The sequence below is a fragment of the Umezawaea sp. NPDC059074 genome (assembly GCF_042738955.1).
Classification (GTDB): domain Bacteria; phylum Actinomycetota; class Actinomycetes; order Mycobacteriales; family Pseudonocardiaceae; genus Umezawaea.
Map to the genome: position 1 here is coordinate 1 of NZ_JBHYHC010000084.1, position 40,740 is coordinate 40,740.

Here is a 40,740-nt window from a genome sequence, read left to right on the forward strand (position 1 = left end):
CAGTTTGATCTCAAAGGAAACCCATTGACTGGGTTCATATAAGTTACTGGCTATTCGGCACGCTGTTGAGTTCTCAAAGAACACGCGCACACCATTTCGATTCGCTTTGAGTGCGACCCGATCCGGGGCAGGTATTCGGTGTTTCGTTTGTGTCTGAAGCTTAGCAACTTCGTTTTCGCTTTGTCAAATCGGCCGTTTCGGACCGTTTCGCTCAGCAGGAAACTCGCTTCGCATTCAGTTTGCTATGTTCCAGAAGTTATCCGAACCGCATTTCCCTTGTCAAATCGGCCTCTTCGAGGAATCCGACCCAGCAAGGAACGCTGGTGCTTCATGGAGTTCTGGGGTTTTGCCCCGCTCCGTTCCGTTTCCGGCCCGTTCCGCGCTGGCAGGGAGAAACTTACACCGGTGTGGTTCGGGCTCCAAATCGGGGGTCCCCTTGGCCGCATGCAGGCCGCTGACGTGCGCGATCACCCCCGATCGGGCGCGGCGGAGGACACCCGGCGCGGGTTAACGTCGATCCGTGGACGTGATCGTGCTGGGTGGTGGGCCCGCGGGACGGGCGTTGGCCGGCGCTTGTGCCGAGTCGGGACTGGAGACGACGCTCGTCGATCCCCGTCCGGACAGACCGTGGAACACGACTTACGCCGCGTGGGCCGACGAACTGCCGAAAGGAACGTTGATCGCGGCGCGCGCGCCGATCAGCCGGGCGATCGGCGTCGAGCACCACGTGCTGGACCGCGAATACGTGGTCCTCGACAACGGCGGGTTGCGCGAACTCCACCCGGACGTGCGCGTGGAGACCGGCAAGTCCGTGCGCATGGTCCTCGGGCCGCGCGGGTCCACCGTGCGGCTGGCCGACGGTCGGACGTTGGCCGCGACGCTCGTCGTCGACGCCACGGGCGCGCCGCCGAGCCGTGGCCGGGTGGAGCAGACCGCGGCCGGGGTCGTCGTCCCCAAGGAAGCGGCGACGGCCGTGCTCGGCGACGGCGAGGCGCTCGTCATGGACTGGCGGCAGCCGCCGCACACCGGGGTCGAGTGGCCGACGTTCCTCTACGCCGTCCCCCTGGACGGCGAGCGCGTGCTGCTGGAGGAGACGTCGCTGGCCCGGCGGCCCGGTCTCCCCGCGGCCGAGCTGCGGGCCCGGCTGGAGTCGCGGCTCGCCCACCACGGCATCACGCCGTCGGCGGTGGAGGAGCAGGTGCGGTTCCCGGTGGACCTGAACCGGTCGACGCGGTTGACGTTCGGCGCGGCGGCGGCGCTGGTGCACCCCGCGACCGGGTACAGCGTGGCCACGACGTTGGAGCTGGCGCCGCTGGTGGCCGCGGCCATCGCCGACGCGCTCCCCCGCGGGCCGCGGGCGGCGCGGGCGGCGGCGAAGCAGGTGATCTGGTCGCCCGCCGCGAAGGTGGTGCACACGATGCGCCGACACGGGTTGCGCGCGCTGCTGGCGATGCCGCCGGAGCAGGTGCCGGAGTTCTTCGACCTGTTCTTCGCGCTGCCCGAGGAGCTGCGGCGGTCCTACCTGTCCGACCGCGAGGACGTGGCCGGGGCGACGCGGGCGATGGCGGAGCTGTTCCGCAGCGCGCCGTGGCGGTTGCGCCGGACGCTGGTGCTGGCGCCGCAGGATCGCTGACCGCGGCGGAAGACGGCGTGAACACCTGGTGAACCACCTCGGCAAACGATGATCGACCAGGCACGATCGTGGGGTGCCCGCGTTGCTGGATGACGTTCGCTTCGCCTTCCAGCCGCTGTTCAACCTCCACACCGGGGGTGTCGTCGCGGTCGAAGCGCTGGCCCGACCTCAGGACTGCGGCGTTCAGGACCTGCTGCGCGCGGCGTACCGCGCGGGGCACCTGACCTCCACCGATGTGGCGCTCGCGTGCCGCGCGGTCGGCTCCGCCGCCGGTCCGGACTTCACGCTGCCGCTGCACCTCAACCTGATGGCGCTGACGGTGGCCGACCGGCCCGAGTTCCTCGCCCCGCTGCACGACGCGCTGCGCGAGGTGGGCCGCGACCCGTCGAGCGTGGTGGTCGAGATCGGCACGCCGTACTCCCGTGCGCGGCGCGGGCTGCTGGTGCGCGGGATCGAACGGCTGCGCGAGGCCGGGTTCCGGATCGGCCTCGACGGGGTCGGCGAGGGCGACGTGCCGTTGAGCCTGCTCACGGAGGCGCGGCCGGACGTGCTGAAGCTGGACCGCGAGGTCGTGGCCGGGCTGCCGGACGACCCGTCGCAGGCCGTGCTGGTGCAGGCGCTGCTGCACATCGCCGAGCACACGGGTTCGCAGGTGGTGGCCGAGGGCGTGGAGTCCGAGGCCGAGCTGGCGGCGCTGCGCAGGCTCGGGGTGCGGCTCGCGCAGGGGAACCTGCTGGCCATGGCGTCGCGAAGACCGAAGGTCAACGCCACCATCTCGGCGGTGTTGAGCGAGGCGAACGACCCCGAGGCGGTGACCCGCACCGGCCCGATCCGGCGGGCCACCGGTCCTCGGGTGACGGACTTCCTGCACCCCGCGACCACGCTGCCCGAGGACGCCACGTCCGAGCAGGTGCGCGAGGTGCTCGCGGGCCAGCCGAGCCTGAGCGGCGTGGTGCTGGTGGATCCCGACGGCCGTCCGCGCTGGTCGGTGGACCGCAACCGGTTCCTGCTGTCGGTGACCGGCCCGTACGGGCACGCGCTGCACGCCCGGCGCGACGCCGCGCGGCTGGCGGACCGGCCGCACCTGATCGGCACGGACACGACGGCGGTGGAACTGCTGGACGTGGTCGCGCACGCCGCCCGTGAGCGGACGAACGACGACCTGGTCGTGGTGGACGCCGAGGACCGGTGCCTGGGCGTGGTGCGGGTGGCGGACGTGGTGCGCGGGATCGCCGAGCTGAAGGTGGAGCAGGCGGCGTCGTTGAACCCGCTGACGCGGTTGCCGGGCAGCGAGACGATCGAGCGCGAGGTGGACCGGCGGATCATGTCCGGCGAGTTCTTCGCGGTCGGGTGGCTGGACGTGGACGGGTTCAAGCGGGTCAACGACGGCGTCGGGTTCGCCGCGGGCGACGAGCTGATCCGGACGATCGGCCGGGTGCTGTCGGAGGCGGCGGCGGACTGGCCGTCCGCGCAGGTGGGTCACGTGGGTGGGGACGACTTCCTCGTGGTGGCCGGGTTGGACGAGGTGGTGCCGCTGGCGTCGGCGGTGCTGGACACGGTGTTCGAGGCCGAGGGCATGGCGGTGACGCTGTCGTTCGCGACGCTGGTGTGCGCGGCGGGGTCGGTGCCCTCCTACCGCGAGGTGTCGCGGCTGCTGGCGCCGTTGAAGGCGCGGGCGAAATCGTTGCTGGGCAGCAGTTGGGTGCTGGGCAGGCCGGGCAACGAGCGGGCGGACGTGCTGCGCGGCAGGCCGGTCGGGGACACGGGGTCCCCTCGACCGGCGGCGTGATCAGCGCGCCCGGTGCTCCACCGGGCGAACGCGGGCGCTTGAGCCGGATCGTCGAGTTCGGTGGTACCCGTACTGCGGAGCAGCGGGAACGCGGAGCGGCTGGACCTGGCACGGCGTACCGTCGACAGCGACCTGGGGCGCGCGAAGCCGGGCGTCTCCGGGCGTTCGGAGCCTGCCGCCGTCCCCGGTGTTCGAAACTGACGCCATCCGCGCGCACAGTTCGCCAATACGCCGCATGTGCCTTGGGTTCGTCACTCATAGCATTGATCGGACTACCCTGAGCACCGGGAGCCATCGTGAGCACGACCGAGACCAGCCAACTCCCCCGTCCCCGAACACTCTTCGACAAGGCGCTCACCGTGGGTGTCGAGGAGGAGTTCCTGCTGGTGGACGCGGTGACACGGGCTGTGGCGCCGCTCGCGCCCGCCGTGCTGGGGGCGGAGTCGCCGCACGACCTCCAGGCCGAGCTGACCGACTTCCAGGTGGAGAGCGCCACGCCGGTGTGCCGGACGATGGGCGAGGTGCGCGACTCGCTCGTCGCGACCCGCGCGGCGCTGGGGAGCATGGCGGCGGCGCACGGGACCCGGATCGTCGCCACCGGCACGCCGGTGCTGGGCGTGGTGAAGCCCGTGCCGCTGACCGACGACCCCCGCTACCGGCGCATGGCGGTCGAGTACGGGCGGCTGATCCACGACCTGACGATCTGCGGGTGCCACGTGCACGTGGGCATCCCGGACGACGACGCCGGTGTGCTGATCAGCAACCACCTGCGGCCGTGGCTGCCGGTGCTGCTGGCGTTGAGCGCGAACTCGCCGTTCGTGGACGGGCTGGACACGGGGTACTCGTCGTGGCGGTACCTGTCGTGGAGCCCGTGGCCGTCGGCCGGGGCGCCGCCGTACTTCGCGTCCGCCGAGGAGTACCACCTGGCGCGGCGGGCGATGCTGGACAGCGGGGCGGCGATGGACCCCGCGACGGTCTACTGGGACGTGCGGCTGTCGGCCAACCACCCGACCGTGGAGCTGCGGGTGTGCGACGTGGCCGCGACCGTGGACGAGGCCGTGCTGATCGCCGCCCTGACCCGCGGGATCGCGGCGACGGCCCTGAGTTCACGGGTGCCCGCGCTCGACGTGGCCCCGCACGTGCTGCGGGCGGCGCTGTGGCGGGCGGCCCGCGACGGCGTGGAGGGGACGAACGTGGACCTGCGCGCCGGGACCCTGGTGCGGGCGTCGGCACAGGTGCAGGCACTGGTCACGTGGGTGCGGCCCGCGCTGGAGGCGGCCGGGGACTACGAGCTGGTGACCGACGTGGTGGACCGGATCCTGCTGGACGGGTCCGGCGCGGAACGGCAGCGGCGGGCGTTCCGGCGCAGGGGTGAGCTGGCGGACGTCGTGGACCTGCTGGTGGCGCAGACGGCGTGACACGACGAAGGGCCCGTCTCCGGTGAGGAGGCGGGCCCTTCGCGTGCGAGTCCTAGACGGTGAAGCCGAGGGCGCGGAGCTGGTCGCGGCCGTCGTCGGTGATCTTCTCCGGGCCCCACGGGGGCATCCAGACCCAGTTGATGCGGAAGTCGTCGACCAGGCCGCCGCCGGGGCCGCCGGTGAGGGCCGCGCGGGTCTGGTCCTCGATGACGTCGGTCAGCGGGCAGGCCGCGGAGGTCAGCGTCATGTCGATGATGGCGACGTTGCCCTCCTCCACGCGGAGGTCGTACACGAGGCCGAGGTCGACCACGTTGATGCCCAGCTCGGGGTCCACCACGTCGCGCATGGCTTCCTCGAGGTCGTCGATCGCGGCCACGTCCGCCTTGGGGGACGGCGGCACGGGCAGACCCTCGACGCCGCGGACCACCTCGGTGTCCTGCTCGCTCATGCCTTTGCTCCTTCGCTGCGGGCGACCGCGTCCTTGAAAGCCATCCACCCGAGCAGCGCGCACTTGACGCGCGCCGGGTACTTCGAAACGCCCGCGAAGGCGATGCCGTCCTCCAGGACGTCCTCGTCGGGCTCCAGCTGGCCGCGGCTCTGCATCAGCTCCACGAAGGCGTCGAACTTCTTGAACGCCTCGCCGACGGACTTGCCGATGACCAGGTCCGTCAGCACCGAGGTGGAGGCCTGGCTGATGGAGCAGCCCTGGCCGTCGTAGGACACGTCGGTGACGGTCTCGCCGTCCAGCTTGACGCGCAGCGTCACCTCGTCGCCGCAGGTGGGGTTCACCTGGTGCGACTCGGCGTCGTACGGGTCGCGCAGACCGCGGCCGTGCGGGTTCTTGTAGTGGTCCAGGATGATCTCCTGGTACATCTGCTGAAGCTGCATCGTCATCCCACCCCGAAGAACCGCTGGGCTTCGCGGACGCCGTCCACGAGCGCGGCCACCTCGTCGAGGTCGTTGTAGAGGTAGAAGGAGGCGCGGACGCTGGCCTGCACGCCGAGCTTGCGGTGCAGCGGCCACGCGCAGTGGTGGCCGACGCGGACGGCGATGCCGAGGCTGTCCAGCACCTGACCGGCGTCGTGGGCGTGCACGCCCTCGACGTCGAACGACACCGCGCCGCCTCGGTCCACAGTGGACTTCGGCCCGATGATCCGCACGCCGGGGATCTCGCCCAGGCCCGCCAACGCGGCTTCCGTCAACAGGTGCTCGTGCGCGGCGACCCGGTCCATGCCGACGGCGGTCAGGTAGTCCACGGCCGCGCCGAGCCCGATCGCCTGCGACGTCATGGGAACGCCCGCCTCGAACCGCTGCGGCGGCGGCGCGAACGTCGACCGGTCCATGTGGACCATCTCGATCATCGACCCGCCGGTGAGGAACGGCGGCAGCGCCTCCAGCAGCTCACGCCTGCCGTAGAGCACGCCGATCCCGGACGGGGCCAGCATCTTGTGGCCGCTGAACGCCGCGAAGTCGACGCCCAGCGCGTGGAAGTCGACCTTCGAGTGCGGCACCGACTGGCAGGCGTCCAGCACGGTCAGCGCGCCGACCCTGCGGGCCGCGGCCACCAGTTCCGCCACGGGGTTGATCGTGCCGAGCACGTTCGACTGGTGGGTGAACGCCACGACCTTGGTCCGGGGCGTCACCAGCTCGTCGAGGTTCGACAGGTCGAGCCTGCCCTCGGCCGTCACGTCGATCCAGCGGAGCGTCGCGCCGGTCCGCAGGCAGAGCTGCTGCCACGGCACCAGGTTCGCGTGGTGCTCCATCTCGGTGATCAGGATCTCGTCGCCGGGGCCGAGCAGGAAGCGCTGGGCCTCCGGGCCGGAGATCGCCGCGTTGCCCATGGCGTACGCGACGAGGTTGATGCCCTCGGTGGCGTTCTTGGTGAACACGAGCTCGTCGGGCGAGGCGCCGACGAACTCGGCGATCCGCGCCCGCGCGCTCTCGTACGCGTCCGTCGCCTCTTCGGCGAGCTGGTGCGCGCCGCGGTGCACGGCGGCGTTGGACGTCTCCAGGAAACGCCGTTCCGCGTCGAGCACCTGAGCGGGCCGCTGCGAGGTGGCGCCGGAGTCGAGGTACACCAGCCTTTTGCCCTCGCGGACCGTGCGCGCCAGGATCGGGAAGTCGGCGCGCAACGCAACGACGTCCAGTGGAGTAGCGGTGGTGGTCACTCTCCGACGCCTCCTCTCAGAAAGCCGTAACCGTCAACGACTGCAACAAACTCAGACCTTCGCAGCTTCCCCGGTGTACTTCACGTAACCCTCGTTCTCGAGGACGTCCGCGAGCTCGGGACCGCCGGACTCGACGATGCGGCCGTTCGCGAAGACGTGCACGAAGTCGGGCGAGATGTACTTGAGGATCCGGGTGTAGTGCGTGATCAGCATGACGCCGACCTCGCCGGAGGCCTTGTAGCGGTTGACGCCCTCGGACACGACGCGCAGCGCGTCGACGTCCAGACCGGAGTCGGTCTCGTCCAGGATCGCGATCTTCGGCGCCAGCAACCCGAGCTGGAGGATCTCGTGGCGCTTCTTCTCGCCGCCGGAGAAGCCCTCGTTGACGCTGCGCTCGGCGAAGGCCGGGTCGATGTCCAGTTCGGACATCGCGCCCTTGACCTCCTTGACCCAGTGGCGCAGGTTCGGGGCCTCGCCGCGGACGGCGGTGGCGGCGGTGCGGAGGAAGTTCGACATCGAGACGCCGGGGACCTCGACCGGGTACTGCATCGCGAGGAAGAGACCCGCGCGGGCGCGCTCGTCGACGCTCATCTCGAGCACGTCCTCGCCGTCCAGCGTCACGGAGCCGGAGGTCACCGTGTACTTCGGGTGGCCCGCGACGGCGTAGGACAGGGTGGACTTGCCGGAGCCGTTCGGCCCCATGATGGCGTGCGTCTCGCCCGCCTTGATCGTCAGGTCGACGCCCTTGAGGATCTCCTTGGGCGCTTCGTCGGTGACGACCGAGACGTGCAGGTCCTTGATCTCAAGCGTGGCCATGCTGCTGTTCTCCTGTGGTGGATCAGGTTTGGGGGACGGCGACGTACACGTCGTCGTCGCGTACTTCGACGGAGTAGACGTCGACGGGTTCGGAGGCCGGGGGCGAGGACGGCTCACCGGTGGTGAGGTCGAAGCGGGAACCGTGCAGCCAGCACTCGATCCCCTGCTTCGTCACCTCGCCCTCGCTCAGCGACACCGCCGCGTGCGAGCACAGGTCGTGCAGCGCGTGCACCCGCTCCCCGTCGCGGACGACGACCACGGGAGTCCCGTCGACGTCGACCGCGAACGGCTTGCGGTCGTCCAACTCAGAAAAGGAACACGCTCTGATCATCGTGTGCCTCCGCTGGGAAGAACACGTCGGCACGTCACACGCCGACTGCTTCCAACTCGGCCTCGATCGCCGCCTCCAGGCGCTCGCGCACCTCGGGGACGGTGATCTTCAGCAGGATCTCGTGGAAGAAGCCGCGCACGACCAGGCGACGAGCCTGGTCCTCCGGGATTCCCCTGGCCTGCAAGTAGAACAGCTGCTCGTCGTCGAAGCGGCCCGTGGCGGACGCGTGGCCCGCGCTGACGATCTCGCCGGTCTCGATCTCCAGGTTCGGCACCGAGTCGGCGCGGGCGCCGTCGGTGAGGACCAGGTTCCGGTTCAGCTCGTACGTCTCGGTGCCCTCGGCCGCCGCGCGGATCAGCACGTCGCCGATCCACACGGTGTGCGCGCCCTCGCCCTGCAACGCGCCCTTGTAGACGACGTTGCTGCGGCAGTTGGACACCGCGTGGTCGATGAACGTGCGGTGCTCGAGGTGCTGGCCCTGGTCGGCGAAGTACAGGCCGTTGAGCTCCGCGTCGCCGCCCTTGCCCGTGTACGTCACGGTCGGGGTCAGCCGGACGACGTCGCCGCCCAGCGTGATGGCCGTGTGCCGGAAGGTCGCGTCGCGGCCGAGCGAGGCGTGGTGCGAGGAGACGTGCACCGCGTCGTCGGCCCAGTCCTGGACCGAGATGACGGTGAGGTGCGAGCCGTCGCCGACCACGAACTCGACGTTGTCCGCGTACGCGCCCGAGCCGCGGTGGTCGATCACCACGACGGCCTTGGAGAACAGCTCCGTGCGGATCTGCAGGTGCCCGTAGGCGACCTGCCCGACACCGGCGCCGGTCACGGTGACCAGCGTCGGGTCGGCGATCTCCGCGTTCTTGCCGACGGTGAGCAGCGTGCCGTCGGTGAACGACGACCACGCCTGCGCGGCGATCCGGTCGCTGGGGGTGCCCGCGACACCGAGCCGCGCGTCGCCGCGCTGGACGGTCTCGACGACGACACCCTCGGCGGCCTTGACCTCGACCGCGGCGGAACCCGTCGCGGCGGCGCCGTTGTGCAGGTTGGCGAGCCGCTTCATCGGGGTGAAGCGCCAGATCTCCTCGCGACCGCCGGGCACCTCGAAGGCGTCGACGTCGAACGAGGCGAAGTGGTCCGCCCGCGACGACACCGGGATCGCTGCCCCGGCGCCGTGCGAGTGGTCCTTCAGGCCGTGCTGGGCCTCTGTTGAAACGGCCATGTCAGCCGACGGCCCCTTCCATCTGCAGTTCGATCAGGCGGTTCAGCTCCAGCGCGTACTCCATGGGCAGCTCGCGCGCGATGGGCTCGACGAACCCGCGCACGATCATGGCCATGGCCTCGTCCTCGGTGAGGCCGCGCGACATCAGGTAGAACAACTGCTCGGCGGACACCTTCGAGACCGTGGCCTCGTGGCCCATCTGCACGTCGTCCTCGCGGACGTCGACGTACGGGTAGGTGTCCGAGCGGCTGATGTTGTCGACCAGCAGCGCGTCGCACTTCACCGTGGACTTCGAGTGGTGCGCCCGCTTGTTGATCTGCACCAGGCCGCGGTAGGACGTGCGGCCACCGCCGCGCGCCACCGACTTCGACACGATCGTCGAGGAGGTGTGCGGCGCCATGTGGACCATCTTCGCGCCGGCGTCCTGGTGCTGGCCCTCGCCCGCGAACGCGATCGAGAGGACCTCGCCGTGGGCGTGCTCGCCCATGAGGAAGACCGCCGGGTACTTCATGGTCACCTTGGAGCCGATGTTGCCGTCGATCCACTCCATGGTCGCGCCCTCTTCGGCCTTGGCGCGCTTGGTGACCAGGTTGTAGACGTTGTTCGACCAGTTCTGGATCGTCGTGTAGCGGCAGCGGCCGCCCTTCTTCACGATGATCTCGACCACGGCCGAGTGCAGCGAGTCCGAGGAGTAGATCGGCGCCGTGCAGCCCTCGACGTAGTGCACGTAGGCGCCCTCGTCGACGATGATCAGCGTCCGCTCGAACTGGCCCATGTTCTCGGTGTTGATCCGGAAGTAGGCCTGGAGCGGGATGTCCACCTTGACGCCCTTGGGGACGTAGATGAACGAGCCGCCGGACCACACCGCAGAGTTCAGCGCGGAGAACTTGTTGTCACCCGAGGGGATGACCGACCCGAAGTACTCCTGGAAGAGCTCGGGGTGCTCCTTGAGAGCGGTGTCGGTGTCCTTGAAGATGACGCCCTGCGCCTCCAGGTCCTCGCGGATCTGGTGGTAGACGACCTCGGACTCGTACTGCGCGGCGACACCGGCCACGAGGCGCTGCTTCTCCGCCTCGGGGATGCCCAGCCGGTCGTACGTGTTCTTGATGTCCTCGGGCAGGTCCTCCCACGAGGTGGCCTGCTTCTCGGTCGAGCGCACGAAGTACTTGATCGAGTCGAAGTTGATGCCGGAGAGGTCGGAACCCCACGTCGGCATCGGCTTCTTCTCGAACAGGCGCAGCCCCTTCAGGCGGTGCTCCAGCATCCACTCGGGCTCGCTCTTCTTCGCCGAGATGTCCCTGACGACGTCCTCGTTCAGGCCTCGGCGTGCGCTCGTACCAGCAGCGTCTGAGTCGGACCAGCCGAACTCGTAGTTGCCGATACTCGCCAGGGTCTCTTCCTGGCTGAGCGGCTCAGACTGCACCGTGGTGGGCGTGCGCTGCTCGGCAGCGGCAGTCATGCGGGCTCCCCTCCATCTGGGGTCTTTGCGGTGTTCGGGATGTGCGTGGTGCACACGGCGTCGCCGCGTGCGATCGTCGCCAACCGCTGCACGTGGGAACCGATGAGGTCGGCGAACGTCGCCGTCTCGGTCTCGCACAGCTGAGGGAACTCGGCAGCCACGTGGGCGACCGGGCAGTGGTGCTGGCACAACTGCTCCCCCGCGCCCACGTTGCGCGTCGAGGCAGCGTATCCCTCCCTGCTCAGCGCGCTCGCGAGGGCCTTGGCCCTCTCGACCGGGCTGGGGAGCGACACGATGGCGGCGCGGTGCCGGTCGACCAGTGCGGTCATCCGGCGTTCCGCGAAGGCCCGTACCGCCTCTTCCCCGCCCTGTTCGGCGAGGAACCGCAGAGCGGCCACGGCGAGGTCGTCGTAGGCGTGCCCGAAACGGGCCCGTCCCGACTCGGTCAGCAGGAACAGCTTCGCCGGACGGCCACGACCTCGCTGGCCCGTCCGGGGTGCGTCCCTGCTGGTCGCCTCGCCGTCGGCGACGAGGGCGTCGATGTGCCTGCGCACCGCCGTGGGACTGAGTCCGAGCACCTCGGCGACAGCCGCCGCGGTGACCGGGCCCTGCTCCAGCAGCAGCCTGGCGACGCCCCGCCGGGTCCGCCCGTCGTGCCCGGGGGGCGCGAAGGGTGCTTCGACACCGCCTGTGGAGGCGGGCGAATCGGTACCGGCGTATTTCACAACACCAGTGTTGCTTATTTAGTCGGCAGTCGCAAAGATCCGCCCCCGCCGGGTGACCCGAGTCACCCGTCGAGCCTGGTCGCTACCCTCACGGCGTGGCGGCAGGCGGAGTGGGAACCAGCGACGACGTGACGGCGACCGAACCCGGCCCGCTGGACGCGCCGGAGCGCAGGCAGCTCGACGTCATCCGCCGCTGGGGCACGGTCGGGGCGCTGCTGATGGTCGTCGGCTCGCTCGGCGCGGGCGCGGCGCCGGTCTTCAGCCCGCTGCCCGGCACGCCGGTGCTCGGCCTGTTCGTGCGCATGCCGAGCGTGGCCATGGGCCTGGTGTGGACCGGCGTGTTCATGGTCGTGTCGGCGTGGCTGTGGCTGGGCCGGTTCGTCCGGCCTGGCCGGATCAGGCTCGCCACCCGCAGCCAGCTCGACCGCACGCTGCTCATGTGGACGATGCCGCTGGTGCTCGTGCTGCCGATGTTCAGCCGCGACGTCTACAGCTACCTCGCGCAGAGCGAGATCGCCGCGCGCGGCCAGGACCCGTACGAGCTGGGCCCGGCCACGGCGCTGGGCGTGACGCACCCGTTGACGATGAACGTGCCGAACATCTGGCGCGAGACGCCCGCCCCGTACGGGCCGCTGTTCCTGGCCGTCGGCAGGCTGATCGCGATGGTCACCGGCGACCACGTGCTGCCGGGGGTGTTCCTGCACCGGCTGCTGGCGCTGGTGGGGCTCGCGATGATCGTGTGGGCGCTGCCGCGCCTGGCCCGCCGGTTCGGCGTGCCGCCCGTGGGGGCGCTGTGGCTGGGGGCGTTGAACCCGCTGGTGCTGTTCCACATCGTCATCGGGGTGCACAACGACGGGCTGGCCATCGGGTTGATGCTCGTGGGGCTGGAGTTGGCGCTGCGGAAGATGCCGGTGCTGGAACGGGGGGCGATACCCCCGCCGGTGACGCGCGAAGAGCTGCTGTGGATCACGCTGGGCGCGACCATGATCGTGATGGGCGCGATGGTGAAGATCCCGGCGATGCTGGCGCTGGGGTTCCTCGGGGTGATGGTCGCCCGCAGGCTCGGCGGCCGGTTCGTGGACCTGCTGAAGGTGGCCGGGTTCATGGCCGTCGTCGCCGGGGTGGTCACGGCGCTGGTGTGCGTGGGGACCGGGTACGGGTTCGGCTGGACGTCGACGCTGAACGTGGCGACGACGGTGAAGTCGTGGATGTCGCCGCCCACGGCGCTGGGCTACCTGGCGGGCGGGCTGGGGATCACGCTGTCGCTCGGCAACCACACCGAGGCGACGATCGCGCTGGCCCGGATCCTCGGGCAGGCGGTGTCGGTGGCGATCGTGGGAACGCTGCTGTGGAAGAGCTTCCGCGGCCGGATCAAGGCGGTCAACGGGCTGGGCGCGGGGTTGGGCGCGGTGCTCGTGCTCGGGCCGGTGCTCCAGCCGTGGTACGTGCTGTGGGCGGCGCTGCCGCTGGCCACGGCCGTGGTGGCGAAGCGCTTCCGCGGGTTCGCCATGACCACCAGCGCGTTCATCGCGGTCATCCTGCCGCCGACCGGGTCGGCGTTCGACGGGCGGGCGTACGTGGTGCCGCAGGCGGTGACCGGCGCGGTGATCACGTTCGTGCTGTGCGTGGTCGTGGCGCGCAAGCAGCTCTACCCGTTGATGCGGCGGGACCCGCTGCCCACGAGCAAGGGCTACACCTGAGCGGTCCTCGTCTCCACTCGAGACGGTCGATTCGTAACTCTCCAATCCCCCCTGGCGACTGACCATTGCCGGCAAGATCGCCCCGTCGTGGTGGTCCGAGGAGGGGTTCGGAGATGGCCGAGGTACCTCAGGAGCAGATCCGGTTCGCCGTGGTGCTCAACGGCGGCGTCAGCCTCGCCGTCTGGATGGGCGGTGTGGTCCTCGAACTGGACCGCCTCACCCGCGCCGGGACGACCTACCAGCACCTCCTCTCGATGGTCGGGTGCACCGCCCGCGCCGACGTCATCACCGGCACCTCCGCGGGCGGCATCAACGGCGCCGCGCTGGCCGTCTCGCAGGTCAGCGAGACCGCCGACCTGACCCGGCTGCGGGACCTCTGGGCCGAGCAGGGACGGATGGAGCAGCTGCTCCGCACGCCGTTCCAGGGGCAGCCGGTGTCGCTGCTGCGCGGCGACGAGTTCTTCCTGCCCCGCCTTCAGGAGATGCTGGGACGGCTCACGACGGACTTCTCCCCCACCAAGCCGGAGGACCGGCCGGTGGACCTGCGCATCACGACCACTCTGCTGGGTGGGGTGCCGAAGGTGTCCTACGACGACCTCGGCCAGGCACTCGTGCAGGTGGCCGACCAGGGCAGCTTCTCCTTCCGCCGCGACGCCTACGACTGGGCCACCCCGCCGGACGAGACGACCGGGCGCGACGACTTCGCCGCCGAGGACCTGCCCAAGCGGGTGTTGCAGATGGCGTTGGCCGCGCGGTCGTCGGCGTCGTTCCCGATCGCGTTCGAGCCGTCGTTCATCCCGGTCAACGGCCAGTCGACGCCGTCGAAGCCGGACATGGGCGACGTGGCCTCGTGGGGCAGGCACAGCGAGGTCGACCGGTCGCGGTTCGCCGTGGACGGCGGGGTGCTGGTGAACACGCCGACCCGCGAGGCGCTGGAGGCCATCGACCGGATGCCCGCGAACGGGCCGGTGCGGCGGGTGATGCTGCTGGTGTTCCCGCACGCCGAACCCGAGGGGCCCGAGCCCGCCGCGCACGTGCGCGGGGAGGTGCCGAGCACCGTCAGCACGGCGGTGAAGGTGCAGGGCGCGTGGTCCGGGCAGGGCAGCCGCACGTACGTGAAGAAGATCGAGGAGCACAACCGGCTGGCCGCGTCCCGGCGCGGCGGGCGCAACTCGCTGCTGGAGCGGCTCGCGGGCGGGCTGGCGAACAACCACAAGGCGCCGACGACCGTGGCGGAGAAGGCCTACCAGCTCGCGGACACGCTGCACGAGCACTACGAGGACGTGCGGATCCGGTTGGCCGCGCGGGACATCACCACCCGGCAGTTCGCGGTGAAGGGGTCGAACTCGGCGGGCTGGTCGTTCGAACGGGTGCGGGCGGCGGCCGAGTCGGCGCAGCGGGAGTGGCGCAAGGTCAACGGGATGCTGCCGTACGTGCCGACGCGGAAGCTGCCGTCGACGCTGGCCGCGACCGGGTGGCACTGGGGCGTGACGATGGCGGACACGCTGGCGTCCTCCGCGCTGGACCTGCTCAAGCGGATGGTCTGGATCGTGCCGGAGACGCACGAGGGCGTGCTGCGCGGGGCGGCCGGGGTGATCGCGGACTCGCGGACCCGGCTGCACCGGGTTCGGGCGGAGCTGCGGCAGCTGCGCGAGAAGGTCGACATCACCTGGACCGGGGAGAACTCCGGGACGCTCAACCAGGCGTACTGGGGCGAGCGGCTGGGCGTGTACGACCAGCGGATGACGTTCGGCGAGGTCGGGTCGATCGGCGCGGACGTGCGGGCGTGCGTGGTCGAGATCGGGGCGCTGGTCGACGAGGCGCAGAAGATCCTGGCGCTGATCGACGACGAGGACCGGCTGCGGCTGGGCGGGCTGGCGGCGTGGCGGGCCCTGCTGACCACCGAGCTGACGCCGCGCGAGGCGCGCGCCGGGCTGGTCGCGGGACCGGAGGTGTGGCTGTCGCGGCTGATGGCGCTGGAGATCTCGACCGCGTGCCTCGCCGACGACGCGCGCGGCGGCGTCGACCAGGCGGTAGAGCTGGTGCAGATCAGCCTCCAGACGCGCAACGCGTTCGCGACCCGCAGCATCACCGCCGACGACAAGGCCGGCGGCGCGTCGCTGGGCCGGTTCTCCGGGTTCCTCAAGCGGTCGTGGCGGGTCAACGACTGGATCTGGGGCAGGCTCGACGGCGCCACGATGCTGTGCAAGGTGATCTTCGACCCGCAGCGGCTGCGGCGGATGGACCTGCTCACCGCGGCGGCGGGCGAGAGCCGCGCCGACAAGGGGCGGGCGCGGCAGCGGGCGCACGACCAGGTCGACGACCTGGTGGACGAGCTGTTCGGCGGGTCGACGCCGGAGTTGGCCATCGCCATCGCGGCGGCGAAGAAGGAACTGGCCGGGATCTACGCCGAGGAGACCCTCGAGGGCGACCTGCCGCCCACGGCGGGCGCGCTCGCCGAGCTGGCGGCGTGGGGCCTGCACGTGCGGATCATCGTGGAGGAGCTGCCCGCCCTGCGCGCGGCGATCCTGGCCGACCGCAACGACGGCGGCGACCCGCGGTCGCGCGGCGAGCTGTTCCTGGAGGAGCACAAGACGCTGCTGGCGCGGCTGGACCGGCCGGTGGACTTCACCACGGAGTCGCTGCGGGCGCGCAGCGTGTCGATCGGGCTCCAGTCGCTGCGGGCGTTCGACGAGGCGGGCATCGGGCGTGAGCCGATCTCGCAGGAGGCGGGCAGCGACCAGCTGATCCGCACCGCCGCGACCGCCGCGGCCGTGGCGGTGACCGTGGCGGACAGCAAGAACTCGGGGCTGGCGGCGTTGAAGCCGGTGACGAGGGTGATGCGCGGGGCCGCGCTGCTGCCGTACTGGACCATCACCGGGCTCACCAGGGGCGGGAAGCTGGCCCAGTTCCTGGGGTCGCTCGGCTTCGCCGTCGGTGGCGCGCTGCTCGTGCTGGCGCTGTTCAACCTGCTGCCGAACTGGGCCGTCGGACCGGCGGCCGCGATCGGCGGCGGCACGCTGATGGCCGCGTTCGGGTACGCCGCGCTGCGGTCCGGCACGCTGCTGCACGGCCTGGTGCTGCTGTCGCCGGTGATCCCGTTGGGGGTCATCGCGATCGACCGGACGCGGGCCGCGCTGAACTCCGGGGCGACCGGCGAGGAGGCCGCGACGGGCATGGTCGCGGTCGGCGGCGTGGCGCTGCTCGTGCTGGCGCTGCTGGTGATCGGCAGCCTGCCCGCGCCGATCCGCACGCCCTTCGCGGTGCTGAAGGACCCGCGCACCTACAAGCGCGTCGGCAAGGTGCTGTGGCGGCTGGGGGCCGTGGCCGCCGTGGGGCTGGCCGCGTGGGCGGTCGTCCACTACGAGCTGTACGACCTCGACTGGCTGACCGGCCCGGTCGTCGTCTTCGCCGCGGTGGCCGCCGTCGCGATCGGCGCGGCGTGCGCCACGGCGGGCGGGCGGTCGTTGCAGCGGTGGCGCAAGCGGCACGGCAAGTGGGAGGCCGAGCACGCCGAGTCCCCGGCCGCCGCGACGGCGGGCTGGGCCGTGGTCTACGGCATCGGGTTCCTGCTGATAGCCGTGGTCCTGCTGCTGGGAGGGCTGCGCTTCCTCGGCTGGCAGTCGGTGCTCGCGACGTCGCTGGTGTTCGGGCTGCTGCTGGTGCTGGTGACGAGCTGGTGGGTGCCCATGCGGGCCCGCCGCGCGATCGTGAAGACGCTGGTGCAGCAGGCCGATCCCGCGCGGGACGGCACCGACGCGGCGGGCGCCCTGCTGGTGAAGCTGGAGAGCTACGCGCTGCTGTACCGGTTCCTGGTGGACCGGACGCCGGACGACGGGCTCGTGCTCAAGCCCGCCGCCCTGCGCGTCGTCGAGGCCGTCCGGGCCAAGTCCGGTCAGGCCGCCAGTTCGGCGACGGGGGCCGGGGCGGGCTCGGTGACCGGCGCGCCGACCAGGTCGGCGTAGATCGCCTCGAACCGGTCGAGCGTGGTGCCCAGTGCGTGCTTGGCGATCAGCTCGCTGCTGGCCGCGCCCATGCGGGCAGTGACGGACGGGTCGGCCAGCACGCCGTGCAGCCGGTCGGCCAGGCCGCGGACGTCACCGGGCTGGAAGAGCCAGCCGTTGCGGCCGGGGCGGACGAGGTGCGGCAGCGCCATGGCGTCGGCGGCGACGACCGGCTTGCCCGCGGCCATGGCCTCCATGGTCGCGAGGCTCTGCAGCTCCGCGATACCGGGCATGCAGAACACGTCGGCGTTCGCGTAGGCGTCCAGCAGCGCCTCCTCGTCCACGAAACCGCGGAACCGCACCCGCTCGGTGATGCCGAGGTGGGCGGCGAGCAGCTCCCACTCCGCGCGGCACGAGCCGTCGCCGACGATCTCGGCGCGCAGCCTCGGCACCAGCGCGAGCGCCCGCAGCAGCTCGTCGACCCGCTTCTCCTCGTCGAGCCTGCCGACGAACAGCACGGTCGGGTCGTTGTCGGTGCGGGTGGCCTCGCGCAGCCGGTAGCGGTCGATGTCGATGCCGCAGGACACCGGCACCGCCCGGCGCGGGAAACCCTTCTCGTGCAGCAGTTCCACCGCGCGCGGCGTCGGCGCGGTCACCGCGTCGGCCACCGAGAACACCTTGTTCAGGTCGCGCCACGCCAGCCGCGACGCCGTCCGCTGCAACCAGGCGGGGACGTGCGCGTGGCCGAACAGGTTCTCCGGCATGAAGTGGTTCGTCGCCACGGTCGGGATGCCGCGCTCGGCGGCCTGTCGGAGCACCTGGCGGCCGATCATGAAGTGCGCCTGGACGTGCACGAGGTCGGGTTCGAGCTGGTCGAGCAGGTCGCGGACCGGGCCGCGCACGTCCTTGGGCAGGCACACCCGGAAGCCGCGGTAGAACGGCGTGCGGCGCGACCGCAGGCGGTGCACGGTGATGCCGTCGGCTATCTCCGTCCTGGCCGGCCCCTCCGGGTCGGCGCAGATGACGTGGACGTCGTGGCCGCGGCCTGCGAGGCCGACCGACAGGCGGTGCGCGAACCGAGCGGCGCCGTTGACGTCCGGGGGGAAGGTCTCCGCCGCGATGACGATCCGCAGTGCGCGTCCGTTGCTCACGAGCTTCTCCGATCTGGTGGGTGGTGGTTCTCGACGGGCGAGCATGCGGACGCCGCCGACGGCGAGCGCGGCGCACGCGATCTGGGCCAGGGCGGTCCACCCGGTGGTGCGGGCGGACTCCCCCAGCAGTCCGGCCCCGATGCCGACGGCGACCAGCGGGTCGACGACGGTGAGGCACGCGACGGTGAGGTGGGCGGGGCCGCAGGCGTAGGCGTGCTGGATGAACCAGCCGCCGACGAGCAGCGAGGCGACGATGCCGAGCACGGACGCGGCGGACGCGAGGTCGAACGCGCCCTGCTGGAGGTCCTGGGAGACGGCCCGCATGAGCACGGACACGTAGCCGTAGGCCACGCCGCCCGCGACGCCGAACGACAGCGCCCGCAGGTGCGGCCGTCCGCTGAGCACGCCCAGCAGGCCGGGGGCCGCGACCAGGCCGAGCACCAGCAGCCCGGCCCGCAGCTCCGCCTCGGGCGCGACCTGTGTCGCCGTGGCACTGCCCGCCGCGAGCAGCACGAACAACCCGACGCCGATCGTGGTGACCGCGACGGCGGGCAGGGCCTTGCGGCGACCGTCGAGCACGGCGGTCATCCCGATGGCCAGCACCCCGACGGGCTGGACGACGGTCAGCGGGGCCATGCCGAGCGCCACGGCGTGCACGCCCGCGCCGGCCACGAGCAGGAGCAGCCCGCCGAGCCAGCGCGGACGGCGCAGCAGCTCGGTGATCCGGGGACCGCCCTCCCCCTGCCGGACGGCGCTGTGCTGGAGCCGGGCGGCGACGGCGAAGAACACGGCGCCCACGACGGCCAGCAGGATCGCGATGCCGGTCACGCGGTCACCTCCCCCGTGCGCCGCTGGGGCGCGTTGTCCCGCCAGAGCGCGGCGGCGAGCGCGAACAACAGGCCGTAGAGGACGGCGAACAGGATTCGTTCGGTCAACCCCAACAGCACTGCTCCATCTCCCGGAAAAACGACCGGCACATGGCTCAGCAGAAAGAGGAAGCTGGTTATCCCACTGGCGACCGCGAGGCGACGGACAGTGGTACTCGGGATGAATCGCCGGGAAATGAGCAAACCCGCCAGCGGCAGGCTCACGAACATCACCGCGCCCGCGTAGCGGTGCACGGCGCCGGGGAAGGTGGTGGGGGTTCCGGTCGGGTCGGTGGGGAAGACGGCGGCGACGGTCAAGCCCGCCGACCACAGGCCCACCAGCACGCTGATCGGCCCACGACGCGGCAGACCCGCCCCGAACAGGGCGATCAGCAGCACGACGGAGCCCGCGGCGAGCGACAGCGCCGTCACCGCCAACAGCCCGGTCCCGTTGGCGACGAAGATGTAGTCGCTGATCGTGTGGCTGATGGGACTAATCTGACCCGCCGACGCCACGTGCAGGTAAACAATCGGGAACAACGACAGAACCAGGCTCGCAACAGCGAGTGGTGCCAGCACCGCCCGCTTTTTCCGCTGAATCCCGCCCATGTCGAAATAGTGCCGCAGTCGCGTTTCCGCAGGTATGGGGAATTCCCCCGAGGCGACCCTGAAGCCACCCCGAGAACCCCGGTGGGGCCAGCCCCACCACCGAACGCGCGGCGTTTCACGGCCCCGTTCGGCGGAACCCCCCAACAGGTGTTGGCGGTCACGGCACTAGGCTTCCCGCCCGTGACCCCCCAGTCCGTGACCTCAGCCGTCGAAGTGTCGGGACTGGTCAAGCGCTACGGAGCCACGGTCGCGGTGGACGGTCTCGACCTCACCCTGCGGACCGGGTCCGTGCTGGCCCTGCTGGGCCCCAACGGCGCGGGCAAGACGTCGACCGTCGAGGTGTGCGAGGGCTTCCGCACCGCCGACGAGGGCACCGTCCGCGTGCTGGGCCTCGACCCGAAGACCCAGGGCGAGCAGCTCCGGCCCCGCATCGGCGTGATGCCGCAGGGCGGCGGCGGGTACCCCGGCGTCCGCGCCGACGAGCTCCTCACCCTCATCGCCACCTGCTCGGCCAACCCGCTCGACCCCGCGTGGCTGCTGGACGTGCTCGGCCTCACCGGCGCGGTCCGCACCCCGTACAAGCGCCTGTCGGGCGGCCAGCAGCAACGCCTGTCCCTCGCGTGCGCCCTCGTCGGCCGCCCGGAACTGGTGTTCCTCGACGAGCCGACCGCGGGCATGGACCCGCAGGCGCGCCGACTCGTGTGGGAGCTGATCAACGCCCTGCGCCGCGACGGCGTCAGCGTCCTGCTCACCACCCACCTCATCGACGAGGCCGAGGAACTGGCCGACCACGTCGTGATCGTCGACTCCGGCCGCGTGGTCGCCCAGGGCAGCCCCCAGGAGCTGACCGCGGACGAGCCGGACGACCAGCAGCTCCGCTTCCGCACCCGCCACGGCCTCGACACCTCGCTCCTGCTGGCCGCCCTCCCGGAGGGCCTCCGCGTGCGCGAACCGTCGGCGGGGAGTTATCTGGTGGAGGGCCGCATCACGCCGCAGGTCGTCTCGACCGTGACCTCGTGGTGCGCCCAGCAGGGTGTGCTGGCCGAGGAGCTGATGGTCGCGAAGCGCAGCCTGGAAGACGTGTTCCTCGAACTGACCGGCCGGGAGCTGCGCGGGTGACCAGGACAAGCACGATCGGAGATCCGGTGACGCCGCAGGCCAGGTTCACCCCCGGCACGTTCACCCCGGCGCCGGGCCGCGGCAGGCTGGGCAGGATGTTCCTCGCGCAGTCGCGCATGGAGATCCTGCTGACGTTGAGGCACGGGGAGCAGATCCTCCTCACGGTGATCATCCCGGTGGCCCTGCTGGTGGCGCTCACCTTGATGACCGTCATCCCCATGCCGGACCCCAGGGTCGGCTCCGCGACAGCCCGCGTCTTCGCCCTGGCGATCCTGTCGTCGGCCTTCACCGGCCAGGCCATCGCACTCGGCTTCGACCGGCGCTACGGCATCCTCAAACGCCTGGCCTCGGCCCAACCACGCTGGCTGCTCGTCACCGGCCGCGTGACGGCGGCGTTGGCGGTGGTGGCGATCCAGATCGTGATCCTCGGCGGCACAGCGCTGGCATTGGGCTGGCGGCCACCGGCGAGCGGCATCGCGTGGGCGGTGCTGCTGATCGTCCTGGGCACGCTCACCTTCGGCGCGCTGGGTGTGCTGCTGGGCGGCGCGCTCCGAGCCGAGATCGTCCTGGCACTGGCCAACATCGTCTGGTTCGTCCTGCTCCTGATCGGCGGCCTGGCACTGGGAGTCGACTCCCTGCCCTCGGGCGTGGCGGCCGTGGTCCAGCTACTCCCCTCGGCAGCCTTGGCGGAGGGCCTGCACGCGGCGGTGGTGAACGGCACCGGCCCCGGCGCGGGCCCGGTGCTGGTACTGCTGGCCTGGGGCATCGGCGCGGCGGCCGTGGCGAGCAAGACCACGAAACTGGACTAGGACCACCAGCGGGCGCACCGGGTCGAGCGGTGACCCGGCCGGGACCGGCAGGCCCCCAACGCTCACCCCGGAACCGCCTCTCAGCACCCCCGTCCTACCATCGACGGGTGTCGGTTCCCCCCTGGTTCACCACCCGTCTCCTGTCCCTCCAGCGCGCCATCGCCGTGGCACTGGTCATCGCGCAGGGCGGGATCGCCGTCACCGGGTCGATCGTCCGGGTCACCGGTTCGGGGCTCGGCTGCCCCACGTGGCCGCAGTGCGTGGCGGGCAGCCTCACCCCCGTCGCCCACCCCGAGGTAGCGCCCCTCCACCAGTGGGTCGAGTTCGGCAACCGGACCCTCACCGGTGTGGTCGGAATCTTCGCCGGGCTCATCGTCGTCGCGGCCTGGCTGGGCCGCCCCCGCAGGCGTCGCGTCGTCACCCTCGCCCTCGTCCAGCTCGGCGGCGTGGCGCTCCAGGCCGTGATCGGCGGCATCACCGTCCTCACCGGACTCCTGTGGTGGACGGTCTCCGTGCACTTCTTGGTCTCCATGGGCCTCGTCTGGCTGGCCGTCCTCCTCCACCGGTCCCTCGCCGAAGGCGACGACCCGGCCACCCCGCTGCTCCCCAAGGCGCTCATCGCCCTCCAGGTGGTCCAAGCGGCGGTCCTCGGTTTCCTCCTCCTCGCGGGCACGTTCGTCACCGCCGCGGGCCCGCACGCGGGGGACTCCGACACCCCCCGCCTCGCCCTCCCGGTCGACAACCTCGCCCAGGTCCACGCCGACCTGCTCTTCCTCTTCCTCGGCATGCTCACCGCGCTCGGCTTCGCCGTCCACGGCTTCTCGCAGGACGCCGTCCTGCGCCGCCGCTTCTGGATCCTGGTCGCCGTCGTCCTCTCCCAGGGCACGCTCGGCATGGTCCAGTACTGGACCGGTGTCCCCGAGGTGCTCGTCTCCCTCCACGTCCTGGGCGCGGGCGCGACCGTCGTGGCGACGGCGGGCCTCTGGGTCGCCTGCCGGTCGCGCGGCCCGGTGCCCGCGGCGCTCACGCCGGAGACCCACGAGCAGCTCGACCCGGCTGACCAGCCCGTTTAGGGGTCGCTAGGGGTTGGCCGCCGCGCGGGCCGAAACCTACCGTCGGCCGATGAGCCCGGCGAAGAAGATCGTCTACGTGTACGTCAAGGGCGGGGCCCCGCTGGAGCACGTCTTCCCGCGAATCGCCCGCTGCGGCGACCTGCACGTGCTCGCCCTCGCCCCGTTGCCGACGGCGGCCGAGGACGAGTGGCGGCCCGCCTGCGCGAGCGTCACGCACCTCGACACCGACGAGCGCGGCGAGGCACTGGTCGACCTGGTCGCCAAGCACGCCGAGGCACTGGGGGCCGACGCCGTCCTGACGCTCTCGGAGTTCGCCGTCCTGCTCGTCGCGCACGTCGCCGAGCGCCTCGGTCTCCGCGGCGGCGGCCCGAACCTGGTCAACGCCAGGGACAAGCGGCTGATGCGCGAGACGTGGGAGGCGTCGGGCACCCCGATCCCGCGCTTCCGCCGTGTCGAGTCCGAAGTGGACCTGGCCGCCGCGATGACCGACCTGACCCCGCCGCTGCTGCTGAAACCGGCCTGGGGCGCGGGATCGGTGGCCCAACTGGTCCTCGAGACACCCGACGACGTCGCTCCCGCGTGGCGGCACATCGCCGACGCGCTCGCGCTGGGCGGCCGTGCGGGCATGAACGAGCTGTACGCCCCGGACACCGACGCCGACCTGCTGGTCGAGGAGATCCTCACCGGCAGCACCGAAGGCTGGTACGACACCCCCGGCCACGGCGACTACGTGAGCGTCGAGGGGATCGTCGCGAACGGCGTGCACCACTCGTTGTGCGTCACGGGCAAGTTGCCTGCGATCCCCCCGTTCACCGAGGTGGCCAGCACCCTGCCCAGCGTCCTGCCGGAAGACCTCCAGCGACGCCTGGAGGCGATCACCAACCAGGCCGTCGACGCCCTGGGCCTCGACACCGCGGGCACCCACACCGAACTCAAGCTGGGCCCGGACGGCCGGGTCTCCGTCATCGAGACCGGGGCCCGGTTCGCGGGCCTCATGGTGACCAAGCAGATCGAGGCCGTCTTCGGTTTCGACCCCGTCGAGGCGCTGGTCCGCGAACTGCTCGGCGAACCCGTCGACTACCCGCCCGCGATGCTCGTCCGGGGCAGGCGGGCCGCCGCGTCGCTGGCCGTCATCCCGACCGACGCGCACGGCACGCCGTGGCGGACCACCCCGCCGTGGCGGCCGAGCGCCGTCGACTGGACCGCGCTGCTGTCCCCCGGCACGACCGCCCACCAGGTCAGGGCGTTCGCGCTGCCGGAGGGGACCCCCGTCCCGGTCTACGACCCGTCGGGCGGCTCGCGGAACTGGCTCGGGGTGTTCGTGGTGCGCGCCGACGACGCCGAGACGCTGCGACACGACTGCGCCGCCGTGCTGAACGGCATGGAGGCGGCGCTGGGCGAGGTCACTTAGGCGGCGTGGGGCGGCGCTCCCACAACGGGGGCAGCTCGTCGGCGAGCCAGGTGTAGAGCTGGTCCACGGTGCGCAGCCGGAGGGCGCGCTGCGGGTCGCCGCTGAGCAGCCTCATGCCGGACTCGGTCAGGTCGCGCACGCTGACCAGCGCGTCCAGCCTGCGCTGCACCATGTCGGCCCAGCGCTTCTCGTCGACGCGGTACTCGGCGGCCTGCCGCCCGCGCCGGGTGCGCTTGGTGACCAGGCCGGAGTTGACCAGGAACTTGAGGTTGGTGCTGATCGAGCCGCTGCTGGCCTCCAGCTCCTGGGCCAGTTCGGCGGCCGTGCGCTCGACCGGTTCGCACACCAGCAGGTAGCCGAGGATGCGTCCGCCGATCAGCGGGATGCCCTCCTCGGCGAAGTGCGCGGCGACGCGTTCGATCCAGGCGGAGAGGCGGGTTTCCCGTCCGGCGCTCACGAGGACTCCTTGGCTTCGGTCGACACTGAAGCCATAGTAACCCAATTATGGATCTTGGCAAGGGTCCGCACTATTGCGGTCGAAATAGCGCGTCCGCCGCGAATAACAACGCGAAAGAATGAACACGGGTCAAGGTTCCGGCCCAACGTCCCGATGAACACCCGACTATCCCCGAGCACCCCCGACGACAGAAGCCGGACGATGAACCTCCTCCACAACCAGGCCATTCCCGTCGAGCACGACGGCGCGGTGGTCGATGTCGTCGCGGACATCCGACCGGCCGGACCGGACGTCGTCCTCCTCCTGCACGGCCTCAGCGCGACCAAGGAGAGCTTCGCCGACATCACCGCGTCGCCCGCCCTGGCGCACCTCACGACCTGCGCGATCGACCTCCCCGGCCACGGCCGCACGGCCCCGCTGCCGTCCGGCGCGCACACCCTGGAGGCCTACGCCGAACTGGTCGTCCGCGTCGTGGCGCGGCTGGCGCCGATCCGGCTGCACGTGGTCGGGCACAGCCTCGGCGGCGCGGTCGGCCTGATCGCCGCGCAGGGCGCGAAGAACCTGGTCAGCTACACCAGCGTCGAGGGCAACCTGGTCGCCGAGGACGCGGGCCTGGTCAGCAGGCAGATCGCGGACCTGGAACTGGAGGACTTCGCGGTCAACGAGTTCCACCGGTTCGTCGACTCGCTGAAGGCCGCGCCCGAGGCCGACCTGCGCGCGTGGGGCGAGTGGACGGCGACGTGCTCGCCGACCGCCGTCCACGAGAGCGCCCGCTCGCTGGTCGAGTGGTCGGACAGCGGGAAGCTGGTGGACTGGTACCGGGCGATGCCGAACACCGCCTACCTGTACGGCTCGCTGGGCGACCGGGCCGAGCACCTCGTTCCGCTGCTCGACGAATCGACCACGTTCGCCATTCCCGATTCCGGCCATTTCCCGATGGTCGACAACCCCCGCGCGCTCTATTCCGCACTGGCCGCGATCATCGGCCACTAGGTCACGCGAGAGCGATGACCACCAGCACGGCGACCAGGATCCGCCAGGCGGTCACCCCTCGGACTCCAGGCCGACGTGCGCCTCGAGGCGGTCCAGCCTGCCGATGAGCGGGGCGAGTTCCCGGCGCAGCGCGGCGGCCACGTCGACGGGGCCGCCCGCGCTCGGCGGCTGGGCCCGCAGGTGGACGTACCCGGCGAGCGCCGCGACCACGGCCGCGCGGGCGGTCCGGAGATCGGCCCCCGCCGCGCGGAGGGCTTGGCCGCCGAGGCCGTCGGGTTCGGCGAGCAGGCCGAGCAGCAGGTGCTCGCAGCCGATGTAGTTGTGCCCGAGGGTCAACGCCTCGGTGACGGTCAGCTCCAGCGCGTTGGCGGCGTCCCCGCCGAACCGCTCGGGGACGGCGTCGCCCGCGGGAGGGGCGAGCCGGGCCAGTTCGCGGGCCACCCGGTCGGGGTCGACCTCGACGGCCCGCAGCACGTGCAGGGCCAGGTTCGTGCCCTCGGCGAGCACCCCGTGCAGCAGGTGCCCGGTGCCGACGTGCTCGGCGCCCTCGGCCCTGGCCCGGTCGACGGCGAGCCCCACCACGTCGCGGGTGCGCTGGGTGAACCGCGAGAGCTGGAGCGCGGGCGCGCCGGACGCCAGGTCGTCGAGCGCGACGGCCCGGATGGCGGTCACCCGCTTGACCGACTCCTCCAGCGCGCGCTGGCAGATCGCGGAGACGGGCACCCCGGACTGCTTGACCGCCTCGGCCAGTTCGTCGGGCAGGTAGACGTTGATCTTCGGCATGGCTCCCCCTCCGGAGTTGTGCAACCCCATGTGTACCCCCATTGGGGGTTACACGTCAACGGAGGCAGGAAAAAGCCCCAACGCACGGCGTTGGGGCGAAGGATCAGAGCTTGCGGAGGCCGCTGAGCACGCGCTCCATCAGACCGAGGTCCGGCACGTCACCCTCGACGACGGCGGTCGCGTGCACGTCGAGCAGGCCGCGTTCGGCCATGTCCCCGAGCAGGACCTTGGCCACGCCGAGCGGGATGCCGAGCAGCGCGGCGACCTCCGCGACCGACCTGGGGTTCTCGCAGAGCCCCATCACGTCCTGGTACTCGGCCTTGATCGGCCCCGCGTACAGCTCCTCGCCGACGCTGACCATGGTCTCGATCTCGAGCTGGAAGTCCGACGTCGTGCGCCCGCCGGTCCACGAGTAGGGCCGGACGATCGCCGCGGCCTCCTCCACGTCGTCCGACGGGGAGGGCTCGGGCTGGGTGGGCAGGCTGATCGTCTGCGCGGTGGGGCGGTCGCGCTTGCCCTTGCGGCCGCGACGCGAACCGCCGGAGAGGGTGATCCCGTTGAGCAGGTCGGCGAACGACTGCTCGGAGTCCGATCCGGTCATAACGGCATCACGCGGACATCCTGGTCGCACCGTGCAGTTCCGCACGGAGTTCCGGCGTGAGGAGCTGGCCGACCTGGTCCACCACGACGGTCATCTCGTAGGCGACCTGGCCGACGTCGCTGTCCGGCGCGGCCAGCACCGCGAGGCACGACCCGTCGCGGACCGACATCAGCAGCATGATGCCGTGCTCCATCTCCACGACCGAGCGGAGCACTCCCCCGCCGTCGAAGAACGTGGCCGCGCTCTGCGCGAGGCTCGTCACGCCCGCGGCGATGGCGCAGAGCTGGTCCGCGCGCTGCCCCGGAAGGCCCGAGGACGCGGTGAGCAGCAGCCCGTCGACGGAGATGACGACGGCGTGCGCCACTCCGGGCACGCGCTCGGTGAAGTTGGTGATCAACCAGCCGAACTGGTCCACCTGGCGAGACCGCGGTGAGCTCATGGGTTCTCCTGTGCAGAACGGTGATCACCGGAATCCCGCACACCTTGCCGGATTCCCGTCTGGTAGTTGGAGAGGAAGCCGCGTGTCGCGTTGGGATCCCGCCGTACGGGTGCGACACCGTCGGCTCCCGGCCGACCAGCGACGAGGTTGCCCCTCGGCTTGCGCTTCGGCAAGTCCACGTCGGAGCCGGTCGTGGGCTCGACGACGTCGGGGGTCGTGCCGTTGGTCGCGGGCCGGTCGTCGGCCGGGTCGTCGAGGCGGTGCCTCGGCGCCTCGCCGGTGGGCAGCTTGCCCTTGAACCAGACCGATTTCGGGGCTGTCGCGCCGTCCTCCACGGCCATGCCGCGGAACGACGACCACTCGCTCTCGGCGGTGGTCGGCGCGGGTGCGGCGCTCCGGGTGATGGCCTGTCGCGGGCGCGCGGGCGGCACGACCGTGGCGCGCCGGGGCACGGGGGCCGCCTCGATGACCCGCGGCGGGGTGTTCGACGGCTTGCGGACCAGGTCCGGCGGCACGCCGACGACCGCGCGCAGGCCGTCGCGGTGCGGCCCCTGGTCGACGAGCGTGACGTCGATCTGGTGCCGGGCGGAGAGCCGGGCGATGACGAAGTGCCCCATCTGCCGGGACGCGGGCAGCTCGTCGGTGTCGACGGACCGGAGGCGGACGTTGGCCGCGTCCAGCTCCTCGGGCGACATGCCGACGCCCTCGTCGATCACGTCGATCACCACGCCGCCGCCGTTGCGGGGCCGTCCGACGATCACGACGTGGCTGCGCGGCGGCGAGAACGCGGTGGCGTTGTCCAGCAGTTCCGCGATGAGCCGCACGAGGTCGCTCGCGGCGTAGCCGACGACCTCGACCTGCGGCGTCGTCTGCACCACGACCCGCTGGTACTGCTCGATCTCCGACGCGGCCGCGCGCAGCACGTCGCCGAGCGGGATCGGCTTGCTGAACCGGCGGGTCACGTCCGTGCCGGACAGCACCATCAGGTTCTCGTTGTTGCGGCGCATCCGGGTCGCGAGGTGGTCGAGCTTGAAGAGGTTGGCCAGCTGCTGCGGGTTCTCCTCCTTGCGCTCCAGCTCCTCCATCAGCCGCAGCTGCCGCTCGACCAGGCCCTGGCTGCGGCGCGACAGGTTGACGAAGGTGTTGCGCAGCCCGCCGCGCAGCCGGGCCTGCTCGACGGCGGAGCCCACGGCCTGCTGGTGGACCGCGTCGAACGCGCGGGCCAGCTGGCCGAACTCCTCCGTCGTGTGCACGGCCACGGGTTCGATGACGACCTCGCTGGCGCCCTCCTCGCGGAGGTCGGCGACGAGCGCGGGCAGCTGGTGCTGGGCGACGTGCAGCGCGGTCCGGCGCAGGGTCAGCAGCGAGCGGATCATGTTGTTGCCGAAGACGACGCCGACGCCGACGGCGGTCAGCAGCGACGCCAGCAGGATCACCGAGATGACGCCCGCCTGGTCGCTGGTCTCGTCCTGGAGGGTCGCGACGGTGCCGGACAGCTCGCCTTCCAGGCCGGTCAGGACCTTGCTGACCAGCGCGTCGGTGTTGTGGGAGGCCGACTCCCACTCGCCGATGGACACCTTCGACGCGAGCGTCGGCGGTTCCGGCTTGCCCGCGGCGGGGACGGTGGTCAGCGCGTCCTGCACCATCCGGTCGCGCGCGAGGACGTCCCTGCCGGTCACGGTCTGGGTGCGCAGGTCGCGCTGCGCGGAGGTGGCCAGCGCGGCGAAGTCCGCCACCCGGTCCAGGTAGCGCAGCTGCGACTGGTCGATCGACACGACCTCGGACTCCAGGAGCCGCCCGCGGGTCGCGGCCGTGAGCAGCACGGCGTGCTGGAGCGACAACTGCTCCGCGGCCACCTGGAGGTTGTGCAGCGCGCCGCCGGTGGACGCCAGCGCGGGGTCGCCGAACTCGTTGACGAGCGCCTGGTCGAAGTCGAGCATCGAGCGCAGCACCGTCGTGTACGCGACGACGGAGACGGACACGTCGGAGCCCGCGTCGATCGACTGGCGCAGCTGCGGCATCGCGTTGACCTGGGTGGTCACCTCGGCGAACCGGGCGACGGCCACGCTGCCGAGCGGCGTCGCCGGGTCCTCGGCCAGCCCGCGCACGGTCTGGAACGCGCGGGTCGTGACGGCTCCGCGCTCGTGGTAGGAGTTCTCGTCCGGCGCCGCGCCGTCGAGCCTGCCCGCCTGGTAGGCCCGCTCGTCCTGGACGGCGGCGATCAGCGGGGTCATCGCGGACCGCAGCGTGACCAGCTTGCCGATGGAGGCGTAGGAATCCGCGCGCACCACGTATCCGCGAATCTGCAGCACGCCCGCGCCGACCGCCACGGCGACCGGGACCAGCAGCACCGCGGCGACCTTCACGGGGAGGCGCCAATTGCGCCAGTCCGCCACGGTGGCCCACCGCCATCGAACACGGTTCTGCGCACTCACCGGATAGACCCCAAGGTCGGTAGTCGGGCGATCACCGTGCGGGTTGGGCGCGGTTAGCCGAACGGAATCGTTGTCGTGATTCGAGCAGCGGGTCGTCGATTAGCGGCGGCGATGTCGTCGAACGATCGTAGGCGAGGGCCACGCCCCCGACAACGACCAACGAGCAAGATTCTCACCGAATGGCGTAACGAGTCGTGGACCGACCGGTACGGATGTGGACGATCGGGCAACGGACCTGGGCCATCCGGTTGACTCCACGGCACGCCCGGCTACGCTGTGCGCCGCCGGCTCCCGGTCGCCCAGGCGTCCGCAGCCGCCGGAATCCCCGTGGAGGACCGCGATGACGAAAGCCGTGCCGCACCCCCTTGAATCGCGGCAGTCCCCTAATCGCGGGAGGGGGTTCGCCACTTTCGACGAACCCGCGAAGCCGTTGTTGGTGGACGGGGATGGCAATCCGGACTTCGTCGCCATCCAGGGCAGCGAGGAATTCCGGGCGTTGCGCAGGCGCGCACTGGTATTCGTCTTCCCGATGACGGCCCTGTTCCTCGCGTGGTACCTGACGTATGTGATCGCGTCGGCTTACGCGCACGATTTCATGAGCACGCGGGTCGTCGGCGTGGTCAACGTCGGCATCCTGCTCGGCCTGGCGCAGTTCGTCACCACGGTCGCCCTCACCCTGTCCTACGCGCGCTACGCGAGGCGCAGGCTGGACCCGCAGGTCGACGTGGTCCGCGGGCTGGCCGGAATCGTGGAGGAGTAGCCGTGCGCGTCGACGCCCCGGCCACGGGCGGCAACGTGGCCATCAACCTCAGCGTGTTCGCCGTCTTCGTGCTCATCACGCTCTACGTCGTCTACCGGGCCAGCACCCGCAACACGACGGCGTCGGACTACTACGCCGCGGGCAGCAGCTTCACCGGCCCGCAGAACGGCATCGCGCTGTCCGGCGACTTCCTGTCGGCGGCCTCGTTCCTCGGCATCTCCGGCGGCATCGCCGTCCACGGCTACGACGGCTTCCTGTACTCGGTCGGCTGGGTGGTGGCCTGGCTGATGGGCCTCATGCTGATCGCCGAGAGGCTGAGGAACACGGGCCGCTTCACCCTCGGCGACGTCTTGGCGTTCCGCATGAAGCAACGCCCGGTCCGCGCGGCGGCGGCCAACGCCACCCTGGTGATCTCGCTGTTCTACATGATCGCCCAGATGGCGGGCGCGGGCGCGTTGATGGCCTTGCTCCTCAACGTCCACAGCCGCGTGGGGCAGGGCGTCGTCATCGCCGTGGTGGGCATCGTGATGGTGCTCTACGTGCTGGTCGGCGGCATGAAGGGCACGACATGGGTGCAGATCATCAAAGCGGTGCTGCTCCTGCTGTGCGTCAGCTTCATGACGATCTTCCTGCTGGGCAAGTTCGGCTTCAGCCTCTCGGCCATCCTGGAAACCGGCTCCCGCAACACCCCCCTGGGCAACCGCGTCCTCGACCCCGGCGCCCTCTACGGCGGCAGCGGTCTCTCCAAACTCGACTTCGTGTCGCTGGCGCTGGCGTTGGTGCTGGGCGTGACCAGCCTCCCCCACGTCCTGATGCGCTTCTACACGGTCCCGAACGCCAAGGAAGCCCGCCGCTCGGTCGTGTGGGCGACCCTGCTGATGGCGACCTTCTACCTGTGCACGCTGGTCATCGGCTTCGGCGCGCTCGCCCTGGTCGGCTCGGCCACGATCGCCGCTGCCCCCGGTGGCGAGAACTCCGCGGCCCCACTGCTGGCCTTCGAGATCGGCGGCGCGGTCCTGCTCGGCATCGTCGCCGCGGTGGCCTTCGCGACCATCCTCGCCGTGGTGGCGGGCCTGACCCTGACCGCATCGGCCAGCTTCGCCCACGACGTCTACGCCAACGTCATCAAACGGGGAACAGCGGACCCCCGCTCGGAAGTGCGGGTGGCGCGCCTCACCGCGGTGGCCGTGGGCCTGCTGGCGATCGTCGGCGGCATCGCGGCCAGCGGCCAGAACGTGGCCTTCCTGGTGGCACTGGCCTTGGCACTGGCGGCCTCGGCCAACCTGCCCACGATCCTGTTCTCGCTGTTCTGGAAGCGCTTCAACACCACCGGAACCCTGTGGAGCATCTACGGCGGCCTGGGCTCCTGCCTCCTGCTGATCATCTTCTCGCCCGCCATGTCGGGCGCCCCGAACTCGATCTTCCCCGGCGTCGACTTCCACTGGTTCCCCCTGGGAAACCCCGGAATCGTCTCCATCCCCCTGTCGTTCGTCTGCGGCTGGCTGGGCACCATGCTCAGCCGCACGAAGGCCGACCCGACCAAGCAGGCGGAGATGGAAGTCCGCGCCATGACCGGCATCGGCTCCGGACTGGCCGGCTAGCACAGCACCAGGCCAAGGGGTGAAGAAGATCCGGCCCGTTCACGCCCCATGGCGTGAACGGGCCGGACCCACCTACACCGGACTCACGTCGACCTTGTCCAAGTCCGGCCCGTACCCGCCTCCACCGTCGAACACCACGCTGTTGTTCCCAGCCTGCAAGTTCACCACCACCTCGTAGGCGGCAGGCGCGTTCCAGTCGGCAGTAGCCGGGAACTCCGTCCACGCGGCCGGTGCCCCGTTCACCGAGATCCCGAACCACCGCGGATCCCCCGAGATGTACGACACGGACATCCGGTACACCCCGGCCTTGGCCACCCGGACGTTCCGCAGCTCCACCGACCCGCCCTGGTACAGGTCACCGACCTTCTTGCCCCCGGAGCAAGCCGAGCACTCCTTCACCCCGGCCCGGCTGGCGACCTTCCCGTTCTCCGCCTCGATCCCCCCGGCGATCCCGGCGGGCGTCACCTTGAACAACCGCGACCCGTGCGGCGGCAACAGCGCCCCGTACCCACCGGCGAAAGTCCCCAGGTCCTTGCGAGCCCACAGGTCCCGGACCCGCCCGGCCCCGGTCATCCCCAGATCGCTCCACCGCCCCTGCACGGCCTTGGGCGTGGACGCGAGGTTGAACAGCGCCACGGTGAACGACCCGTCCGCGTTCCGCACCCACCACGTCTGCTGGTCCACGCCCTCCTTCACCGGGGACGCGGGCCGTCCCTGCTGGTTCACCGCCAGCACCTCGGGGTTCGTCAGCAGCTTCTCGCCGAGCTTGTCGAGCTTCGTCACGTCGTCCCCGGTGTACAGCGGGGCCGCCGCGATCGACCACAGCGTCATGTAGCTCTGGCGCTCGTCCGGGTTGATGCCGTCCATCTCGCCGTTGCCGACGTCCAGCGAGTCGAGGTCGTTCCACCCGCCGGGTCCGGCGTGCCGGATCCACTGCGGCAGGTCGGCCCACCGGTTGTCGACGGAGTTCTCCCACGTCACCAGCGTGTCGCAGTAGCACTCGACGTCCGTGTCGATCCGCCACCCGTTGGTGTGCGCCTTCCACGTGTCGATCGCCGCGATGTCCAGCGACCACGACACCTCGAAGTGGATCTTCCGCCCGGTGGCGTCCAGCGCCTTGCGGTACGCGGCCACCTCGTCGCGGTTGTCGTAGTTGACGCCCGCCTTGCCGGAGCCGGGCCCGACGCCGTCCAGCTTGAAGAAGTCGATGCCCCACCCGGCGAACATCGTGGCGATCGAGTCGACGTACTTCTGCGCGCACGGCTTCGCGAAGTCGAGCTTGTACGAGCTGTCCCAGCCGTTCGTGGTCCGCAGGTCGTCGTAGACGATGTCGTGCGTGCTGCACGAGGCCGCGCCCGCGATCGGGAAGTCGCCCTTGTCGTAGTTGACCTTCTCCAACCCGACCGGCAGGTAGATCCCGGACTTCATCCCCTTGCGGTGGATGTGGTCGGCGACGTACTTGATGCCGCGCGGGAAGCGTTCGGCGTTGGTCTTCGGCCTGCCGTTGGCGTCGAAGTCCGGGACCCAGTCCCAGTTCATCCACCAGCCCGCGTCCATGTTGACGTACTCGTACCCGCTGGACTTCAGCTTCGCGGCCACGGCGTCGGTCTGCTCGAGGATGTTCGCCTCGGTCAGCCAGCTGCCCATGCCCCTGGGGTTCAGGCCGGGGTACTTGCTGGACTGCATGCTCCACGAACTCCAGCCCTGGTAGGGCTTCGCGGCCAACGCCTTCTCGGCCGCCGGGGAGGTGTAGGCGGGAGCCGCCGTCACGGGGGCCTGCGTCGGCACCACGAGGGTGGCCGCGAGCACGGGCAGGACGGCGAGCGCCCTCCGCAGGGTGAGCGTTCTGGACATGGACTTCCCTTCACACGCAGGGGTGGTGGGTCAGGGGTGGAAGAGGGCCTGGATGGAGACGGCGGCCGCGCCGCGGGCCCATTCCTCGAACGGCAGCGGCCGGAGGATCAGCAGGCAGTCGGCGACCGCGCCGAACGCCTGCGCGGTGAACGCGGCGCGCACGTGCTCCTCGAACAGGTCGAAGGCCGCCACCCCCTCGCCGGACACGACGATCCGCTCGGGGCCGACGAGGTTCGCCATCGCGGCGAGCGCGAGCCCGATGGCGTGCCCCGCTTCGGCGAACACCGCGCGCACGGCGGGGTCCCCGGCGCGGGCACGGGCGACGGCCTCGCCCATCGGCATCCCCGCTCGGGCGACGATCGCGCCGGTGGACGCGATCGCCTCGACGCAACCGGTGCCGCCGCAGTGGCACGGCTGGTCGCCGCCGACCGGCACGTGGCCGAGTTCGCCCGCGACCCCGTGCGCCCCGGCGACCAGCCGATGCCCGACGACGAGCCCGCACCCGATGCCGGTGCCGACCGTGACCAGCGCGAACGACCCGATCCCGACGCCTTCGCCGAACCACTGCTCGGCGACGGTGAGGGCTTTGACGTCGTTCTCCAGGCGCACGGAGAGGCCGGTGGCGGTGGCGAGGAGGTCGCCGAGGGGGACGTCGTGCCAGCGGAGGAACGGGGAGTAGCGGACCACGCCGGAGACCTGGTCGACGTCGCCGGACACGGCGACGCCGAGGCAGTAGGTGCGGTCGCGGTAGGGCTCGACCAGGTCGGCGACGAGGTCGGCGAGTGCGGCCACGACGTCGTCGACGGTCGTCGAGGTGAGGGGGTGGTGGCGGGTGGCCCGCACCTGGGCGCGCAGGTCGCAGACGACGCCGATCAGGTCGTCGTCGGTGATCTTGACGCCGACGAAGAACTCGCGCTCGGCGCGGATGGCGAGGGGGCTGGCCGGACGGCCCGCACCCGGCCCGGTCCGTTCCTCCGAGGCGAGTTCTTCGAGGTAACCGGCGTCGATGAACGGCCTAGCGGCCTTCGTGACGGCGGCCGAGGACAAGCCGGTGCGTCGGCCGACCTCCACGCGGGAGACCGGGCCTTGGGTGAGGACGGTGCTGAACACCGTCGCCGCCGCGGGACTCGTGATCGGAGCCCGTTGGGGCCTCGTTGCCGCCATGGGGGGACGGTAGGCGGGTTAAATTAACTTCGTCAAGAAACTAATGGTTTTGCCTGCTCAGACACCACAGGGAGGTGATCTCCGCGCACGGTGAGCGGCGAACGGGTCGTCCGGGCGGAGTCGGTGGCGCGGGAGGGTGGTGTGGCGGGCCGTCACGGTCAGGCCCGCTTCCGCGATCAGGGTCGGGAGTTCGGCGGGCGCGCGCAGGCCCAGTCGTTCGGCCAGGTCGGAGAGGATCAGCCAAGCCTCGCCGTTCTCCGCGAGGTGGTCGCCCAGGCCCGCGAGGAAGCCGCGGAGCATTCGGGAGTCGGGGTCGTGGACGGCGGCGTCCACAGTGGACGTCGGCGTGCCGGGCAGCCACGGCGGATTGCAGACGACCAGGTCGGCCTTGCCGTCGGGGAAGAGGTCGGCCCTGGACACCAGCGCGTCGACGCCGAGCCTGGTGAGGTTGTCGCGGGCGCAGGCCACCGCTCGCGGTTCCAGGTCGGTGGCGGTGACGCGGCCGACCCCCTTCCGGGCGAGGAGTGCCGCCAGGACACCGGTTCCCGTGCCGACGTCGAACGCGGACCTCGCTCCTCGCGGTAGCGGGGTGGTCGCCACCAGGTCCAGGTAGTCCTGCCGGGTCGGGGGGAAGACGCCGTAGTGGGGGTGGATCCTCGCGTTCAGGGCCGGGACGTGGATTCCCCTGCCGCGCCACTGGTCCGCGGCGAGGACGCCCACGAGGTCCTGGAGCGGGAGTCGGTAGCGGACGTCGGTGGGACCGAACGCCCTGGCGCAGGCCTGGGAGGTGTCGGGGGCGTGCGGGAGGTCCAGTCGGTGGTCCGGGGACAGCTCCACGACCAGTCGGCTGAGGAGTCGGGCTCGGGTGGCCGTGGACCGGCGGTGGGCTTGGAAGGTGGACGGCGGGTTCTCGGGGGCGAGCCGTCGCTTCACCGCCGAGAGGACCTGGCGGGCTTGGCGGTAGTCGCCCCGCCAGAGCGACGCCTGGTCGTGGCGGGCCATGGCGAGGACCCGGTCGGCGCGAACGGTGTCGCCGACGAGGACGAACCTGGTGGGACGGGGGCTGGAGGACATCCAGCGGGTTTGGTGATCCACGGGGACTCCCGGAACGGGGAGCCGCCTCCGGAAGGAGCGTCGCGGCCGTCCGAAGACGGCCCGGTTTCGTGCAAGCGGACGCCGTCAGTCGGAGTGGGCGCGCCAGACAACGGAACCGGGGATCACGAGAGGAACGTACCAGCGGGGAGGGGGTTCACCCGAAGTGGGTGAACCCGAGGGGTGGATGTCGGGGACGACGGTGTCGCGCCCCGGCCGCACTTCCCGCACCGGGGGTCTCACGGGCCGGGACGCCTGGTTCGTGCCCGCCCGTGAGGGTGCTGTGGGCGGCGGCTCGTTTCACCTGGTCGGTCGGCCGCCGCCGGTCCCGGCGGAGTCCTTCAGCGGGTCGACAGGGCCGTGCGGATGGCCGAGGCGAAGCGCAGTGGGGCCGTGTCGTCCGTCTGGCGGAAGCCCAGGGAGGGTTCCGCCAGTTCCAGTTCCAGTAGCAGCGGGTGGCCGTCGTTTCCCGTCACCAGGTCCACGCGGGCGTAGAGGAGGTCCGTCCTGCGGATGCCCAACCGCGTCGCGGCGGCGTCCATGGTGTCCTCGGCCAGGCGTCGTTGTGCCGCGCTGGGGGCCGCGGGCGCCAGGCGTTCGACGATGAACTTGCCCGAGGGGTCCAGTTCCGCGTCCTCGGTGAGCATGGCGCTCTTGGTGAAGGCGTGGGAGTACTGGCCGCCGAAGTAGACCAGCGCGGTCTCGCCGTGGTTGTCCACTGTGGACTGGTAGGGCTGGAGGAGGGCTTTCACGCCCAACGAGCGCCAGTGGGCGTCCGCGGCTTCGTGGTCGCCCGCGGTCACCCGTAGTGCGCCGCGTGAGCCCGCGCCGACCGCGGGCTTGATCACGAAGTCGACGTTCGGCCACTGTGGACTGTCGCCGGGGTTCAGCAGGGTGGTGGGGACGATGGGGACGCCCGCGTTCGCCAGGTCGACCATGTAGGACTTGTCGATGTTCCAGCGGATCGTGGTGAGCGGGTTGGCCAGTGCCGGCACGGTCGCGCACCACGCGAGGAACTCGTCCAGGCGGTCCGTGTAGTCCCACGGGGTGCGGAGGAGCACCAGGTCCGCCGAGGTGAAGTCGGTTCCGGAGTCCCACGGGGACCACTCGGCGTGGACACCCAGGTCCGCCAGGGCGTCCACCAGTGCTGCGTCGTCGCCGTCACCGGTGGGGAGTTCGGCGCAGGAGACCAGGTAGAGCTTCATCGGCCTGCCATCTTGTGGCGGTGGGCGGGGCCGATCTTCAACGACGCCGTGGTCTCGCGGTCCCACTCGGCGGCGTCGAGGTCGGCGATGTGCTCCACCAGCGCCTCGGCGGTGGGGACGTCCGGGAGGACCAGGTCGCCCAGGGCACCGTCCGCGCCTACCAGGACCACGCGGGCGCCTGCTCGGCCCAGCGGTTCCACGACGGCGCGGGAGCCCTTGCCGTGCTTGGCGACGAACGCGGTCGCCGACTTCACCGCCTTCGGCGGGGCGGTGGGCGTCTTGGTCGTCGTCTGCTCGTCGTCAGCCACGGGAGCTACTTTAGAACCCGCGGGTAACTTGTGGGCGGTGACCGGTCCCACGTGGTGCGGGTAGTTTTCCACCGTGTGAAGACACTTGTCGACGGCGTGCTCGGGTGGCACTTCGACCGGTTCCCCGGTCAGGCGGCGGTGCTCGGGTCGCTGGACCACGATCGGACGTTCGGGGACTTCAGCGCGGCCGGGTTCGGGCGGTACGAGCGGGAGGCCGGCGAGTGGCTGGCCCGGTTCGAAGAGGTGCCGGACGCCGGGCTGAGCCTGGACGACACCGTGGACCGCGACCTGCTCGTGGCGGTGTTGCGGGGCGTGCGGGCGAAGGCCGCGTGGCCCGCGTGGCGGCGTGACCCCTCCACCTACCTGTCCTCCGTGCTGTTCCCGCTGTTCACGGCCTTCCTGCACCGGTTGCGGCCGGAGCCGGAACTGGTGTCCACGGTGGTCGCGCGGCTGGCGGAGGTGCCGTCGGTGTTCGCCGCGTGCCGGGCGAACCTGGACCCCGAGCTGGCGTCGCCGGTGATCGTGCGGCGGGCGATCGGGCAGGCGCGGTCCGGGCGGGCGTACCTGACCGGCGTGCTGCCCGCCGAGGTAGCCGATCCGGGGTTGCGGGCGGAGCTCGCGGCGGCCGCGGAGCCCGCGGCGGTGGCGTTCGACGAGCTGGCCGAGTTCCTGGAGGGGTTCGCCGAGCGGGCGCGCGGGGACTGGCGGATGGGCGAGGAGCTGTACTCGGCGCTCCTCGTGGAGCAGGAACTGCTCGGGTACGGGGCCGGTGAGCTGCACGACCGCGGGGTGGCGGCGTACGACGGGCTCGTCGCGGAGATGGACGCGCTGACGGCTCCCCGGCCGTGGCACGACGTGGTGGTGGAGCAGCAGGCGAACCACCCGCCGACGGTCGCGGACATGCGAGCGGAGTACGAGGCCGAGACGAAGCGGGCACGGGCGTTCCTCGCCGAGCACGGGCTGGTCACGTTCGCCGACGGCGAGGAGTGCCTGGTGGTGCCGTCGCCGGAGTTCCAGCGGCCGATCGCGGCCGTGGCGTCCTACCTCTCTCCCCCGCCGCTCACGGCCGGGCGGACCGGGCACTTCTTCGTGCCGTACCCGCCCGCCGACTTCACCGACGAGCAGGTGCTCCAGCGGTTGCGCACCAACGCCCGCGGGCAGCTGCCGACGATCGCGGTGCACGAGACCTACCCCGGCCACCACTGGCACCTGTCGTGGCTGGCCGCGCGGGACCGGGCCGTCCGCAAGGTGTTCCGCACGCCCTACTTCAGCGAGGGGTGGGCGCTGTACTCGGAGTCGCTGATGCGCGAGCACGGCTACTTCACCGACCCGGCGCACGAGCTGGCGCACCTGGAGGCGCGGTCGTTCCGCGCGGCGCGCATGATCGTGGACACGGCGCTGCACTGCGGCGACATGACGCCGGAGGAGGCGGAGGAGTTCATGACCGCCAAGACCTCGCTCACGCCCGGCACGGCGAAGGGCGAGGTGAGCCGGTACTGCGCGATGCCGACGCAGGCCCCGTCGTACCTCACGGGCGCGTTGGAGATCGAGAGCATCCGCGCCGACTACCTGCGCGCCGGGCGGGGCACCCTGCGCGAGTTCCACGACACGATCGCCGGGTCCGGCGCGCTCCCGCTGGGGCTGGCGCGCCGGGTGGCCCTCGGCGGGACGAACGACCACGAGAACGGGGAAGTGCATGCCTAAGGCAGTGCTGGTGCGCGAGACCGGCGGACCAGAGGTCTTGGAGTACGTCGACGTCGAGCCGCGCAAGCCGGGGGCCGGTGAGCTGGTCGTCGCCGTGCGCGCGGCGGGCGTGAACTACATCGACACCTACCACCGGTCCGGGCAGTACCCGATGGAGCTGCCGTTCCGGCTCGGCAGCGAGGGCGCGGGCGTCGTCACCGCGGTCGGCGAGGACGTGACCGGGTTCGCCGTGGGCGACCGGGTGGCGTGGCACGGGGCGGGCGGCAGCTACGCCGAGGAGACCGTGGTCCACGCCGCGGGCGCGCTGCACGTCCCGGAGGGCGTGGACGACGACACGGCCGCCGCGACGCTGTTGCAGGGCCTGACCGCGCACTACCTGGCGGCGTCGACCTACCCGATCCACGCGGGCGACACCGTGCTGGTGCACGCCGCCGCAGGCGGGGTGGGGCTGCTGCTCACGCAGCTGGCGAAGTCGCGCGGCGCGCGGGTCATCGGCACCGTGTCGACGGCCGAGAAGGAAGCTTTGGCACGGGAAGCCGGTGCTGACGAGGTCATCCGGTACACCGAGGTCGACTTCGTCGCGGAGGTGAAGCGGCTGACCGACGGCGTGGGCGTGCACGCGGTGTACGACGGCGTCGGCAAGGACACGTTCGACGGCAGCCTGTCGGTGCTCAAGCCGCGCGGCTACCTGGTGCTCTACGGCGCGTCCAGCGGCCCGGTGCCGCCGGTCGACCCGCAGCGGCTCAACGCGGGCGGCTCGCTGTTCCTCACCCGCCCCACGCTGGGGCACTACGTCGCCACCCGCGAGGAACTGGAGTGGCGGGCGGGCGAGCTGTTCGCGGCGATCCAGGACGGCTCGCTCAAGGTCGCGGTCGGCGGGCGTTACCCGCTGTCCGAGGCCCACCGCGCCCACGAGGACCTCCAGGGCCGGAAGACCACGGCGAAACTGCTGCTGATCCCCTGACGCGCCAACGGAGAAGGGGCCCGCCGCAGGTACGGGCGGGCCCGTCACCGGGCGATCGGTGGGATGAGCCGTAGACCGTGACGGCGTCGACGACGAAGACCACGGTCTCGCCCCCCCGGATGTCGCCCAGGCCGGTCGGCGCC

The 40,740-nt window shown here is 71.4% G+C and carries 34 protein-coding genes; 14 read left to right on the plus strand and 20 right to left on the minus strand.

Annotation, left to right across the window (positions count from 1 at the left end; genetic code table 11):
* Positions 1-520 precede the first annotated feature (520 nt).
* From ACFWW9_RS30545 to ACFWW9_RS30555, 3 genes are all read left to right on the plus strand, one after another.
* Positions 521-1,633: a lycopene cyclase family protein gene (locus ACFWW9_RS30545; RefSeq protein WP_390385043.1), complete on the plus strand. Its 1,113-nt coding sequence runs from the start codon at positions 521-523 to the stop codon at positions 1,631-1,633.
* Positions 1,634-1,706: 73 nt separating this feature from the next.
* Complete coding sequence (locus ACFWW9_RS30550; protein WP_390385045.1) at positions 1,707-3,422, plus strand: bifunctional diguanylate cyclase/phosphodiesterase; 1,716 nt, start codon at positions 1,707-1,709, stop codon at positions 3,420-3,422.
* Positions 3,423-3,718: 296 nt separating this feature from the next.
* On the plus strand, positions 3,719-4,840 hold the full coding sequence (locus ACFWW9_RS30555; RefSeq protein ID WP_390385047.1) for a glutamate--cysteine ligase: 1,122 nt from the start codon (positions 3,719-3,721) through the stop codon (positions 4,838-4,840).
* A 52-nt stretch (positions 4,841-4,892) separates the two neighbouring features.
* Here ACFWW9_RS30555 and ACFWW9_RS30560 read toward each other — a convergent pair whose 3' ends face one another.
* Genes ACFWW9_RS30560 through ACFWW9_RS30595 form a run of 8 tightly spaced genes read right to left on the minus strand, consistent with a single transcriptional unit; the run spans position 4,893 to position 11,555 of the window.
* On the minus strand, positions 4,893-5,288 hold the full coding sequence (locus tag ACFWW9_RS30560) for a metal-sulfur cluster assembly factor (RefSeq protein WP_390385050.1): 396 nt from the start codon (positions 5,286-5,288) through the stop codon (positions 4,893-4,895).
* Positions 5,285-5,728 (minus strand): Fe-S cluster assembly sulfur transfer protein SufU, encoded by a 444-nt coding sequence (gene sufU / locus ACFWW9_RS30565; RefSeq protein ID WP_390385130.1) that lies wholly within the window; start codon positions 5,726-5,728, stop codon positions 5,285-5,287. The genes ACFWW9_RS30560 and sufU overlap by 4 nt, the downstream gene beginning before the upstream one ends.
* 2 nt (positions 5,729-5,730) lie before the next feature.
* Positions 5,731-7,008, minus strand: a complete 1,278-nt coding sequence (locus tag ACFWW9_RS30570) for a cysteine desulfurase (protein ID WP_390385053.1) — start codon at positions 7,006-7,008, stop codon at positions 5,731-5,733.
* Between the two features lie 51 nt (positions 7,009-7,059).
* On the minus strand, positions 7,060-7,824 hold the full coding sequence (gene sufC, locus ACFWW9_RS30575; protein WP_390385056.1) for a Fe-S cluster assembly ATPase SufC: 765 nt from the start codon (positions 7,822-7,824) through the stop codon (positions 7,060-7,062).
* A 22-nt stretch (positions 7,825-7,846) separates the two neighbouring features.
* Positions 7,847-8,155 carry a non-heme iron oxygenase ferredoxin subunit gene (locus ACFWW9_RS30580; protein WP_390385059.1) on the minus strand — a complete coding sequence of 103 codons (309 nt, stop codon included), beginning with the start codon at positions 8,153-8,155 and terminating at the stop codon, positions 7,847-7,849.
* A 34-nt stretch (positions 8,156-8,189) separates the two neighbouring features.
* A complete protein-coding gene (gene sufD, locus ACFWW9_RS30585) occupies positions 8,190-9,371 on the minus strand; it encodes a Fe-S cluster assembly protein SufD (protein WP_390385062.1) in 1,182 nt (393 codons plus the stop codon).
* Between the two features lies 1 nt (position 9,372).
* Positions 9,373-10,830: a Fe-S cluster assembly protein SufB gene (sufB, locus tag ACFWW9_RS30590; protein ID WP_390385064.1), complete on the minus strand. Its 1,458-nt coding sequence runs from the start codon at positions 10,828-10,830 to the stop codon at positions 9,373-9,375.
* Positions 10,827-11,555, minus strand: coding sequence for a helix-turn-helix transcriptional regulator (locus tag ACFWW9_RS30595; protein ID WP_390385067.1), 729 nt, complete (start codon positions 11,553-11,555; stop codon positions 10,827-10,829). The genes sufB and ACFWW9_RS30595 overlap by 4 nt, the downstream gene beginning before the upstream one ends.
* 95 nt (positions 11,556-11,650) lie before the next feature.
* Between ACFWW9_RS30595 and mptB the strand changes: the two genes are divergently transcribed.
* Together mptB and ACFWW9_RS30605 are read left to right on the plus strand one after the other, a co-directional pair.
* A complete protein-coding gene (mptB, locus tag ACFWW9_RS30600; protein WP_390385070.1) occupies positions 11,651-13,255 on the plus strand; it encodes a polyprenol phosphomannose-dependent alpha 1,6 mannosyltransferase MptB in 1,605 nt (534 codons plus the stop codon).
* A 113-nt stretch (positions 13,256-13,368) separates the two neighbouring features.
* Positions 13,369-17,220 carry a patatin-like protein gene (locus tag ACFWW9_RS30605; RefSeq protein WP_390385072.1) on the plus strand — a complete coding sequence of 1,284 codons (3,852 nt, stop codon included), beginning with the start codon at positions 13,369-13,371 and terminating at the stop codon, positions 17,218-17,220.
* Here ACFWW9_RS30605 and ACFWW9_RS30610 read toward each other — a convergent pair.
* Both ACFWW9_RS30610 and ACFWW9_RS30615 read right to left on the minus strand, forming a co-directional pair.
* A complete protein-coding gene (locus ACFWW9_RS30610; protein WP_390385075.1) occupies positions 17,151-19,178 on the minus strand; it encodes a glycosyltransferase in 2,028 nt (675 codons plus the stop codon). The two genes, ACFWW9_RS30605 and ACFWW9_RS30610, sit on opposite strands and share 70 nt — an antisense overlap.
* Positions 19,175-19,825: a DUF998 domain-containing protein gene (locus ACFWW9_RS30615; RefSeq protein WP_390385077.1), complete on the minus strand. Its 651-nt coding sequence runs from the start codon at positions 19,823-19,825 to the stop codon at positions 19,175-19,177. Before ACFWW9_RS30615 ends, ACFWW9_RS30610 begins: the two co-directional genes overlap by 4 nt.
* Before the next feature lie 180 nt (positions 19,826-20,005).
* Here ACFWW9_RS30615 and ACFWW9_RS30620 point away from each other — a divergent pair, with 180 nt between their 5' ends.
* From ACFWW9_RS30620 to ACFWW9_RS30635, 4 genes are all read left to right on the plus strand, one after another.
* Positions 20,006-20,944 (plus strand): ABC transporter ATP-binding protein, encoded by a 939-nt coding sequence (locus ACFWW9_RS30620; RefSeq protein ID WP_390385080.1) that lies wholly within the window; start codon positions 20,006-20,008, stop codon positions 20,942-20,944.
* Between the two features lie 95 nt (positions 20,945-21,039).
* Positions 21,040-21,753, plus strand: coding sequence for an ABC transporter permease (locus ACFWW9_RS30625; protein WP_390385133.1), 714 nt, complete (start codon positions 21,040-21,042; stop codon positions 21,751-21,753).
* Between the two features lie 107 nt (positions 21,754-21,860).
* Positions 21,861-22,826 carry a heme A synthase gene (locus ACFWW9_RS30630; protein ID WP_390385083.1) on the plus strand — a complete coding sequence of 322 codons (966 nt, stop codon included), beginning with the start codon at positions 21,861-21,863 and terminating at the stop codon, positions 22,824-22,826.
* Positions 22,827-22,875: 49 nt separating this feature from the next.
* Positions 22,876-24,237, plus strand: a complete 1,362-nt coding sequence (locus tag ACFWW9_RS30635; RefSeq protein ID WP_390385086.1) for an acetyl-CoA carboxylase biotin carboxylase subunit family protein — start codon at positions 22,876-22,878, stop codon at positions 24,235-24,237.
* On the opposite strand, the gene ACFWW9_RS30640 is transcribed toward ACFWW9_RS30635, so the two are convergent.
* Entirely contained in the window at positions 24,230-24,694 is a 465-nt protein-coding gene (locus tag ACFWW9_RS30640) for a GbsR/MarR family transcriptional regulator (RefSeq protein ID WP_390385089.1), read from the minus strand. The genes ACFWW9_RS30635 and ACFWW9_RS30640 overlap by 8 nt on opposite strands.
* A gap of 201 nt (positions 24,695-24,895) precedes the next feature.
* On the opposite strand from ACFWW9_RS30640, the gene ACFWW9_RS30645 reads away from it, so the two are divergent.
* Complete coding sequence (locus ACFWW9_RS30645; RefSeq protein WP_390385092.1) at positions 24,896-25,687, plus strand: alpha/beta fold hydrolase; 792 nt, start codon at positions 24,896-24,898, stop codon at positions 25,685-25,687.
* 51 nt (positions 25,688-25,738) lie between these two features.
* Here ACFWW9_RS30645 and ACFWW9_RS30650 read toward each other — a convergent pair whose 3' ends face one another.
* The 4 genes from ACFWW9_RS30650 to ACFWW9_RS30665 all read right to left on the minus strand — a co-directional run bounded on the left by ACFWW9_RS30650 (position 25,739) and on the right by ACFWW9_RS30665 (position 29,906).
* Complete coding sequence (locus ACFWW9_RS30650) at positions 25,739-26,470, minus strand: Clp protease N-terminal domain-containing protein (RefSeq protein ID WP_390385095.1); 732 nt, start codon at positions 26,468-26,470, stop codon at positions 25,739-25,741.
* Between the two features lie 103 nt (positions 26,471-26,573).
* Positions 26,574-27,071, minus strand: a complete 498-nt coding sequence (locus ACFWW9_RS30655) for a DUF742 domain-containing protein (RefSeq protein WP_390385098.1) — start codon at positions 27,069-27,071, stop codon at positions 26,574-26,576.
* Positions 27,072-27,078: 7 nt separating this feature from the next.
* Positions 27,079-27,510: a roadblock/LC7 domain-containing protein gene (locus ACFWW9_RS30660; RefSeq protein ID WP_390385101.1), complete on the minus strand. Its 432-nt coding sequence runs from the start codon at positions 27,508-27,510 to the stop codon at positions 27,079-27,081.
* Positions 27,507-29,906, minus strand: coding sequence for a nitrate- and nitrite sensing domain-containing protein (locus tag ACFWW9_RS30665; RefSeq protein WP_390385104.1), 2,400 nt, complete (start codon positions 29,904-29,906; stop codon positions 27,507-27,509). Before ACFWW9_RS30665 ends, ACFWW9_RS30660 begins: the two co-directional genes overlap by 4 nt.
* 475 nt (positions 29,907-30,381) lie before the next feature.
* Here ACFWW9_RS30665 and ACFWW9_RS30670 point away from each other — a divergent pair, with 475 nt between their 5' ends.
* Together ACFWW9_RS30670 and ACFWW9_RS30675 are read left to right on the plus strand one after the other, a co-directional pair.
* Entirely contained in the window at positions 30,382-30,705 is a 324-nt protein-coding gene (locus ACFWW9_RS30670) for a DUF485 domain-containing protein (RefSeq protein ID WP_390385135.1), read from the plus strand.
* A 2-nt stretch (positions 30,706-30,707) separates the two neighbouring features.
* Positions 30,708-32,306 carry a cation acetate symporter gene (locus ACFWW9_RS30675; protein ID WP_390385107.1) on the plus strand — a complete coding sequence of 533 codons (1,599 nt, stop codon included), beginning with the start codon at positions 30,708-30,710 and terminating at the stop codon, positions 32,304-32,306.
* 72 nt (positions 32,307-32,378) lie between these two features.
* Here the strand turns inward: ACFWW9_RS30675 and ACFWW9_RS30680 are convergent, their stop codons facing one another.
* The 5 genes from ACFWW9_RS30680 to ACFWW9_RS30700 form a co-directional block, all read right to left on the minus strand.
* On the minus strand, positions 32,379-34,160 hold the full coding sequence (locus ACFWW9_RS30680) for an alpha-galactosidase D (RefSeq protein WP_390385110.1): 1,782 nt from the start codon (positions 34,158-34,160) through the stop codon (positions 32,379-32,381).
* Positions 34,161-34,190: 30 nt separating this feature from the next.
* A complete protein-coding gene (locus ACFWW9_RS30685) occupies positions 34,191-35,324 on the minus strand; it encodes an ROK family protein (protein WP_390385113.1) in 1,134 nt (377 codons plus the stop codon).
* Between the two features lie 57 nt (positions 35,325-35,381).
* On the minus strand, positions 35,382-36,419 hold the full coding sequence (locus tag ACFWW9_RS30690; RefSeq protein WP_390385116.1) for a methyltransferase: 1,038 nt from the start codon (positions 36,417-36,419) through the stop codon (positions 35,382-35,384).
* A 338-nt stretch (positions 36,420-36,757) separates the two neighbouring features.
* Positions 36,758-37,621: a RimK family alpha-L-glutamate ligase gene (locus tag ACFWW9_RS30695; RefSeq protein WP_390385119.1), complete on the minus strand. Its 864-nt coding sequence runs from the start codon at positions 37,619-37,621 to the stop codon at positions 36,758-36,760.
* Positions 37,618-37,929, minus strand: a complete 312-nt coding sequence (locus ACFWW9_RS30700; RefSeq protein ID WP_390385122.1) for a hypothetical protein — start codon at positions 37,927-37,929, stop codon at positions 37,618-37,620. The genes ACFWW9_RS30695 and ACFWW9_RS30700 overlap by 4 nt, the downstream gene beginning before the upstream one ends.
* Positions 37,930-38,004: 75 nt before the next feature.
* On the opposite strand from ACFWW9_RS30700, the gene ACFWW9_RS30705 reads away from it, so the two are divergent.
* Both ACFWW9_RS30705 and ACFWW9_RS30710 read left to right on the plus strand, forming a co-directional pair.
* Positions 38,005-39,633 carry a DUF885 domain-containing protein gene (locus tag ACFWW9_RS30705; protein WP_390385125.1) on the plus strand — a complete coding sequence of 543 codons (1,629 nt, stop codon included), beginning with the start codon at positions 38,005-38,007 and terminating at the stop codon, positions 39,631-39,633.
* Positions 39,626-40,597: a quinone oxidoreductase family protein gene (locus ACFWW9_RS30710; RefSeq protein WP_390385127.1), complete on the plus strand. Its 972-nt coding sequence runs from the start codon at positions 39,626-39,628 to the stop codon at positions 40,595-40,597. Before ACFWW9_RS30705 ends, ACFWW9_RS30710 begins: the two co-directional genes overlap by 8 nt.
* The last annotated feature ends 143 nt before the right edge of the window (positions 40,598-40,740 follow it).

Coding starts and splice junctions, on each gene's coding strand:
- ACFWW9_RS30560 (WP_390385050.1), bottom strand. CDS start 5,288: ATGAGCGAGCAGGACACCGAGGTGGTCCGCGGCGTCGAGGGTCTGCCC.
- sufU (WP_390385130.1), bottom strand. CDS start 5,728: ATGCAGCTTCAGCAGATGTACCAGGAGATCATCCTGGACCACTACAAG.
- sufC (WP_390385056.1), bottom strand. CDS start 7,824: ATGGCCACGCTTGAGATCAAGGACCTGCACGTCTCGGTCGTCACCGAC.
- ACFWW9_RS30580 (WP_390385059.1), bottom strand. CDS start 8,155: ATGATCAGAGCGTGTTCCTTTTCTGAGTTGGACGACCGCAAGCCGTTC.
- sufD (WP_390385062.1), bottom strand. CDS start 9,371: ATGGCCGTTTCAACAGAGGCCCAGCACGGCCTGAAGGACCACTCGCAC.
- sufB (WP_390385064.1), bottom strand. CDS start 10,830: ATGACTGCCGCTGCCGAGCAGCGCACGCCCACCACGGTGCAGTCTGAG.
- ACFWW9_RS30605 (WP_390385072.1), top strand. CDS start 13,369: ATGGCCGAGGTACCTCAGGAGCAGATCCGGTTCGCCGTGGTGCTCAAC.
- ACFWW9_RS30615 (WP_390385077.1), bottom strand. CDS start 19,825: ATGGGCGGGATTCAGCGGAAAAAGCGGGCGGTGCTGGCACCACTCGCT.
- ACFWW9_RS30625 (WP_390385133.1), top strand. CDS start 21,040: ATGTTCCTCGCGCAGTCGCGCATGGAGATCCTGCTGACGTTGAGGCAC.
- ACFWW9_RS30635 (WP_390385086.1), top strand. CDS start 22,876: ATGAGCCCGGCGAAGAAGATCGTCTACGTGTACGTCAAGGGCGGGGCC.
- ACFWW9_RS30645 (WP_390385092.1), top strand. CDS start 24,896: ATGAACCTCCTCCACAACCAGGCCATTCCCGTCGAGCACGACGGCGCG.
- ACFWW9_RS30650 (WP_390385095.1), bottom strand. CDS start 26,470: ATGCCGAAGATCAACGTCTACCTGCCCGACGAACTGGCCGAGGCGGTC.
- ACFWW9_RS30655 (WP_390385098.1), bottom strand. CDS start 27,071: ATGACCGGATCGGACTCCGAGCAGTCGTTCGCCGACCTGCTCAACGGG.
- ACFWW9_RS30660 (WP_390385101.1), bottom strand. CDS start 27,510: ATGAGCTCACCGCGGTCTCGCCAGGTGGACCAGTTCGGCTGGTTGATC.
- ACFWW9_RS30680 (WP_390385110.1), bottom strand. CDS start 34,160: ATGTCCAGAACGCTCACCCTGCGGAGGGCGCTCGCCGTCCTGCCCGTG.
- ACFWW9_RS30685 (WP_390385113.1), bottom strand. CDS start 35,324: ATGGCGGCAACGAGGCCCCAACGGGCTCCGATCACGAGTCCCGCGGCG.
- ACFWW9_RS30695 (WP_390385119.1), bottom strand. CDS start 37,621: ATGAAGCTCTACCTGGTCTCCTGCGCCGAACTCCCCACCGGTGACGGC.
- ACFWW9_RS30710 (WP_390385127.1), top strand. CDS start 39,626: ATGCCTAAGGCAGTGCTGGTGCGCGAGACCGGCGGACCAGAGGTCTTG.